Annotated in this window: 44 protein-coding genes, 1 tRNA gene and 1 riboswitch (1 of these 46 cut by a window edge); of the genes, 26 read left to right on the forward strand and 19 right to left on the reverse strand. The window is 65.3% G+C overall.

The window, feature by feature from the left end:
• The 6 genes from NSE01_RS07880 to lgt form a co-directional block, all read right to left on the reverse strand.
• Window positions 1-371, reverse strand: partial view of an adenine phosphoribosyltransferase gene (locus NSE01_RS07880; protein ID WP_147159047.1) — the 5' portion only. 166 nt of this gene lie to the left of the window's left edge; 371 of the gene's 537 nt are visible here — the first part of the coding sequence; the start codon lies at window positions 369-371; the stop codon falls past the left edge of the window.
• Between the two features lie 109 nt (window positions 372-480).
• Window positions 481-1302, reverse strand: a complete 822-nt coding sequence (locus tag NSE01_RS07885; RefSeq protein WP_147159048.1) for a cytochrome c1 — start codon at window positions 1300-1302, stop codon at window positions 481-483.
• A 34-nt stretch (window positions 1303-1336) separates the two neighbouring features.
• Window positions 1337-2629: a cytochrome b gene (locus tag NSE01_RS07890; protein WP_147159049.1), complete on the reverse strand. Its 1293-nt coding sequence runs from the start codon at window positions 2627-2629 to the stop codon at window positions 1337-1339.
• An 11-nt stretch (window positions 2630-2640) separates the two neighbouring features.
• On the reverse strand, window positions 2641-3204 hold the full coding sequence (gene petA, locus NSE01_RS07895) for a ubiquinol-cytochrome c reductase iron-sulfur subunit (RefSeq protein ID WP_174812012.1): 564 nt from the start codon (window positions 3202-3204) through the stop codon (window positions 2641-2643).
• A gap of 300 nt (window positions 3205-3504) precedes the next feature.
• Complete coding sequence (locus NSE01_RS07900; protein WP_147159050.1) at window positions 3505-4599, reverse strand: class I SAM-dependent methyltransferase; 1095 nt, start codon at window positions 4597-4599, stop codon at window positions 3505-3507.
• A gap of 21 nt (window positions 4600-4620) precedes the next feature.
• Entirely contained in the window at window positions 4621-5538 is a 918-nt protein-coding gene (gene lgt / locus NSE01_RS07905; protein WP_371863206.1) for a prolipoprotein diacylglyceryl transferase, read from the reverse strand.
• Between the two features lie 201 nt (window positions 5539-5739).
• Between lgt and NSE01_RS07910 the strand changes: the two genes are divergently transcribed.
• From NSE01_RS07910 to NSE01_RS07920, 3 genes are read left to right on the forward strand one after another with little or no spacing between them, the layout of a single operon-like run.
• The gene (locus tag NSE01_RS07910) at window positions 5740-7452 is read left to right on the forward strand and encodes a class I adenylate-forming enzyme family protein (RefSeq protein ID WP_147159051.1); all 1713 of its coding nucleotides are present in this window, start codon (window positions 5740-5742) and stop codon (window positions 7450-7452) included.
• Window positions 7453-7471: 19 nt separating this feature from the next.
• Complete coding sequence (locus NSE01_RS07915; protein ID WP_147159052.1) at window positions 7472-10219, forward strand: [protein-PII] uridylyltransferase; 2748 nt, start codon at window positions 7472-7474, stop codon at window positions 10217-10219.
• A complete protein-coding gene (locus NSE01_RS07920) occupies window positions 10216-10776 on the forward strand; it encodes a YqgE/AlgH family protein (protein ID WP_147159053.1) in 561 nt (186 codons plus the stop codon). The genes NSE01_RS07915 and NSE01_RS07920 overlap by 4 nt, the downstream gene beginning before the upstream one ends.
• Before the next feature lie 67 nt (window positions 10777-10843).
• Here NSE01_RS07920 and gltX read toward each other — a convergent pair whose 3' ends face one another.
• The 3 genes from gltX to NSE01_RS07935 form a co-directional block, all read right to left on the reverse strand.
• Complete coding sequence (gene gltX, locus NSE01_RS07925) at window positions 10844-12169, reverse strand: glutamate--tRNA ligase (protein ID WP_147159054.1); 1326 nt, start codon at window positions 12167-12169, stop codon at window positions 10844-10846.
• Between the two features lie 51 nt (window positions 12170-12220).
• Complete coding sequence (locus tag NSE01_RS07930) at window positions 12221-12640, reverse strand: hypothetical protein (protein WP_147159055.1); 420 nt, start codon at window positions 12638-12640, stop codon at window positions 12221-12223.
• 81 nt (window positions 12641-12721) lie between these two features.
• Window positions 12722-14377: an NAD+ synthase gene (locus NSE01_RS07935; protein ID WP_147159056.1), complete on the reverse strand. Its 1656-nt coding sequence runs from the start codon at window positions 14375-14377 to the stop codon at window positions 12722-12724.
• 155 nt (window positions 14378-14532) lie between these two features.
• On the opposite strand from NSE01_RS07935, the gene NSE01_RS07940 reads away from it, so the two are divergent.
• Window positions 14533-15468 (forward strand): ribose-phosphate pyrophosphokinase, encoded by a 936-nt coding sequence (locus NSE01_RS07940; RefSeq protein ID WP_147159057.1) that lies wholly within the window; start codon window positions 14533-14535, stop codon window positions 15466-15468.
• A gap of 52 nt (window positions 15469-15520) precedes the next feature.
• Here the strand turns inward: NSE01_RS07940 and NSE01_RS07945 are convergent, their stop codons facing one another.
• On the reverse strand, window positions 15521-16414 hold the full coding sequence (locus NSE01_RS07945) for a haloalkane dehalogenase (protein WP_147159058.1): 894 nt from the start codon (window positions 16412-16414) through the stop codon (window positions 15521-15523).
• Window positions 16415-16537: 123 nt separating this feature from the next.
• On the opposite strand from NSE01_RS07945, the gene NSE01_RS07950 reads away from it, so the two are divergent.
• Entirely contained in the window at window positions 16538-17092 is a 555-nt protein-coding gene (locus NSE01_RS07950; protein WP_147159059.1) for a pseudouridine synthase, read from the forward strand.
• Here the strand turns inward: NSE01_RS07950 and NSE01_RS07955 are convergent.
• Window positions 17076-18020, reverse strand: a complete 945-nt coding sequence (locus NSE01_RS07955) for a helix-turn-helix transcriptional regulator (protein WP_147159060.1) — start codon at window positions 18018-18020, stop codon at window positions 17076-17078. The two genes, NSE01_RS07950 and NSE01_RS07955, sit on opposite strands and share 17 nt — an antisense overlap.
• 175 nt (window positions 18021-18195) lie before the next feature.
• On the opposite strand from NSE01_RS07955, the gene NSE01_RS07960 reads away from it, so the two are divergent.
• The 3 genes from NSE01_RS07960 to NSE01_RS07970 all read left to right on the forward strand — a co-directional run bounded on the left by NSE01_RS07960 (window position 18196) and on the right by NSE01_RS07970 (window position 20809).
• Window positions 18196-19017 (forward strand): inositol monophosphatase family protein, encoded by an 822-nt coding sequence (locus NSE01_RS07960; RefSeq protein WP_246135099.1) that lies wholly within the window; start codon window positions 18196-18198, stop codon window positions 19015-19017.
• 7 nt (window positions 19018-19024) lie between these two features.
• Complete coding sequence (locus NSE01_RS07965) at window positions 19025-19468, forward strand: gamma-glutamylcyclotransferase family protein (RefSeq protein WP_170233787.1); 444 nt, start codon at window positions 19025-19027, stop codon at window positions 19466-19468.
• Between the two features lie 66 nt (window positions 19469-19534).
• Complete coding sequence (locus NSE01_RS07970) at window positions 19535-20809, forward strand: Xaa-Pro dipeptidase (protein WP_147159062.1); 1275 nt, start codon at window positions 19535-19537, stop codon at window positions 20807-20809.
• A 16-nt stretch (window positions 20810-20825) separates the two neighbouring features.
• On the opposite strand, the gene bfr is transcribed toward NSE01_RS07970, so the two are convergent.
• Window positions 20826-21305: a bacterioferritin gene (gene bfr, locus NSE01_RS07975; RefSeq protein ID WP_147159063.1), complete on the reverse strand. Its 480-nt coding sequence runs from the start codon at window positions 21303-21305 to the stop codon at window positions 20826-20828.
• Between the two features lie 63 nt (window positions 21306-21368).
• Window positions 21369-21545, reverse strand: coding sequence for a (2Fe-2S)-binding protein (locus NSE01_RS07980; protein WP_147159064.1), 177 nt, complete (start codon window positions 21543-21545; stop codon window positions 21369-21371).
• Window positions 21546-21670: 125 nt separating this feature from the next.
• Window positions 21671-21786, forward strand: a riboswitch (SAM-I-IV-variant riboswitch).
• 43 nt (window positions 21787-21829) lie between these two features.
• On the opposite strand from NSE01_RS07980, the gene NSE01_RS07985 reads away from it, so the two are divergent.
• From NSE01_RS07985 to NSE01_RS08060, 16 genes are all read left to right on the forward strand, one after another.
• On the forward strand, window positions 21830-22735 hold the full coding sequence (locus NSE01_RS07985; protein WP_170233788.1) for a homoserine O-succinyltransferase: 906 nt from the start codon (window positions 21830-21832) through the stop codon (window positions 22733-22735).
• Between the two features lie 132 nt (window positions 22736-22867).
• The gene (rpmI, locus tag NSE01_RS07990) at window positions 22868-23071 is read left to right on the forward strand and encodes a 50S ribosomal protein L35 (RefSeq protein ID WP_054122496.1); all 204 of its coding nucleotides are present in this window, start codon (window positions 22868-22870) and stop codon (window positions 23069-23071) included.
• Window positions 23072-23084: 13 nt separating this feature from the next.
• Window positions 23085-23444: a 50S ribosomal protein L20 gene (gene rplT, locus NSE01_RS07995; protein ID WP_147159066.1), complete on the forward strand. Its 360-nt coding sequence runs from the start codon at window positions 23085-23087 to the stop codon at window positions 23442-23444.
• A 236-nt stretch (window positions 23445-23680) separates the two neighbouring features.
• The gene (locus tag NSE01_RS08000; RefSeq protein ID WP_147159067.1) at window positions 23681-24511 is read left to right on the forward strand and encodes a helix-turn-helix domain-containing protein; all 831 of its coding nucleotides are present in this window, start codon (window positions 23681-23683) and stop codon (window positions 24509-24511) included.
• Between the two features lie 46 nt (window positions 24512-24557).
• On the forward strand, window positions 24558-25646 hold the full coding sequence (gene pheS / locus NSE01_RS08005) for a phenylalanine--tRNA ligase subunit alpha (RefSeq protein ID WP_147159068.1): 1089 nt from the start codon (window positions 24558-24560) through the stop codon (window positions 25644-25646).
• Window positions 25643-28036, forward strand: coding sequence for a phenylalanine--tRNA ligase subunit beta (gene pheT / locus NSE01_RS08010; protein ID WP_147159069.1), 2394 nt, complete (start codon window positions 25643-25645; stop codon window positions 28034-28036). The genes pheS and pheT overlap by 4 nt, the downstream gene beginning before the upstream one ends.
• Window positions 28037-28072: 36 nt before the next feature.
• Entirely contained in the window at window positions 28073-28954 is an 882-nt protein-coding gene (locus tag NSE01_RS08015; RefSeq protein ID WP_147159070.1) for an aldose 1-epimerase family protein, read from the forward strand.
• 11 nt (window positions 28955-28965) lie between these two features.
• On the forward strand, window positions 28966-30495 hold the full coding sequence (locus NSE01_RS08020) for a peptide chain release factor 3 (protein ID WP_147159071.1): 1530 nt from the start codon (window positions 28966-28968) through the stop codon (window positions 30493-30495).
• Between the two features lie 237 nt (window positions 30496-30732).
• Window positions 30733-31581 carry an NAD-dependent epimerase/dehydratase family protein gene (locus NSE01_RS08025; protein WP_147159072.1) on the forward strand — a complete coding sequence of 283 codons (849 nt, stop codon included), beginning with the start codon at window positions 30733-30735 and terminating at the stop codon, window positions 31579-31581.
• A 49-nt stretch (window positions 31582-31630) separates the two neighbouring features.
• The gene (locus NSE01_RS08030) at window positions 31631-32500 is read left to right on the forward strand and encodes an alpha/beta fold hydrolase (RefSeq protein ID WP_147159073.1); all 870 of its coding nucleotides are present in this window, start codon (window positions 31631-31633) and stop codon (window positions 32498-32500) included.
• Entirely contained in the window at window positions 32500-33057 is a 558-nt protein-coding gene (locus NSE01_RS08035; protein ID WP_147159074.1) for a pyridoxamine 5'-phosphate oxidase family protein, read from the forward strand. The genes NSE01_RS08030 and NSE01_RS08035 overlap by 1 nt, the downstream gene beginning before the upstream one ends.
• Before the next feature lie 190 nt (window positions 33058-33247).
• Window positions 33248-33586: a P-II family nitrogen regulator gene (locus NSE01_RS08040; RefSeq protein WP_072384441.1), complete on the forward strand. Its 339-nt coding sequence runs from the start codon at window positions 33248-33250 to the stop codon at window positions 33584-33586.
• 71 nt (window positions 33587-33657) lie between these two features.
• Window positions 33658-35073: an ammonium transporter gene (locus tag NSE01_RS08045; protein WP_147159075.1), complete on the forward strand. Its 1416-nt coding sequence runs from the start codon at window positions 33658-33660 to the stop codon at window positions 35071-35073.
• 272 nt (window positions 35074-35345) lie between these two features.
• Entirely contained in the window at window positions 35346-37550 is a 2205-nt protein-coding gene (locus tag NSE01_RS08050; protein ID WP_246135094.1) for a putative bifunctional diguanylate cyclase/phosphodiesterase, read from the forward strand.
• A 68-nt stretch (window positions 37551-37618) separates the two neighbouring features.
• The gene (gene hisC, locus NSE01_RS08055; RefSeq protein WP_147159077.1) at window positions 37619-38755 is read left to right on the forward strand and encodes a histidinol-phosphate transaminase; all 1137 of its coding nucleotides are present in this window, start codon (window positions 37619-37621) and stop codon (window positions 38753-38755) included.
• A complete protein-coding gene (locus tag NSE01_RS08060; RefSeq protein ID WP_147159078.1) occupies window positions 38752-39657 on the forward strand; it encodes a prephenate/arogenate dehydrogenase family protein in 906 nt (301 codons plus the stop codon). The genes hisC and NSE01_RS08060 overlap by 4 nt, the downstream gene beginning before the upstream one ends.
• Before the next feature lie 152 nt (window positions 39658-39809).
• Here the strand turns inward: NSE01_RS08060 and NSE01_RS08065 are convergent, their stop codons facing one another.
• Genes NSE01_RS08065 through ftsE form a run of 5 tightly spaced genes read right to left on the reverse strand, consistent with a single transcriptional unit; the run spans window position 39810 to window position 44059 of the window.
• Window positions 39810-41096: an NRAMP family divalent metal transporter gene (locus NSE01_RS08065; protein WP_147159079.1), complete on the reverse strand. Its 1287-nt coding sequence runs from the start codon at window positions 41094-41096 to the stop codon at window positions 39810-39812.
• Window positions 41093-41806 (reverse strand): lysophospholipid acyltransferase family protein, encoded by a 714-nt coding sequence (locus NSE01_RS08070; RefSeq protein WP_147159080.1) that lies wholly within the window; start codon window positions 41804-41806, stop codon window positions 41093-41095. The genes NSE01_RS08065 and NSE01_RS08070 overlap by 4 nt, the downstream gene beginning before the upstream one ends.
• Window positions 41807-41814: 8 nt before the next feature.
• Window positions 41815-42372, reverse strand: coding sequence for a YdcF family protein (locus NSE01_RS08075; RefSeq protein ID WP_147159081.1), 558 nt, complete (start codon window positions 42370-42372; stop codon window positions 41815-41817).
• 1 nt (window position 42373) lies between these two features.
• Window positions 42374-43300 carry a cell division protein FtsX gene (locus NSE01_RS08080; protein WP_147159082.1) on the reverse strand — a complete coding sequence of 309 codons (927 nt, stop codon included), beginning with the start codon at window positions 43298-43300 and terminating at the stop codon, window positions 42374-42376.
• A gap of 12 nt (window positions 43301-43312) precedes the next feature.
• The gene (gene ftsE, locus NSE01_RS08085) at window positions 43313-44059 is read right to left on the reverse strand and encodes a cell division ATP-binding protein FtsE (RefSeq protein WP_147159083.1); all 747 of its coding nucleotides are present in this window, start codon (window positions 44057-44059) and stop codon (window positions 43313-43315) included.
• A 162-nt stretch (window positions 44060-44221) separates the two neighbouring features.
• Here ftsE and NSE01_RS08090 point away from each other — a divergent pair, with 162 nt between their 5' ends.
• Together NSE01_RS08090 and NSE01_RS08095 are read left to right on the forward strand one after the other, a co-directional pair.
• A complete protein-coding gene (locus NSE01_RS08090) occupies window positions 44222-44992 on the forward strand; it encodes an MJ0042-type zinc finger domain-containing protein (protein ID WP_147159084.1) in 771 nt (256 codons plus the stop codon).
• Between the two features lie 105 nt (window positions 44993-45097).
• A tRNA-Leu gene (locus tag NSE01_RS08095) sits at window positions 45098-45184 on the forward strand.
• Window positions 45185-45632: 448 nt separating this feature from the next.
• On the opposite strand, the gene NSE01_RS21530 is transcribed toward NSE01_RS08095, so the two are convergent.
• Window positions 45633-45923, reverse strand: a 291-nt coding sequence (locus tag NSE01_RS21530; protein WP_218033253.1) for a hypothetical protein, incomplete at its 5' end; no start/stop codon positions are given.

Here is a 45923-nt window from a genome sequence, read left to right on the forward strand (position 1 = left end):
ATCAGGTCGTCGACGATCACCACGCGCGCCCCGTTGGTGATGGCGCCGGGATCGATCTCCAGCCGGTCACGACCATATTCCAGCGCGTAGTCGATGCCTACCGTGCGCACCGGCAGCTTGCCCGGCTTGCGCACCGGCACGAAGCCCAGCCGCATTTGCGCTGCCACCGCCGCGCCGAAGATAAATCCCCGCGCCTCCATCCCCGCGATGGCATCTGCGCCAGCGGCTTCGGCCAACTGTGCAAGATGGGCGATGCATGCGGCAAAGCCCTCGCCGTGCCGGATCAGCGTCGTCACGTCGCGAAACAGGATCCCCTTGGCGGGGAAGTCGGGCACCGTGCGCACCAGCGCCTTGATTTCGTCCTTGGTCATCGCGGCCTTCCATAGTCGCGCCCACAAAAAAGGCCACCGTTGCCGGTGGCCTTTGTTTGTTACCAAGGTTCGAGAAGAACCTTGTGCCGAAAGGTCAGTGCTTGTCAGCTCAGACGTTCCGCTTGGCAAGGTAGGCAAGAACCGTAGCCGCCAGCAGGAAGCCCAGCACCGGCCAGCCCGTCTGCTTGCGCTTGTCGAGCTTGGGTTCGGCCGTCCAGGTCAGGAACGCCGCGACGTCCATCGACATCTGGTCGACCGTCGCCTTGGTGCCGTCGCTGTAGGTCACCTGACCGTCGCTGGTCAGCGGCTGCGGCATGGCGAGGTTCAGGTTGGCGAAGTACGGGTTGAAGTACAGCCCATCGGGCGTCTTCGCATCCGGGAACTTCTTGAGCAGCTCTTCGCCAGCTTCATTCTTGTAGCCCGCCTGATCGGTGTAACCCGTCAGCAGCGAGTGGATGTACTGCGCACCGCCGTGACGCGACTTCGCGATCAGCGAGAGGTCTGGCGGATTGCCCTGACCAGCGTAGTACACCGGCGGGAAGTGGTCCGAAGGCAGGTTCGGACGATCGCCGCGATCACCGGTCTTGGGATCGAAGGTCTGCGCTTTGTTGCCCCAGTTCTTGGCGATCGCCTTCACTTCGGCTTCCTTGTAGCCGAGCTGGGCGAGGTCGCGGAAAGCCACCTGCTTCAGGCTGTGGCAGTTTGAGCAGACTTCCTGGTAAACCTTGAAGCCGCGCTGAAGCTGCGCCTTGTCGAACGTGCCGAAGGCGCCGTCGAACGAGAACGCGACTTCCTTCGGATGCATGTGGAACAGCTTCTCCGCGGTTGGCGGGGTGGGCTGGGTCGCAGCGTTGTATGCGCCGTTCCCGAAGGACCAGAGCAGTGCGACTGCGAAGAAGAGGCCAACGAGCGGGCCAAATAGACGGACCATGAGGTTTCCCTTTGGATGTGCCGGGTTGGCAGGCTCAGGCGACAGCCGGGGTTGCGGGAGCGAGGGTGGCGTGCTCGTCCTTGCCCAGCACGGCCTCGGTGATCGAGAACGGCAGCGGCTGCGGCGTCTCGACCGACGAGACGATCGGCAGGATCACAAGGAAGTGCAGGAAGTAGTACATCGAAGCGATCTGCGAGATCATCACGTACGGTTCCTCAGCCGGCGCACCGCCGCAGTAGCCCAGCACCAGCACGTCGACGACGAGCAGGTAGAAGAACTTGCGGAACAGCGGACGGTAGTGACCCGAGCGCACCGGGCTCGTATCCAGCCAGGGCAGGAAGAACCAGACGAGGATCGCGCTGAACATCGCGAGCACGCCCATGAGCTTCGCCGGGATGAACATGAAGTCCGAGGTGAAAGCGCGCAGGATCGCGTAGAACGGCCAGAAGTACCACTCAGGCACGATGTGCGCGGGGGTCGAGAGCGGGTTCGCCGGGATGTAGTTATCCGGGTGGCCCAGCAGGTTCGGCGCGAAGAACACCAGGGCGCAGTAGACCATCAGGAAGATACCGAGCCCGAAGCCGTCCTTGGCGGTGTAGTAGGGGTGGAACGGCACGGTGTCCGATTCCTGCTTCACTTCCACGCCGGTCGGGTTCGACGAGCCGGGGATGTGCAGCGCCCAGACGTGCAGGATGATCACACCCAGGATCACGAAGGGCAGCAGGAAGTGCAGCGAGAAGAAGCGGTTCAGCGCGGCGTTGTCCGGTGCGAAACCGCCCAGCAGCCACTGCTGCAGCGGGGTGCCGACCAGCGGGATTGCCGAGAACAGGCCGGTGATGACCTTGGCGCCCCAGAAGCTCATCTGACCCCAGGGAAGCACGTAACCCATGAAGGCGGTGGCCATCATGAGCAGGAAGATCACGACGCCCAGCAGCCAGATCATTTCGCGCGGGGCCTTGTACGACGAGTAGAAGAAGCCGCGGAAAATGTGGGTGTAGACCACGATGAAGAACATGCTCGCGCCGTTGGCGTGGGCATAACGGAGCATCCAGCCCCAGTTCACGTCGCGCATGATGTGCTCGACGCTGTCGAATGCAACGCCGGCATTGGCGGCGTAGTGCATCGCAAGTACAACGCCGGTCACGATCTGCAGAACCAGCGCAAAGCCCGCGAGCACGCCGAAGTTCCACATGTAGTTGAGGTTGCGCGGCACCGGATAGCCGGCGCCCACCGCGTTGTAGACAAAGCGGGGGAGGGGAAGCCGGTTATCGACCCACTGCATCAGCGGGTTGGTCGGCTTGTATTCGTTCGCCCAGGGAAAGCTCATCGTGTCAGTCCTCAGCCGATCTTCACGACAGTGTCGGAAGAAAATTCGTGGGGGGGCACCTCAAGGTTCTTGGGTGCCGGGCCTTTGCGGATGCGCGCCGCGGTATCGTAGACCGAGCCGTGGCAGGGGCAGAAATAGCCGCCGAACTCGCCCTTCACTTCGCCTTCGCCGGCGCCGAGCGGCACGCAGCCCAGGTGGGTGCAGACGCCCATCGTGATCAGCCAGTTGGTCTTGCCGGCGGTCGTGCGCTTCTCCAGCGTTTCCGGATCGCGCAGGGTCGAAACGTCGACCGCATCTGCCGCCTTGATTTCCTCGGGCGTCAGATTGCGGATGAAGACCGGCTGCTTGCGCCACACGGCCTTGATCGCCTGGCCCGGCGAGATCGCCGAGATGTCGATCTCGGTCGAGCTCTCGGCCAGCACGTCGGCCGAAGGCGCCATTTGCGAAATCAGCGGATAGAGCGCGGCGAGACCGCCGACGCCTGCGAAGCTCACCGCAGCGATATTGATGAAGTCACGACGCCGTACGCCGTCACCAGCCATGGTAGCCTCAGCGATGCTTGCTTGTTCAGCCATTGCCATTCCCTGCCTGCGCTGCCGCCGCCACGGATCGGGCGCGATAGCGTGTCCTAAAATGTCCCACACCGATCCGGCGGGAAAGTGCCCAAAGGGACGCTCGTCCAGCCATGCCGCACCAACCCCCGCGACAACGCGGGAGTTCGGTCCCCTTGGGCGCGCCTGATAGACGCAAAGCCGCCAGTTTGCCAACAAGCATTTTGCCGTGGATGCAAGGCATCTAATCGCATTTTTAACAGTAACTTGAATGATTATTGCAAATCATTCGCAACATAGCTCTTGCGACGGCGTGACAGAGCCTCAACCGCTTGATGCGGCGCTGACTCGGCCAAGGCCTGCCCCATCGGGCCATCCCGGCGCGGCAAGGCCCATCACCTTGAACAGTGCGCCCATTTCGGTCGGGGCGGTCAGCCGCACAGTTGCTGCCTCGATTGCTTCAGCAGCATCCGGTGCTGCTCGTGCAAGGCTCCCGGCTCGCGCACCGATCCCGAGGGCGGCGAGCCAGTGTCCTTGCGTGTTCGTCCCCAGCCAGCGCGCTCCGGCTTGCTCGGCCACTTCGGCCAGCGTCGCGAAATCGACGTGAGCAGTAAGGTCGGCCTCGCCCGGCTCGGCAAAGACATCGACCTTGCGGTGCGCCTGCACCGCCTGCAAGGTGCTGCCAAGCTGCGGCTCGGCGTAGCCATAGTCGATGAACAGGGCCGCTCCGCCCTGTGCGGCAAGGCGGCCCGCAACTTCCTGCACGACAGTCGCAGCGGCGGGCGATGCTTCCAGAATTGCCCCTTCGCCGGCCTCGGCGAAAGCCGCCGGTGCCGCCGCATCCATCGGCCGTGTCCCCGCAACCGGAATGAACCTGCCCTGCGCATCCAGTCCGACCATGCGCTCGCGCCAGCCACTTGCCGTGCGCACCAATTGCCGAACCGGCAGCGCATCGAGGAATTCGTTGGCCACGATCAGCAGGGGGCGATCCGACGGTAGTTCCGAAAGGTCGTGATGCCAGACCGCGCCACGGTGCGCTGCACGCTGCAAGGCCATAAGGGCCGGGCTGGTTTCGACGAAATGGACTTCAGGTGCGAGCCCGGCCCCGGCCGCTGCCCGCAGTGCATCACGCGCCAAAGTTCCGCGACCGGGGCCAAGCTCGACATAACAGACGCCGTCCGGGCTTCCGGCTCGCTGCCAAATATCCGCCAGCCACAGACCGATCAGTTCGCCGAACATCTGGCTGATTTCAGGCGCGGTCACAAAGTCGCCCCCCGCGCCGAGCGGATCGCGCGAACCGTAGTAACGCGCATTCGCTTCGGCCATGTAATGCGCGATCGAGATCGGCCCGGTCGCAGCGATGAGCCGCGCGAACACGCTGGAGAGCCCGCCCGGCTCACTGCTGTCATCGCTTGCCATCGCCGCCGAACTTCGCCGCGCTCAGGATACGACCGTCTGCCCCGATGACTGCCCGGTCGGCTGGATCGTCACGGCCAGCGGCGGGCTCATCAGCGCGCGGAATGCAAGACCCAGCCCGATCGCCATCATCGGCAGCGTGAGCCACTGTCCCATCGAAAGACCGGTGCGCATTGCGAAGTCGAGCAGTTGCACATCCGGTTCGCGGTAGAATTCTACCGTGAAGCGCGCCATCGCATAGCCCAGTCCGAAAATGCCGACGAGAAGGCCTGGCCGCCAGCGCGCTCGGGTGCGCCAGAACAGCACGAACAGCACGATGCCGAGGACAAGACCTTCCAGCAGCGCTTCGTAAAGCTGGCTGGGATGGCGCGGCAGCGCTCCTGCGCCCGGAAACACCATGACCCACGGCATCTTCGAATCGGTCACCCGGCCCCACAGTTCGCCGTTCACGAAATTGGCGCAGCGGCCGAAGAACAGGCCCGGCGGCACGCAGACCGCGATGTAGTCGCAGGTCCGCACGAAGTTCAGCCCGCCGCGCCACGAAACCCATGCTATCGCCACCACGGTGCCGATCAGGCCGCCATGGAAGCTCATGCCGCCTTCCCACAGCCGGATCAGCCGCGCCGGATCGGCAAGCAGTTCGGGCGCATAGAAAAACGCATAGCCAAGCCGGCCGCCAAGGATCACGCCAAGCGTCGCATAGAAGAACAGATCGTCCGCATGCCGCTGCGCGAGCGGTGCGCCCGGCTGGCGAATCATTCGGCCCAACTGGAAGTAGGCCAGCATGATCCCCGCCAGATAGGCGAGGCTGTACCATTTGATCGCAAAGAACCCGAGGTCGATCGCAATCGGCGAGAGCCCGAGGTTCTCCCAATGCAACGGCTGGTGACCGGCAGCGGCAATGACCGGGGCTGCTGCTGCGGCGGCCGATAGTGACAGCAAGGGCCAAGCTCCCTAGAGATTTTGCAACAATGGGGTTTGTAACAGAATGGTTTTGTTTTGTGCCGCGAGCGACGCAGCCTTGCGCGGCCTTCTGGCACAGGGCAAACCCGGGAGGCAAACCGAATAACAGGTTAAACCCCAACGCCGCAGCTTTTGCAGGAAAGCAGGCGAAATGGGGCGGAGAGGAGTGATCAAATACCCATGCTGACCCAACTTGATCGGGATCTTGCCCAAGTGATGGACGGGCTGACCGCCCCCGGCGGCATGCTCGCAACCACGCCCTTCCGTGCCTTTGATCGCGACCTCCCGATGATTGCTGCGGCGCCTCCCACGCTCGGCGCCTATTTCACGCAGTTCTGCACGTTCCACGGCGCGCGCGAATTCATCGTGGATGGCGATGTCCGTCTCACCTTTGCCCAGACGCTCGAAGCTGCGCGAATTGCCGCTGGCGGTCTGATCGAAAGCCATGGTCTCCAGAAGGGTGACCGCGTCGGCCTCGCCGCGCGCAATTCGGCCAACTGGATCGTTGCCTACATGGCCGTGCTGATGGCCGGTGGCTGCGCTGTCCTGATCAACGGATGGTGGCAGGGTGAGGAAATGGCCCACGGCATTGACATGGTCGGCTGCCGCATGATCATCGCCGATCGCCAGCGCGCCGAACGCCTCACCGGTATCACGCACGGCGCGGAGATCATCCCGCTGCTCCACGATTGCCACCCTGCGGAAGGCCTTGCCGCGCTCACCGCCAAGGGCGGTGATGCCTCCACACCGCTGCACGAGGTCGGGCCGGACGATCTCGCCACGATCCTGTTTACTTCAGGCTCGACGGGCGTCTCCAAGGGCGCATACTCCGATCACCGCGGCGTGGTGCAGGGCACCTACAGCTACCTCGCGCAGAGCGTCATGGTCCTCGGCCTGATGACTGCGCGCGGCGAAGCCCCTCCGGCAGATTCGCAGCCCATCGCGCTCGTCAACGTGCCGCTGTTCCACGTCACCGGCGAAGTCCCGCTGATGCTCCAGTCCTATGCGCTCGGGCGCAAGCTGGTGCTCATGCCCAAGTGGGACGCGGTCACCGCAATGAAGCTCATCGAGCGTGAGAGGGTCACCTACTTCGTCGGCGTCCCGCTGATGAGCTACGAGATCGCCACCCACCCGGATCACGACAAGTACGATCTCTCGACCTGCGTCACTTTCGCGGCCGGCGGCGCGCCGCGCCCGGTCGAGCACGTCGATCGTATCCGCAAGGCGCTGCCGCATGCCTTCCCGATCCTCGGCTACGGCCTCACCGAGACCAACGGTGTCGGCTGCGGCAACTTCAACGAGAACTACATCGCCAAGCCGGGCAGCACCGGCACCCCGTCGCGCCCGCTGGTCGATCTCGCGATCCTCGACGATGACGGCAATCCGGTCCCGCAGGGTCAGCTCGGCGAAGTCTCGATCCGCAGCGTCGCCAACTTCCTCGGTTATTGGGACAATCCCGAAGCCACGCGCGCGGCGATCATGCCCGATGGCTACTTTCGCACCGGCGATCTCGGTTATCTCGATCCGGAGGGCTACCTTTTCATCGTCGATCGCAAGAAGGACATCATCATCCGCGGCGGCGAGAACATCGCCTGCATCGAGGTGGAGAACGCGATCTACGCGCACCCCGGCGTCGCCGAGGCCAGCGTGTTCGGCCTGCCCGACGAACTCTACGGCGAAGTCCCCGTGGCGGTATACCTCGCCAAGGAGGGATGCACGGTAACCGCCGAAGATCTGCGCGGTTTCCTCGCGAGCCATATCGCGGCCTTCAAGATCCCCGTGCAGTTCTGGGAGGAACACGAAGCGCTGCCCCGCCTCGGCACCGAAAAAGTGGACAAACGCACCCTCAAGCAGCGCTACGGGTCGCAATGGCAAGAGACGCGCAAGTCCTGATGCGATAAGGAAGAGGGGTATGATCACCCCCCGGATTCCCAACCAGCGTGCCATCATCGATCGCCGGGCGCTTGCCGATGCAATTGCTGATCAAGTCGCGGCGCAGGGCGAAAAGGCCCGGCCCGCGATTGTCGAGTTGCTGCGCGAGGCGCTCGCCAAGGGGCGCGAGGAACTCGCCCGCCGCTTGCGCGAGAAGCCCTCGCACGGCACCGAATGCGCGCAGGGGCAGGCCTTCCTGATCGACCAGCTGGTCCGCGTGATCCACGATCACGTCGTCGGCCACGTCTACCGCGCCAGCAACCGCTCGACCGGCGAACGCATCGCGCTGATCGCTGTCGGCGGCTACGGGCGCGGCGAGATGGCGCCTCATTCCGACGTCGACATCGCCTTCCTCACTCCCACCAAGCCCACCTCATGGTGCGAGCAGGTGATCGAGGCGATGCTCTATTTCTTCTGGGATCTCGGACTCAAGGTCGGCCAGTCCAGCCGCTCGCTCGACGAGATGGTGCGCATGGCGCGCAGCGATCTCACCATCCGCACCGCGCTCCTCGAAGGCCGCTACGTCTGGGGTGACCGCGCGCTCTATGATGAAAGCGCGCGCCGTTTCTGGGCCGAAGTCGTCACAGGCACCGAACGCCAGTTCGTTGCGGAGAAGCTCGCCGAGCGGAATGAACGGCACAAGAAGCTGGGCGACAGCCGCTATGTCGTCGAACCCAACGTGAAGGAAGGCAAGGGCGGCCTGCGCGATCTGCACACGCTCTACTGGATTGGCAAATACATCCACAAGGTTCGCGATCCCAGCGAACTGGTCGAGGTCGGCCTGCTGACGGCAGCCGAATATCGCGCCTTTCGCCGCGCCGAGAGCTTCTTCTGGTCGGTGCGCTGCCACCTCCACGCCGTGACGGGCCGCGCCGAGGACCGGCTCACCTTCGATCTCCAGCGCGAAGTCGCGCTGCGCATGAACTTCGCCGACCGCCCGGGCAAGAGCGCGGTCGAGCGCTTCATGCAGTACTTTTTCCTGCAGGCGACGCAGGTCGGGTCGCTCACGGGCATGTTCCTCGCCCAGCTCGATGAGCAGTTCGCCAAGACCCGCATCGGTTTCTTTGCCGCGCTGCGCGGCCGCCGCAAGCGCAAGATCGGCGCGTTCCCGATCCAGGCCGAAAAGCTTGGTGCCGATGGCGACGATTTCTTCCGGACGGACCCCGTTCGTCTGATCGAGATATTTCTCGTTGCCGATCGCGAAGGGCTTGAAATCCACCCTGAGGCGATGCGCCTTGCGCGCCGCGATTCTGGCCTGATCGACGCATCGGTCCGCCGCGATCCGCGCGCCAATACAATGTTCATGGAACTGCTCACGAGCCGCAACGATCCCGAAACGGCGCTGCGCTGGATGAGCGAGGCAGGCATCTTCGGCCGTTTTGTGCCCGATTTCGGCCGCGTCGTCGCGCAGATGCAGTTCGATATGTACCACCACTACACGGTGGACGAGCACACCATCCGTGCCATCGGCCTGCTCTCGCGCATCGAAAAGGGCGAAGAGACCGAACACCACCCGATGGCGACCGAGGTCATTTCCAAGGTCGCCTCGCGCCGGGTCCTCTATGTCGCAACTCTGCTTCATGACATTGCCAAGGGGCGGCGCGGAGATCACTCGATCCTCGGCGCCGAAATCGCGATGAAGCTCTGCCCCCGGCTCGGCATGTCGCCGGCGGAGACTGAACTTGTCGCATGGCTGGTGCGTTGGCATCTCCTGATGAGCGCCACCGCCTTCAAGCGCGATCTTGCCGACTACAAGACCATCGCCGACTTTGCCGGGCGCGTCCAAAGCCAGGAGCGGCTGCGCCTGCTCCTCATTCTCACCATCGTCGATATCCGCGCCGTCGGCCCCGGCATCTGGAACTCGTGGAAGCGCCAGCTGCTCGGCGATCTGTTCACTTCGGCGGAGGAAGTCCTCCGCCTCGGCCACAAGCAATATGGCCGCGCCGAACGCATCGCTGCAAAGAAGAAGGCCGTCGCCGCGCTGCTCAAGGAACGCGATGCGCTGATCGGCACCGTCGGCAAGCAGCTTGGCGATGCCTACTGGATCGCCGAGCCCGAGGACATCATCGCGCTCAATCTCCAGCAGATGGACCTCTCGCTCGACGAGCCGCTCACGGTCGAAGCGCATTGGTACCCCGCGCGCGGCGCCACGCTCGTGACCGTGCTTGCCGCGGACCACCCCGGCCTGTTCTACCGCATCGCCGGGGGCATCCACCTTGCGGGCGGCAATATCATCGACGCGCGCATCCACACCGCGCGCAACGGTCTCGCGGTCGATAACTTCCTCGTGCAGGATCCGCTCGGCCGTCCGCTCAACGAACCCGCGCAGATCGCCCGGCTCAAGACCGCGATTGCCGATGCGCTGGCCAACCGGGTCAAGCTTCTTCCCCAACTTGCCGCGCGTCCCTCAGCCCGCCCGCGCGCCGATGCCTTCGAAGTCGAACCCATCGTCATCTTCGACAACAAGGCGTCCAACCGCTTCACCGTGATCGAGGTCGGCGCACGCGACCGCCCGGCGCTGCTAAGCCAGCTGGCGCGCGCGTTGTTCGAAGCGCGGCTGGTCGTCCACTCCGCCCACATCGCCACTTATGGCGAGCGCGCGGTCGATACCTTCTACGTCACCGATCTGCTCGGCGAAAAGATCGAGGCCGATACCCGCATGCGCGCGATCGAAAAGCGCCTGATCGAAGCGGCGGAGGATCGCCGCAGCAAGGCCGCTGCGGCATGACCGAGCCGGAGTATCTCGCCGGCCGCATCCTCCTCGCCATGCCGGGCATGGGCGACACACGCTTCGAACGCGCCGTTATCGCGATGTGCGTGCACGATGAACACGGCGCGCTCGGCATCGGTGTCGGCAGCGTGCGTGAAGGCGTGACCCTGCACAGCCTGCTTGCCGATGTCGGCATCGATCCCGGAGCGGCGCCCGATGGCCCGGTGCTCAATGGCGGTCCGGTCGAAACCTCGCGCGGGTTCGTGCTCCACAGCACCGATTGGGGCGGCAGCGGCTCGGTCGAGGTGAGCCCGCTCTGCGCGCTCTCCGCCTCGATGGACGTGCTGCGGGCGATCGCCGAGGGGCGCGGCCCATCGAAATGGCTCGTCGCACTCGGTTATGCCGGCTGGGGCGCAGGCCAACTCGAGGGCGAGATGCGCCAGCACGGCTGGTATGCGGCGCAAGGTCGCAGCGACATCCTGTTCGAAACCTCGGTCGCGGCCCGCTGGGCCGCCACCTGGCGTGCCGAGGGCATCGACCCATCGCACCTCGTCAGCCAGACCGGACGGGCATAATTCCTCTCCATTTTTGCGCAGCACAAATGGGGAGGTGGCAGCGCGAAGCGCTGACGGGGGGGTAATTTCACCCCAACCGCCGAACCGCCTCATCCCGCCCGATCAGCGGCAACAGCGCTTTCATATCCGGCCCATGGTCCATGCCCGTCAGCGCCTGCCGCAGCGGCAGAAACAGCGCTTTGCCCTTGCGCCCTGTCGCATCCTTGAGCGCCCCCGTCAGTGCCCCCCACGGATCGCCAGCCCAATCAAGCCCGGCCGCCACCACAACCGCCTGATTCAGAAACTCCCGCGTCTCGGCGTCGAACTCCGGCGTTGCAATCGGCCCAGTCACGACCTGCCACCAGTCCGCCGCCTCGGCCACAGTGCTCAGGTTGGGCCGGATCGCATCCCATGCTGCCTCGCCCATGCCCTCGGGCAGCCGCGCGGCCACATGCGCGAATGGCAGCCGGTGGATCACCGAAGCATTGACCCGCGCCAGTTCCGCATCATCGAACCGCGCCGGCGCCCGTCCGAAGTGCGCAAGGTCAAAGCTCTCCGCCAGCGCATCCGCATCGAGCGCGGGGTCGACCGGATCGCTCGTGCCCAGCCGCGCCAGCAGTGCGAGCAGCGCCTCGGGCTCGATCCCCTGCTCGCGCATTTCGGAAACGCCCAGCGAGCCGAGCCGCTTTGAAAGCTTGCCCTCGGCACCCGTCAGCAGTGCCTCGTGCGCAAATCGCGGGGCCGATACCCCCAGCGCAGTGAACATCTGCACCTGCGTCGCGGTGTTGGAAACGTGGTCCTCGCCGCGCAGCACGTCGGTCACGCCCATCTGGATATCGTCGATCACCGAAGGCAGCATGTAGAGCCACGAGCCGTCCGCACGGCGCACCACCGGGTCCGACATCTGCCGCGCATCGAAGTGCTGCGGCCCGCGAATGCCGTCCACCCATTCAATCGGCGCCTCGTGATCGAGCAGGAAGCGCCAGTGCGGTTGCTCCCCCGCTGCCTCCTTGGCCGCATGGTCCGCCTCGGTAAGGTTCAAGGCGGCACGGTCGTAGATCGGTGGCAGACCGCGCCCCAGCAGCACCTTGCGCTTGAGGTCCAGTTCCTGCGCAGTCTCATAGCAGCGATAGAGCCGCCCCGCAGCGATCAGCGTTTCGAACGCCGCCTCGTAGATCGCAAAGCGCGCCGACTGCCGCTCCTCGCGCTCCGGGTGCAGCCCCAGCCACGCCAGATCGGCGCGGATCGCCTCGACATGCTCTTCGCGGCTGCGCGCCACATCGGTATCGTCGATGCGCAGCAGGAAGCGCCCGCCGTTCTTTTTCGCCAGCAGCCAGTTGTGCAGCGCCGTGCGGATATTGCCGACATGGAGCGTTCCGGTGGGCGAGGGGGCAAAGCGCGTGGTGACAGTCATGCTCCCGCCTATAGCGGCCGGAAGTTGGCCGACAAGCTTAGCACACCAGCATCAGCCCATCAGCATAAGGGCATGGGTCATCGCATCCCACAGCGGCTCATGGCGATCAGCACGGACCAGCCCGGCAATCGCCTCGCCAAACGCGCTGCGGTCGCGCCCCCGCCCGGCTTCGGTGAGCGTAGCCAGCGTCGCCTCATCCGGCGAAAGCCGCTGGCAGCAGGCGCGCCCGACCACGAACGGCTCCGGCCACGCCCGCACCATGGCTTGAACGAAATCATGCACCGCGCAGGCTGCCTCGCAATTGCACAGCCGCAGCGCCAGCGCGGGAAGGGGATCGCTGCGGTCCCGCGCGGCAATCGCGCAAAGCCTCACCGCATGGACAAGATCCTGCGCCGCCGCGCTCTGCGTGTGCAGGACAGGGGGCTGCGCAAGCGCAGTGATGGTATGGGCGAACCGGGTCAACGCGGTCATGGCAGGGCCTATCTTGTTGCGAGTGATTCGCAACTTAGCAAGCGCCGGCCTCACGTCAATGCGAATCGTTCGCAACAAGCCTCAGGCGGTGCGGAACCCGTGCGTGATCGGATAGCGCCGGTCGCGTCCGAAGTTGCGCATGCCCAGCTTGACCCCCGGTGGGGCCTGCCGCCGCTTGTATTCCGCCACGTTGAGCAGCCGCTCGATCCGCGCGACGGTGGCATGGTCGAAGCCTTCGGCGACCAGCTGGTCGACGCTCTTCTCGTGCTCCACCAGCCCGAGCAGGATGCTGTCGAGCACCGCGTAATCGGGCAGCGAGTCCGAATCCTTCTGGTCCGGGCGCAGCTCTGCGCTCGGCGGCTTGGTGATGATCCGCTCCGGCATCACCATGCCTTCCGGTCCCAGCCCGATCTTCGGCCGCGCCGCATTGCGCCAGCGCGAGATCGCGAAAACGGTCGTCTTGTAGGCGTCCTTCAGCGGGTTGTAGCCGCCGTTCATGTCGCCATAGATCGTCGCGTAGCCCACGCTCATCTCGCTCTTGTTCCCGGTCGTCACCAGCATCGGCCCGAACTTGTTGGAAAGCGCCATCAAGGTCGTGCCGCGGATGCGCGATTGCAGGTTCTCCTCCGTGAGATCGGGAGAGCGCCCCTCAAACGTCGGCGCCAGCATTTCGGCAAAAGCATCCACCGCCGGCACGATCGGGATCGTATCGAGCCGCACGCCCAGCATCTTCGCGCAGGCCTCGGCGTCTTCAAGGCTCTCGGCGCTGGTATAGGCGCTCGGCATCATCACGCACCACACCCGCTCCGGCCCGAGTGCATCGACCGCAATAGCCGCGCAGATCGCCGAATCGATGCCGCCCGAAAGCCCCAGCACCACGCCGGGGAAGCGGTTGGTGTTCACATAGTCGCGCAGGGCGAGCACCATCGCGCAGTAGATGTCCTCGGGATGCTCGGCGAGTTCGCAGACCACGCCCGGCTGGCAGCGCCAGCGGCTGCCGGACTTTTCCCACACCGTATCGACGATCGCCTCTTCCCAGTCAGGCAGCTGCGTCCACAGCGCACCTTCGGGGCCGACAACGAAGCTCGCCCCGTCGAAAACCACTTCGTCCTGCCCGCCAACCCTGTTCACGAACACCAGCGGAATGCCCGTATCGATCGCGCGGCGCTTGGCCACACCTTCGATCCGCAGCTCGTCCTTGTCGATCTCGTAGGGGCTGCCGTTGATGCAGATGAAGATCTCCGCACCCTGCTCGGCAAGATGGCGGCAGACCGGCGCATGCCAGATGTCCTCGCAGATCGGCAGGCCCAGCATCGCCCCGCGGAACGGGACCGGTTCCGGCAGCGGGCCGGGCAGAAAATAGCGCTTCTCGTCGAAGGTGCCGTAGTTGGGCAGTTCCACCTTGAACCGCACCGCGGCAACCTTGCCCTGATCGAGCAGCGCCACGCCGTTGTGCAGCGCCCCGTCCCGCACGAACACCGAGCCGACCAGCATCGCCGGCCCGCCATCGGCCGTCGCCGCCGCCAGCGCGTCGAGCGCAATCGCGGCACGTTCGATCAGCGCCGGTTTCTGGATCAGATCTTCCGGCGGGTAGCCGATCAGCTGCAGCTCTGGATAGACGATGAGGTCGCTGCCTTCCGCCCGCTCGCGCACCGCGAGCATTGCGGCTGCGTTGGCGGCAAGATCGCCAACCTTCTGGTTGAGCTGGGCAAGCGTGATGATGAGTGTCTCGGGCATGGCGGAGACCCTAGGCGGCATTGGCGGGCGAGTTCAAGGATATCCAATGGTGCAGGGGCGGCCTTGGTGCAAAACCATGTGTCTGAACGTTGCAATGCTGTCATCTTGGGCTAAGGCCCCAGCGATCACCAAGACTCGAGGGACTCGGGAAGCCCATGAAGATCATGTCCGGCAACGGCAACCTGCCGCTGGCCCGCGCCATTGCCGCCTATCTCGAACTGCCGCTGACCGAAGCTTCGGTCCGCCGCTTTGCCGACGAGGAAGTCTTCGTCGAGATCCACGAGAACGTGCGCGGTGAGGACGTGTTCATCGTCCAGTCGACTGGTTACCCGGCGAACGACAATCTGATGGAACTGCTGATCTGCACCGATGCGCTGCGCCGCGCTTCGGCCAAGCGGATCACGGCGGTCATCCCCTATTTCGGCTATGCCCGGCAGGACCGCAAACCCGGCCCGCGCACGCCGATCTCGGCCAAGCTTGTCGCCAACCTGATCACCACCGCAGGTGCCGATCGCGTGCTCGCGGTCGATCTCCACGCCGGGCAGATCCAGGGCTTCTTCGATATCCCGACCGACAACCTCTTCGCCGCGCCGGTCATGGCCGCGGATATCCAGACGCGCTACGGCGGTCAGGATCTCATGGTCGTCTCGCCCGACGTCGGCGGTGTGGTGCGCGCCCGCGCGCTGGCCAAGCGGCTCGACAACGCCCCTCTCGCCATCGTCGACAAGCGGCGTGACCGCCCGGGCCAGAGCGAAGTGATGAACATCATCGGCGACGTTTCCGGTCGCATGTGCATCCTGATCGACGATATCATCGATTCGGGCGGCACGCTGTGCAACGCCGCGCAGGCCCTGCTCGATAGCGGTGCCAAGGGCGTTGCCGCCTATATCAGCCACGGTGTCCTTTCGGGCGGCGCGGTGGCGCGCGTCAACAATTCGGCGCTCAAGGAACTCGTGATCACCGACACGATCCTGCCGACCGAAGCGACCCAGGCCTCCGACCGCATTCGCGTGCTCACTATCGCGCCGCTCATCGGCGAAGCGATCCGCCGCATTGCCGACGAAAGCTCGGTCTCCAGCCTGTTCGACTAAGTCTTGCGAGGTTCCGGCCCTCTCCCTGACGGGGGAGTGGGCCGGACATGCCCTAAAGGCCGAACGCCTCCAGCGCGGCCTTGGCAATCACATCCCCGCGTTCCTGCACGAAGTGGCCGCCATCCGCGATTTCCAGCGGCGGCGGGCAGCCGTGGATCGTCGCACGCAGGTTCGCCATCACATCTGGCCCGAGCACCGGGTCCATCATCCCCACCGCCATGAACGTCGGCCCGCGCCATTCGTCGTGCCACCACGCCGCGGCGCGTTTGGCTTCGGCGACGCCTTCCATGTCCGGGTCAGTCATCACCAGTTCGGGGAAGCGCCGCACGCCCGATTTGTAGCGGGCGTCGGGGTAGGGCGCACCATATGCTGCGGCTTCGGCGTCGCTTAGTCCTACTTGCGCCCGTTTGAACAGGGCTGGGATGTCGAGGTCCGGCTGGCTGCGATTGTAGGCCCGCCACGCATCGAAGCCGGGTCCGGCCGAGCGCCCCGTTGGGATCGCGGTGTTCATCACCAGCAGCCGCTCGAACCGCTCCGGCATGTCGGGCGGTATGGTCAGCCCAAGGATGCCGCCCCAGTCCTGGCAGACGAGCGTGATGCGGTTCAGGTCCATCGCAGTGATGAACGCCATCAGCATGCCGCGATGGAAGTGGAAGGTGTATACCTCCTCGTCCACCGGCTTGTCTGACCGGCCAAAGCCAAGCAGATCAGGCGCGATGACCCGGCAGCCGGCGTCCGCGAAGATCGGGATCATCTTGCGATAGAGGTAGCTCCAGCTTGGCTGGCCGTGCAGGCACAGGAACGTCGTCTGCGCGTCTCGCGGCCCTTCATCGATGAAGTGGACACGCAGCCCCTCAAAGCCCTTGAGGCTGTCGATGTAGTGCGGCGCAAAGTCATAGCCGGGCAGATCTTCGAATCGGCTTTCATCGGTACGCAAGGCTTCCATCGAGCCTGTCTCCCATCATCTTGTCGTTCCGCCGCGCTGCCAACAGTAGCGTGTGCGGCGCTGCATGCAATTCGTCACCGCGCGGTTTTGACACCCGCGCTGGCCCGGCCCATGGATGGCGCGATGGCGCTGATCCTGTTCAACAAGCCCTATGGCGTTCTGTGCCAGTTCAGCGCCGAGCCGAATGGCCCGCCGCGCCCGACGCTGGCCGACTACATCAAGCGCCCCGGTGTCTATCCCGCCGGCAGGCTGGATCATGACAGCGAAGGGCTTGTACTGCTCACCGATGACGGCCGCCTGCAGGCCCGCATCGCCGATCCGCGTTTCAAGCTCGCCAAGACCTATCTCGTGCAAGTTGAAGGCGATCCGGATGAGGCGGCGCTGGAACCCTTGCGGCGCGGGATCGTGCTCAAGGACGGGCCCACGCTGCCCGCCGAGGCCCGCCGCATCGATCCGCCCGCGCTCTGGCCGCGCGATCCGCCCGTCCGCTTCCGCAAGAGCGTGCCCGATTGCTGGATCGAACTGACAATCCGCGAGGGCCGCAATCGGCAGGTGCGCCGAATGACGGCAGCGGCGGGCTATCCCACACTTCGGCTTGTGCGCTGGCGGATCGGCGAATGGACGCTGGACGGCCTTGCCCAAGGCGAATGGCGCGAAGGGCCTACTGCCAGGGCCTGATATCGCCCGGTGCGATGCGTGCGAGCATTTCGAGCCGCCGCGCCTGCCGCGTTTCCAGCGAGAGCGTCATCAACGGCTGCGGCGAATCGACGAACTGGCGCGGGCTCATCCCGAACAGCGCGGTGAACTCGCGGATCAGGTGGCTCTGGTCATAGTAGCGCAGCGCCAGCGCCTCGGCCTCGTCGTGATCCGCCACGCCGCGCAGATGGCTCGCCATGTCGAGCGCGCGGGCGCGGCGCAGCACCTGCTTCGGCGGTATGCCGAAATCGCGGCGGACGAGCCGCTCCAGCTGGCGCTGCGCGGTGCCGCACTGCTCCGCCAGCCGGGCGACGGTGATTTCCGGATTGGTAAAGGCTGCCGCCTCGACCGAAGCCGCGACGCGATCAGGTTCAGCCGCGCCGCTGCGGACGATCATGCTGCGCATGGCCTCTTCCATCGCCGTGCACCAGTCCTCGGCGGAGGCATCCTGGTCAAACAGGCTCATCCATTCGGTCTGGCACATCCCCATCGTCTCGAGCGGGGTCAGCTTGTCACACATTGCATCGAGCTTGATCCCGCTCAGCGCGTGGCAGGCGCCCGGGCGGAACGAGAGGCCAACGCTGGTGAAGCTGCCGCGCACGGTGATCGGCATGCGCCGCGTCTGCGGACCGAAATAGAGTGCGGCGCGGCCCATCTCGCGCCGGCCTTCCACCGTCTCCGCGGTCCATTCGCCGCGCAACTGGATACGCAGCATCGCCGCGTCGCTGAAGATGCCGCAGGAAACTTCGTGGTCTTCGGGCGTATCGACGATCGTGACGTAGAGCCGCGCGATCCAAGGTGCCAGATCGCGCGCAGGGGCCCGGCTGTAGGAGATCGGCTGACCGTCGCGCGTTGCCGCACCGCCCGAAGCGATGGCCGGGTCAACGGCAGGTCTGCTCATCCGGCTCATCAATATCCCCCCGCCCGTTCATAACGGGAATCGCGTTCCCGGTGAACGGTCTAGCCACCCCGGAGCCCCCCCGGTGTGCGTATTATCACTATCGATAAGCACAAACCCGCACATTAGCCAAGGTGGTTCGCCCGCGAAGGCATGACCAAAGCGGCACACGACGGGGCCCTTGACCATGCCCCCGGACGAGGGCCATGGCTGCGGCATGAAGGATACCGACCTCGATCGCGACATCGCCCTAGCCCAGCGCCTTGCCGACGCCGCAGGGGCCGCCATCCGCCCGTTCTTCCGCAGCGGCCTTTCCGCTGACCGCAAGGCCGATGCCTCGCCGGTCACGCTGGCCGACAGGGCGGCTGAAGAGGCCATGCGTGCGATCCTTGCCGCCGAAGTGCCGGATGATACGGTGATCGGTGAGGAAATGGGTTCCACCCCCGGCTCGTCGGGACGCAGTTGGGTGCTCGATCCGATCGACGGCACCACCGGCTTCCTCGCCGGCCGGCCGCTGTTCGGCACGCTCATCGCGCTTGTGGTCGAAGGTTTTCCGGTGATCGGCGTTATCGACCAGCCGATCCTGGGCGAACGCTGGGTCGGGGCGATCGGCCGGCCCACCACGCTAAACGGCCACGCCGTCCGCACCCGCGCCTGCGCGCAGCTTTCCGATGCCGCACTCGCCACCACGGGTCCTCATTACTTCGACGATCACGATGGCGGGCACTTCATGGGCCTCGCCGCCAAGACTGATCACAAGCGGATGGTGATGGGTGGCGATTGCTACAACTACGCGATGCTCGCCTCGGGGCACCTCGACGTGGTCTGCGAAGCTGGCCTGAAGCTGCATGATTGGGCCGCGCTCGTCCCTGTCGTCGAGGGCGCTGGCGGAACCATGGCGGACTGGAACGGGGAACCGCTCCATGCCGGTTCCGATGGTCATGTCATCGCGGTTGGCGATGCGGCGCGGCTCGAGGATGTGGTCGAGGCACTGGCCTGCCACCACTGAGCCGATGATGCTCCCGCGCCGCCTGTTCTTCTACGGCACGTTGACGCACGAGCATTCCAACACGCTGACCGAAACCCTGCTGCCAAGGCTGGGCGGGCCGCCGCGCCGCGGCTGGGTGCGCGGAGCGCTGTTCCTCCGGCGCGATCCGCTTGGTGTCTATCCGGTGCTGATGCCCGGCGCCGGGCGCGTTTACGGCTGGGTCTATGTCGGATTGCGACCGATCCCGCGTGCCGTGCTCGCCGCGTTCGATGCTTGGGAATACTGCGATCCGCGCCGGCCTGCTCGCGGTGAATATCGCCGCGCGAACCTTGTCGTCCACACGCGCAGCGGCCCGCTGCGCGCCGCCGCCTACCTTCCGAACCGGCGCGCGCCGCTGGGCCTCAGGGCGGTTCCGGGTGGAGATTTCGCCGCCTACGCCGCTGCGCATGGTCTTCCCGTCCTCACCGAATGACCGGGCTTGCCAGCCCCCGCCGCGCCGTGCGAGCAAGCCTTTGACAGATATACGGAGGTAATGAGTATGCGCAGCGCAATCGGGGCGATCTCCATCGGACTGGCACTCGCCGCAATGCCGGCAAGCGCGAAGACGGTGGTGGTTCGCGCCGCCCACATGGTCGATGTTCTCGCTGGCCGGACCGTGGACAATGCGCAGGTCGTCATCACCGATGGCCGCATCACCGCGGTCGGCAAGGCGGGGGATGCGGTGCCGGCTGGCGCTGAAACCATCGATCTTGGCGCGCGGACCCTGCTCCCCGGTCTGATCGACATGCACGTCCACCTTACCAGCGATCCGCGCCTCAGCGGCTATCGCGGGCTTGAATTCACGGACAACTTCTGGACCGTCGTCGGCGTGGCCAACGCCAAGCGCACGGTCGAGGCGGGCTTCACCACGGTGCGCAATGTCGGCTCGGCAAACTTCGATGACGTCGCGCTCAAGCAGGGGATACAGGCGGGCTACATTGCGGGGCCGCGCATCGTCCCCGCGACCTATGCCCTCGGCGCTACCGGCGGACACTGCGATTCCACCGAGTTTCCGCCTTCGATCAAGGTGCCCTCGCCCGGCATCGCCAATTCGCCCGACGAGTTCCGCGCCGCGGTGCGCACGATGCGCAAGTACGGCGCCGAAGTGATCAAGGTCTGCATGACGGGAGGCGTCCTGTCGAAGACCGACAGCGTCGGCGGCCAGCAGATGAGCCTTGAGGAAATCAAGGCCGTCACCGACGAAGCCCACATGCTCGGCATGCGCGTTGCTGCGCACGCGCATGGCACGGCCGGGATCAACGATGCACTGCGCGGCGGGGTCGATACGATCGAACATGCCAGCCTTGCCGATGACGAGAGCTTCAAGCTGGCCAAGGCCAAGGGTGCCTGGCTCGATATGGACATATACGACGACGACTACATCCTTGCCGAAGGCGCGAAGAACGGCGTGTTCGAGGAAAGCCTCGCCAAGGAGCGTGCGGTGGGCCGCAAGCAGCGCGAGACGTTCCGCGCTGCGCATGCCGCCGGGGTCAAGCTGCTGTTCGGCACCGATGGCGGCGTCTACCCCAATGGCGACAACGCCAAGCAGTTCGCCAAGATGGTAGAGTGGGGGATGACGCCGATGGAAGCGATTCAGGCCGCTACCCGCAGTGCCGCCGAAGCGCTCGACAAGACCGCCGATGTCGGGGCCATTGCAACCGGCCGCTACGGCGATCTCATCGCGGTGGACGGCGATCCGCTCGCCGATGTGCGCGTGCTGGAAAAGCCCGCGTTCGTCATGAAGGGCGGCGAAGTGGTGCGCGCCGCCCCCTGAATCGCGAGAGGCGCGGTCAGGCCTCGGAGGCCTCGCTGTTCAGCTGGATATAGTTGGCGAGGCCCATCCGCGCGATCATCTCGAACTGGGTTTCGAGCACGTCGACATGCTCTTCCTCGTTCGAGAGGATATCGGCGAAAAGATCGCGGCTGACGAAATCGCGCACGCTTTCGCAGTGGGCGATTGCGTCCTTGAGCAGCGGGATCGCGTCGTTCTCCAGCGCAAGGTCTGCCTTGAGCACGTCTTCGACATCCTCGCCGATGCGCAGCCGCCCGATGGCCTGAAAATTGGGCAGCCCGTCGAGGAACAGGATGCGGTCCGCCAATCGGTCGGCGTGCTTCATCTCGTCGATCGATTCGTGGCGCTCGTATTCGGCGAGCTTCTTGAGGCCCCAATTGGCCAGCATCCGGTAGTGCAACCAGTACTGGTTGATCGCGGTCAGCTCGTTGAGCAGCGCCTTGTTGAGGAACTCGATGACTTTGGCATCACCCTTCATGGCTATCTCCTGGAGCTATGCAGGGAGACTAGTCAGCGGCGCTCCGGGGCGCAAGGCGGGCGTTCAGGCCGGCACGCAGGCGCGCGCCTCGTTCACGATCTGCTCGGCATCTTCCAGGCATTGGCGACACTGGGGCGCGAAGCCGAGCTTGCCGTAAAGCGTTTCGGCGTCGCCGCTGTGCTCGATCGCGGCGCGGCGCAGGTCTTTTTCACGGATGGCGTTGCAGATGCAGATATACATCGGATGCGAATCCTCGCTGTGTCGAGCAATACTTAATGCGAGGCATTTGCAATAGCAAGTGGCTTGTGCGCAGGTCTGCCTATGCGCCGCAGCGTTGCATTTTAACGGCGAGCGCCCTATGTCTCGCCCCGCATCAAGAGTTGGGGAATTGACGCCCCGACGCCAACCTGCCGGTTTCCGGGCAAGGTGGCGCCTTCGCCAGCGAAGGGATGCGGCCGGTCCGGCAACGAAGCGGAACAAGGCTGCAGGCGTCGTTTCCCCCACATGTAAAAGGGTTTCGAGACGTGCCGATCCGCATTGCCGACAATCTTCCCGCCCGCCGCACGCTGGAATCCGAGGGCGTGATCGTGATGAGCGAGACCGAGGCTGCGCGGCAGGACATTCGCCCGCTGCGGGTGGCGCTGCTCAACCTGATGCCCGACAAGATCACGACCGAAACGCAGATCGCCCGCCTGCTTGGCGCGACGCCGCTGCAGATCGAGCTCGACCTCGTCCGCATCTCGGACCACGTCAGCAAGAACACCTCGGCGGGCCACATCACTTCGTTCTATCGCCCGTGGGAGGATGTCCGCGCCGAAAAGTTCGACGGGTTGATCATCACCGGGGCGCCGGTCGAGCAAATCGCGTACGAGGAGGTGACTTACTGGGACGAGATGCGCCGCATCCTCGATTGGTCGCAGGACAACGTGCACCGCACGCTCACGCTGTGCTGGGGCGCGATGGCGGCGATGTATCACTTCCACGGCGTGCCCAAGCATGCGCTGGCCGCAAAGGCGACCGGTGTGTTCAGCCACGCGAACCACGCGCCCGCGCATCCTGTCATGCGCGGCTTGCCCGACCGATTCGACGTTCCCGTCTCGCGCTGGAGCGAACTGCGAGGAGCCGACCTGCCCGCCGGGCGCGGCCTTGCCGTGCTGGCGGACAGCGCCGAAACCGGGCTCTGCCTGATCGGCGATCCGGCGCACCGCGCCGTCCACATGCTCAATCACCTCGAGTACGACACGCTGACTCTGGCGGGCGAATATGCGCGAGACGAGGGGCGCAGCCTGCCGCTCCACTACTTCCCGGGGGATGATCCGGCGGGCCAGCCTTCCAATACCTGGCGCGGCCATGGGCACCTCCTGTTCGGCAACTGGATCAATGAGACATACCAGTCGACGCCGTTCGATCGCGCGGAGATTGGCAGGTGATTGCGCAATCGCTTGCCTTTTGCGCCCATCGCCACTAAGCGCGCCCACTTCATCGGATGTGACATCGATGACTCGCCTGGCCATGCAGGGCTGCCACGGCAAGTCGGACGCATCCTTACCAAGGAGACGAAAATGCCCAAGCTCAAGACCAAGAGCGGTGTGAAGAAGCGCTTCAAGATCACCGCATCCGGCAAGGTCAAGCACGGTGTGGCCGGCAAGCGCCACCGCCTGATCAGCCACAACGCCAAGTACATCCGTCAGAACCGCGGCATGGACGTGATCTCCGACGCAGATGCGAAGGTGATCAAGAAGTGGGCGCCCTACGGGCTGAACTGAGGAGCGTTAGACCATGAGCCGCATCAAACGGGGTGTTACCACCCGCGCCAAGCACAAGCGCATTCTCGAACAGGCCAAGGGCTATCGGGGCCGCCGCAAGAATACCATCCGCGTTGCCCGTCAGGCGGTCGAAAAGGCCGGCCAGTACGCGTACCGCGATCGCAAGATCAAGAAGCGGGAATTCCGCGGTCTGTGGATCCAGCGCATCAACGCTGCAGTCCGCGCCGAAGGCCTGACCTACTCGCAGTTCATCCACGGCACCAAGCTGGCCGGGATCGAACTCGATCGCAAGGCCATGGCTGATCTCGCGATGAACGAAGGCGGCGTGTTCGCTGCGATCATCGCGCAGGCCAAGCAGGCACTGGCGAACTGATTGGAGGCTGACGGCCGGACGTTCCAATTTGGTGCGTCAGAACGTCGTCAACTTCTGAATCTGGCTGAAATGCAAGAGGGCATCGATCGCGAGATCGGTGCCCTTTTTGCCATTTTGGCCAGTTCCCGTTGATGCTGCAAAGGGATATAACCCTACCAACAGGGATAAAAACGAGGGGCGCAGCAGTGAGCGGTCAATGTACCGTCAGGGTACGATTCCATCAGCCGCCCGCGGCTATGCGCGCCTATTTCACGACCTTCTACATCACCGAAATCGATGTCGGAACCGAGGGGCGGGTAACCGATCACCTCCACCCGGAATGGGCCAACCTGCGGATCATCAGCGGGGAACTGCCCGTATCGGAGATCCGCAACGCTCCCCCGTTCGGGGGCGTGACGGGCATTCTCACCGGCCCAACCAGCACCGCAGTACGCTTCACCACTGGCACCTCGCGAATCTGGGGGATTGGACTGCTGCCTCTCGGCTGGGCCAAATTTGTTTCTGCACCGGCAAACGTCTTTGCCGACCGCCTTTGCGATGCGGCCGCGGAGCCTGAATTTGCGCCACTGCTCCCGCTTGCGAATTCCCTGTTCGGGCCCGAGCCGGACGAACTCGCGGAACTGGAGCGGATTACCCGCCACTTCGAGAGCCTTGCCGCGCGCCCTTTGCCGGAAGAAGCGCGGATCCGCGCCGTCCATCACGCACTCGTCGATCCCGAGATCGCCAGTGTTGCCGAAATGACCGAGCAGGCCGGCCTGCCCACGCACACGCTGGAGCGCGTCTGCCGCCGCCACTTCGGTTTCCCGCCAAGCCTGTTGCTGCGCCGCCAGCGGTTCATGCGCAGCCTCTCGCAATACATGCTCGATCCCTCGCTCACGTGGATCGGCGCCATCGATTCGCACTATCACGATCAGGCGCAGTTCGTGCGCGAGTTCCACCGCTTCATGGGCATGAGCCCGCGCGCATATGCCGCGCTGCCCCATCCGGTGCTCGCCGGCGTGATGCGCGCGCGCATGGCTGCGGCGGGGGCGCCGGTGCAGGCGCTGCACGATCCCTCGCGGGATTGAACGCCATCCTTGGATTCCGCCGCGTTTGGCGCTAGCGGCGGGCGCGATGGAACAGCTTGAACCCACCCTTGCCGCGATCGCCGCGGCAGATACGATCGATGCCGTTGAGGCACTGCGCGTCGGCGCGCTTGGCAAGCAGGGCTGGGTCTCGGCCCTGCTCAAGTCGCTCGGCGGCATGAGCCCCGAGGAACGCACCAGCACGGGCCCCCGCATCCACGCCGCGCGCGAGGCAGTCACGGCAGCGCTGGCAGAGCGCCGCACTGCGCTGGAAAGCGCGGTGCTCGAAGCCAGGCTGGCCGCGGAGACTGCCGATCTCTCGCTTCCCGCTCCGATCGCGCCGCGCGGCTCCGTCCACCCGGTCAGCCAGGTGATGGACGAACTCGCCGAGATCTTCGCCGACATGGGCTTTGCCGTCGCGACGGGTCCCGAGATCGAGGACGACTGGCACAACTTCACCGCGCTCAACATGCCGGAAACCCACCCGGCGCGTGCGATGCACGATACGTTCTATTTCCCGGACAAGGACGCGCAGGGCCGCTCGATGCTGCTGCGCACGCACACTTCGCCGGTGCAGATCCGCTCGATGCTGAGCGAGGGCGCGCCTTTGCGCGTCATCGCGCCGGGCCGCGTCTACCGGTCTGACAGCGACGCGACGCACACGCCGATGTTCCACCAGATCGAAGGTCTCGTCATCGACAAGGGCATCCACCTCGGCCACCTCAAGTGGACGCTGGAAACCTTCCTCAAGGCCTTCTTCGAGCGCGACGACATCGTCCTGCGGCTGCGCCCCAGCTACTTCCCCTTCACCGAGCCTTCGGTTGAAGTCGACGTCGGCTACACTCTCGTGAACGGCAAGCGCGTTGTCGGCGGCAGCGGCGATGATGCCAATGGCGGCTGGATGGAAGTGCTTGGCTCCGGCATGGTCAACCGCAAGGTGATCGAATTCGGAGGACTCGATCCGAACGAATGGCAGGGCTTCGCCTTCGGCACCGGCGTCGACCGACTGGCCATGCTGAAATACGGCATGGACGACCTGCGCGCCTTCTTCGATGGCGATGTGCGCTGGCTCGGCCACTACGGCTTCGGCGCGCTTGACGTGCCCACCCTTTCCGGCGGCGTGGGAGTACGCGCATGAAGTTCGCGCTTTCCTGGCTCCAGGCCCTGCTCGATACCAAGGCTGATGCCCGCACGATTGCCGAGAAGCTGACCACGCTCGGCCTCGAGATCGAAGGCGTTGAGGATGCCTCGGCTGCCCTCACGCAATTCCGCGTTGCCCGCGTGCTGACGGCGGAAAAGCACCCGCAGGCGGACAAGCTGCAAGTCCTCTCGGTCGATCTCGGAGACGGCAATCCGTTGCAGGTCGTATGCGGCGCCCCCAATGCGCGTGCGGGCCTCGTTGGCGTGCTTGGCCTGCCCGGCGCGGTGGTTCCGGCGAACGGCATGGAGCTGCGCAAGTCCGCCATCCGCGGTGTCGAATCGAACGGCATGATGTGCTCGACGCGCGAGCTCGGCCTCGGCGAAGAGCATGACGGCATCATCGAACTGCCCGCCGATGCGCCGCTCGGCACCAGCTTCGCCGATTATCTCGGATCCGACCCGGTGTTCGACGTTGCCATCACGCCCAACCGTCCGGACTGCATGGGCGTTCACGGCATCGCGCGCGATCTGGCAGCCGCGGGCCTTGGCGTGCTCAAGCCGATCGAAGCTCAGCCGGTCGCCGGCACCTACCCGTGCCCGGTCGAAGTACGCACCGATGATCCCGAAGGCTGCCCCGCTTTCTACGGCCGCGTCATTCGCGGCGTGAAGAACGGCCCCAGCCCGCAGTGGCTGCAGGACCGCCTCAAGAGCGCTGGCCAGCGCCCGATCTCGGCGCTGGTCGACATCACCAACTACGTCATGCTCGGCTATGGCCGCCCGGCCCACGCCTATGATCTGGCCAAGCTGAGCGGTGCCGTCGTCGCCCGCCGCGCGGTCGAAGGTGAGAGCTGCCTCGCGCTCAACGGCAAGGAATATGCGCTCCAGCCGTGGATGACGGTGATCGCGGATGACAGCGGCGTCCACGATATTGCCGGGATCATGGGCGGCGAGCATTCGGGCTGCTCGGACGAGACGACCGATGTCCTCCTTGAAGTCGCCTACTTCACGCCCGCCAACATTGCTCGCACCGGGCAGGCGCTCGCGCTGACGTCTGACGCGCGCGGCCGTTTCGAGCGCGGGGTCGATCCCGCGTTCCTCGATACCGGCATGGACCTCCTCACCAACCTGATCCTCGAGATCTGCGGCGGTGAACCCAGCGAAGTGATCCGCGCGGGCACGCCCCCGCTGAACCGCAAGACGCTGGATTATGATCCCTCGCTTGCCGGCAATCTCGGCGGGATCGACGTGGCCGACAGCGAACAGAAGCGCATCCTCGCCGCGCTGGGCTTCGAAGTCGCGGAAGACTGGACAGTCACCGTTCCCACCTGGCGTCCGGACGTCGATGGCGCGCCGGACATCGTCGAGGAAGTGATCCGCGTCCACGGCCTCGATGCCGTGCCTTCGACGCCGCTGCCGCGTGCGGACGGCGTCGCCAAGCCCACTGCCACCGCAGCCCAGCTGCAGGAACGCCGCGTCCGCCGCGCCGCCGCTGCGCGCGGGCTCAACGAGGCCATCACGTGGTCGTTCCTGCCCACGGGTGAGGCCGAGCATTTCTCGGAAGGAAACGGCGGCCTCTGGACGCTCGCCAATCCGATCTCCGAAGACCTCAAGACCATGCGCCCCTCGCTGCTCCCGGGCCTGCTGTCTGCCGCACGGCGCAACCTCGATCGCGGCGCGACCACGGTCCGCCTGTTCGAGATCGGCCGCCGCTATCTGCGCGGCGAGGGCGGTGCTTCCGGCGAACAGCCCAGCCTCGCGGTCGTGCTCGCGGGCGAAGCCCAGCCGCGCGGTTGGGCCACCGGCAAGGCCAAGCCCTTCGATGCCTTTGACGCCAAGGCCGAAGCGCTCGCCCTGCTCGCCGAAGCCGGCGCTCCGGTCGACAATCTGCAAGTCATGGGTGAGGCTGGCAGCCAGCTCCACCCCGGCCAGTCCGCCACGCTGCGGCTTGGGCCCAAGACGGTGCTGGCGCGCTTCGGGCTGATCCATCCGAACACCGCCAAGGCCTTCGACCTCACCGGCCCCGTCGCCGTGGTCGAGCTGTTCCTTGACCGGATCCCTGCGCGCAAGGGCCCCGGCAGCTTCGCACGCCCGCACTATGCGCCGCCTGCGTTGCAGGCGGTGATGCGCGACTACGCGTTCCTCGTGCCTGCCACGCTCCCCGCAGGCGATCTGCTGCGCGCCGTGCGCGGGGCGGACAAGGCGAATGTCGTCGCGGCGCGCGTGTTCGATGATTTCCGCGGGCAGGGCGTGCCCGAGGGGCAGAAGTCGCTCGCCGTCGAAGTCACGCTGCAGCCCACCGAAAAGAGCTATGACGAGGCCGCGCTGAAGGCGATCACCGACAAGATCGTGGCAGCCGGCGCCAAGCTTGGCGGCGTGCTGCGCGCCTGAGCAACTGCAGGGCCGCTTATCCAGCCGGGGGTGCCAATGACCGACTTGATTGCAATCGCCAACGAGCACCTCACCGCGCGGATTCATCCGTTCGGTGCGGAGCTGTGGTCGCTGACCGATGCCAGCGGCGGCGAGTACATGACCGATGCCGATCCTGCCTTCTGGACGGCCCATGCACCGCTGCTCTTCCCCATCGTCGGCGCGCTGGCGAACGATACGCTGCGGCTCGGCGGGCAGGCTTACACCTTGCCCAAGCACGGCTTTGCCCGGCGCAATCCGTTCACCGTGGTCGAAAGCGCGGCAGACCGCGTGGTCCTGCGGCTGGTCGACGATGCACGGACGCGCGAGGTCTACCCCTTCGCGTTCCAGCTCGACATGACCTTCGCGGTCGAGGGCATGACGCTCCGCAAGACCGCGACGGTGCACAATCCCGGCGACGTCCCGCTGCCGTTCAGCTTCGGCTACCACCCGGCCTTCGCCTGGCCGTTGCCGGGCGGCGCCGACAAGGCCGCGCACCGGATCGTCTTCGAACAGGATGAGCCGCAGCCGATCCGGCAGATCGAGAAAGCCACCGGCCTGCTCCTCCCGGACGGCGTGCCGACCCCAGTGCAGGGCCGCGAAATGCCGCTCGACGCTGAACTGTTCCGCGCCGACGCGCTGATCTGGACCGACCTTGCCAGCCGCAGCCTGTCCTATGGCGCAGAGGGCGGCGCATGGCTCGATATCGCGTTCCCTGAGAGCCCGATGCTCGGCATCTGGCAGGTCCCCGGTGCGCGCTACGTCTGCATCGAGCCGTGGCAGGGCTACGCTGACCCGGCCGGTTACACCGGAGATTTCCGTGACAAGCCGGGCGTCGTGATCCTCCCGGCAGGCGAGAGCCGGAGCTTCCGCATGGACGTGACGGTCCGCCCCGTATAGTTGCGCTGGCCATGAGTTCCAATCGCCGTACCTTCGCCATCATCTCGCACCCTGACGCGGGCAAGACCACGCTGACCGAGAAGCTGCTGCTTCAGGGCGGCGCGATCCACTTGGCCGGTGAAGTCAAGGCGCGCGGCGCGGCCCGCCGCGCGCGGTCGGACTGGATGAAGATCGAGCAGCAACGCGGCATCTCGGTCACGTCCTCCGTCATGACCTTCCAGAAGGACGGCGTCGTCTTCAACCTGCTCGATACGCCAGGCCACGAGGACTTCTCCGAAGACACCTACCGCACGCTGACGGCAGTCGATTCCGCGATCATGGTGATCGACGCCGCCAAGGGCATCGAGCCGCAAACGCGCAAGCTGTTCGAGGTCTGCCGCCTGCGTTCGGTGCCGATCATCACCTTCGTCAACAAGGTCGACCGCGAAGGCCGCGCGGTGTTCGAGACACTCGATGAAGTGGCCGATGCGCTCGCGCTCGATGTCTGCCCGATGTCTTGGCCCATCGGCATGGGCGGTATTTTTGAAGGCGTGCTCGATTTCGCCACGAACACCATCGCCCGGCCCGAAGGCGACAGCCGCGAATTTCTCGGCAAGCGCGATCCGCTTGTCGAAGGCGCGATCCCCGCGGACGTTGCCGAGGAAATCGAACTCGCGCAGATGGGCTATCCCGAATTCGATCTGACTGCCTATCGCAACGGCGATCTGACCCCGGTCTACTTCGGCTCCGCGCTCAAGAACTTCGGCGTCGCCGAGATGATCGACGCCATCGCCCGCTACGCTCCCCCGCCGCGCCCGCAGCCGAGCGAGAGCGGCACGATCGAGCTCGATCATCCCGAAGTCACCGGCTTCGTGTTCAAGGTGCAGGCCAACATGGACCCGATGCACCGCGACCGCATCGCGTTCATGCGCATGGTCTCGGGCACCTTCAAGCGCGGGATGAAGCTGACGCCGTCAGGCCTCGGCAAGCCCATCGCGGTGCACTCGCCAATCCTGTTCTTCGCGCAGGACCGCGAGATCGCCGACACGGCGGAAGCGGGTGACATCATCGGCATCCCCAATCACGGCACCCTCCGTGTGGGTGATACGCTGTCCGAGAAGAACACCGTCCGCTTTACCGGACTGCCGAACTTCGCGCCGGAAATCCTGCGCCGCGTACAGCTGAAGGATCCGACCAAGACCAAGCAGCTGAGGAAGGCACTCGACGACCTTTCGGAGGAAGGCGTGATCCAGGTGTTCTACCCCGAGATCGGCGCGCAATCGATCGTCGGCGTGGTTGGCCAGCTTCAGCTCGATGTGCTGATTTCGCGGCTTGAAGCGGAGTACAAGGTCGAGGCGGTGCTCGAACCATCGCCCTTCGATACCGCGCGCTGGCTCAAGGGCAGCGAAGCCGCGCTCAGGAACTTTGCCGATTTCAACATGTCGAACCTCGCCAAGGACCGCGACGGCGATCCGGTGTTCATGGCACGCTCGGCATGGGATGTCGGCTATCAGCAGGAACGCAATCCGGAGCTGACCTTCAGCGCCACCAAGGAGCGGTAAGATCTGGCGAAACCCTGGTTTGCCGTTTTCCGTCACCCTGAACTTGTTTCAGGGTCCATCGTGCCGCACACGTGGAGCCTCGCTGGTATGCACGCCATGCGCCAGGTACTGGTTTCGGCCCCACACTCCCGCGCTTGGGGAGAAATGGACCCTGAAACAAGTTCAGGGTGACACTATGGGCGGGGCTGAAGTTGTTGTTCCGTCGCCATAGTCTCAGCTAGCTCGGGAGAAGCATGAATGCGCATCGCGGTCACGGGAAGCAGCGGCAAGCTCGGCAAGGTCGCGGTCGCGGCGCTGCGGGCAGCCGGACACCGCGTCACGGGCTTCGATATCGTCAGCTCGGTCTATGGCGACGATACCGTGCGGCTCGATTGCGCGGATTTCGGCGCGGTGATGGGCGCGCTTTCGGGAGTCGATACCGCCGCGCGCCGGTTCGATGCCGTGCTCCACCTTGCGGGCATCCCCAAGCCCGGTGCGACGACCGACGAAGCGGCCTTCCGCATCAATGTGATGGGCACCTACAACGTTTTCTCCGCTGCCGCCCGCCTCGGCATCGGCCGCGTGGTCTGGGCCTCCAGCGAGACGATCCTCGGCCTTCCTTTCGCCGAGCCGCCGCAGTTCGCCCCCATCGACGAGACGCACCCGCTGCTCCCCAACTGGTCCTACGCGCTCGGCAAGCGGGTGGGGGAGACGATGGCCGACGAATTCGCGCGCTGGCACCCCGCCATGGCCATTGTGTCGCTGCGCTTCTCCAACGTCTATGTGGCCGAAGATTACGCCGCGCTGGCGCAGATCCAGACCGATCCTGCCAGCCGCAAGTGGAACCTCTGGAGCTATATCGACGCCGAGGACGCCGCCGAGGCCTGCCGCTGCGCGCTGGAGGCAGGCACGACCGGCCACGAGGCGATGATCATTGCTGCTGCCGACAACCTCATGGGCCGCCCTTCGCACGATCTGATGGCCGGTCACTTCCCCGGCGTCCCGCTTGCCGATGACCTTGCCAACGAAGCTGCTTTGCTATCGTCCGCGCGCGCTGCGGAAATGATCGGATTCCAGCCGCGATTCTCGTGGCGCGACCGCATCTGAAGCGCCAACCACACTTGCGGCCTGTTCGCACCTGCGGCACAGACACGTAATGACACTGCTCGGCCCCACCTCGAACACCTTCATCTCGCAGCGCCTGCGCCTCCACTATGTGGACTGGGGCAATGCGGACAAGCCGCCGCTCCTGCTCATCCACGGCGGGCGCGACCATTGCCGCAGCTGGGACTGGACCGCCGAAGCCTTGCGCGACGACTGGCATGTGATCGCGCTCGATCACCGCGGCCATGGCGACAGCGAGTGGGCCTCGGACGGCAACTACCGCACGATGGACATGGTTTACGACGTTGCGCAGCTGGTCCACCAGCTTGGCCTCGCCCCCGTGACCATCGTCTCGCACTCGTGGGGTGCCAACGTCTCGCTGCGCTATGCCGGGCTGTTTCCGGAAGACGTCGCCAAGCTCGTCGCGATCGAGGGCATCTTCCCGACGCCGGACTGGGAACTGCGCATGAAGGACGTGCCCTTCGCCCGCCGCGTGCGAGACTATATCGCGGAGAAGCGCAAGGCCGCAGGCCGCCTGCCGCGCCGCTATGCGACGCTCGAAGATGCCTATGCGCGCATGAAGTCGGAGAACCCCTACCTCACTGACGTTCAGGCCCGCCACCTCACGATCCACGGGATCAACCGCAACGAGGACGGTACTTTCACCTGGAAGTTCGATCCCTACGTCCACATTGATCACCCCTACGACATCTCGACCGAGCGCAAGCACGAGCTGTGGGAGGCGATCACCTGCCCGACCCTGCTGCTCAATGGTGCGGATTCGTGGGCAGGGAACCCCGAGCGCGACGGGCGCATAAAGCACTTCCGCGATGGCACGGTGATCGAGTTCGAGAACGCCGGCCATTGGCTGCATCACGATCAGTTCGACCGCTTCATCGCCACTCTGCACGAGTTCCTCTGATGGCGGATTTCACCGACAGCATCCTGCCCCAGCATGAAGCAATGATGGGCGCGCAGAGCGTGTTCTTCGTTGCCACGGCGGCGGCTGACGCGCGCGTCAACCTCTCGCCCAAAGGGTATGACTGCTTTCGGATCCTAGGCCCCAACCGGGTTGCCTATCTCGACCTCGCCGGATCGGGCAACGAAACCCATGCGCATCTCGTCGCCGATGGCCGCATCACGATAATGATGTGCAACTTCGGCCAGCCGCCGCTCATTCTCCGGCTTTATGGCACGGGTCGCCCGGTCCTGCCGCAGGATCCCGAATGGGAAGAACTCGCGGCGCATTTCACCATCCTGCCCGGCACGCGCCAGATCTTCGACATTGCGGTGAACACCGTCCAGACCAGTTGCGGCTGGGGCGTGCCCGTGATGAGCCTCGAGGCCGAACGCCAGACGCTGGTGAAGTACCACGCGCAGTCTGACGAGACGGCGTGGATGACCAAGACATCCGGCCGCACCCGGAGCATCGACGGCCTGCCCACCACCCCCACGGACCGCTTCTTTCGCGGCAACTGAGGCAGGATGTCTGCCTATTTTTTAGGCACGACTGGAAATCTGCACAAGATTCGAGCGGCTCACCTGCGTAGTTTTCCGCAGTAGCGAAAAGATTCTCCCTGATTCCAGCGTTCCGCTCATTTGGCACGCTGTTTGCGAAGAACCTTCAGCCGGCGGGTCGCCCGGCGAGAAGGCCGCAAAGGGGGCATGAATGAAATTCATCATCGCCATCATCAAGCCGTTCAAGCTCGACGAAGTGCGCGAGGCGCTCTCCGGGCTGGGCGTTGCCGGGATGACGGTGTCGGAAGTGAAGGGTTTCGGACGGCAGAAGGGCCAGACCGAAATCTACCGCGGCGCCGAATACACCACCAACATGCTGCCGAAGGTGAAGATCGAGATCGCTGCGAGCGATGATCTCACCCCGCGCATCATCGAGGTGATCCAGCAGACTGCCAGCACCGAGGCGATCGGCGACGGCAAGATCTTCGTTCTCGATCTTGCTTCGGCCACCCGCATCCGCACCGGCGAAACCGGGGATACCGCGCTGTGACGGCCCGGCTTTTGAGCGTCGGCGTCGAAAACGCGGTGGGGACCGCCATTTCCGACATGAGGGGAACTTCGATGATCCGTAAGATGATCGGCGGGGTTGTGGGCGCGGGCTTGACGCTCGGCGCCGCTTCCACCGCCTTTGCCCAGGCGGCAATGGTCAAGGCGCCCGATGTGGCGGCCCAGGCCACGATGGTGAACAAGGGTGACACCACCTGGATGCTCATTTCGTCCGTGCTCGTCCTGATGATGAGCATTCCGGGCCTCGCGCTGTTCTACGGCGGTCTTGTCCGCACCAAGAACATGCTGTCCGTCCTAATGCAGGTGTTCATGATCGTCTCGATCGCGGGCCTGCTCTGGGCAACCTACGGCTACAGCCTCGCCTTCACCGGCGGCTCGCCCTTCATCGGCGGCTTCGGCAAGGCGCTCATGGCCGGCGTAACCAGCGGTACATATTCGGCGACGTTCTCCAACAACGTCTACATCCCCGAACTCAGCTACTTCGTGTTCCAGATGACCTTCGCCATGATTACCCCGGCGCTGTTCATCGGTTCGTTCGCGGAGCGCATCAAGTTCACCCCGCTGATGGTGTTCGTCGTCCTGTGGTCGACCTTCATCTACTACCCGATCGCGCACATGGTCTGGTACTGGGCCGGTCCGGACTTCCTCGTCGATGCGCCGACCGACTACGGCTTCCTCTGGGGCAAGGGCGCGCTCGACTTCGCTGGTGGCACCGTGGTGCACATCAACGCGGGTATTGCAGGCCTCGTCGGTTGCCTCCTGCTCGGCAAGCGCCTTGGCTACGGCAAGGAAGCCACGCCGCCGCATTCGCTGACCATGACCATGATCGGCGCCTCGCTGCTGTGGGTGGGTTGGTTCGGCTTCAACGCGGGTTCGAACCTTGAATCGAACGGTGTCGCTGCGGTTGCCTTCGTCAACACCATGCTCGCCACTTGCGCTGCTGCGGTCAGCTGGGCGGTTGTCGAACAGGTCGTGCACGGCAAGCCTTCGATGCTCGGTGCCGCCTCGGGTGCCGTCGCCGGCCTCGTCGCGATCACCCCGGCTTCGGGTTACGGCGCGCCGATGACCTCGATCGTCCTCGGCCTTGTCGTCTCGCCGCTGTGCTTCTTCTTCGTCAGCACGGTGAAGAACAAGTTCAAGTACGACGACACGCTCGACGTCTTCGGTGTCCACTGCGTCGGCGGTATCACCGGTGCAATCGCCACCGGCATCGTCGCGGCTCCGTCGCTCGGCGGCCAGGGCATCATCGACTACACCCAGTTCCCGGCTGTCGCGGCTCCGACCTACGACATCGCGGCCCAGCTCATCGTCCAGATCGAAGCGGTGCTCATCACCCTCGCCTGGTCGGGTATCGGCACCGCGGTGATCTGGTTCGTGCTCGACAAGACCATGGGCATGCGGATCAGCGAAGAAGGCGAGCGCGAAGGCCTCGACATCGCTGACCATGGTGAGCGTGCCTACAACTACTGATCGGCCTCCGCCGATTGGCAACTACTGATTAACCAGCTTGGCGGGGCCAGAGGGCCAGATCCTCTCCCTCTTGGACCTCAAGGCCCCGCCAGACCATGTTCCTCCTGCGAACAGACTAAGGCCGGAAGCGCAATCGTGCTTCCGGCCCTTTTTTCGTTTTGCGGGAGAGTGTTACGAGACGCACCAAGATGCCGAAGCTGCGTTAACCTTCCCACAACGCCCTTGCGTTACATACCTAACGTCAAGTGACTAGCTGGCTAGGGGACTTTCAGGTGGTGCTGCGCAAGGCACGCGGGGTATTCGGAATAGGGGCAGTTGATGCCTCGCCATCCCGCACATCTGAAAGCGAAGCGGCGGCCCTGTGCCATACCTATGAAGACCTTGGTCTCGGCTTTTTCTGGTCCACCGATGCGGAAGGTCGCCTGAGCTACCTTTCACCCGGGGCTCATGCCCTTCTGGTGGGTGAGGGAACGGCGACGGGGCAGAGCTTCCTCGAACTGTTCCTCAAGACCGGCAACGAAAGCGAAGGCGAACGCACGCTGCCATTCGCGTTTGCGCGCAAGGGCCGCTTCGAGAAGATCACGGTGCGCAGCGAGCGGGCCGATGGCGAAACGCTGTGGTGGGCCATTTCCGGCGAACCGATCATTCAGCGCGGCGAGTTCGCCGGCTTCCGCGGCCACTGCGAGGATATCACCGGCGAGCGCCGCTCTGCCGAGGAAAGCTCGCACATGGCGATGCACGATGCATTGACCGGGCTGCTCAATCGTCGGCGCATGTCGCAACTGCTCGAACGTACGCTTACGCTGTGCTCGCAGCAGCGCAGCCCCTGCGCGATCATGCTGATCGACCTCGACCGCTTCAAGCAGGTCAACGATACGCTCGGCCACGCCGCAGGCGATGCCCTGCTCAAGCAGGTTGCAGCACGGCTCGTTCGCGTTGTGGGCGACAAGGAAAAGGTCAGCCGTCTCGGTGGCGACGAATTCCAGGTCATCATGCCCGGGATCGATGATCGCGGCGTCCTTGGCGACATTGCGACCAGCATCATCACAAGCATTTCGCAGCCTTACACGATCGACGGCAGCCGCTGCCTGATCGGCGCATCGGTCGGTGTCGCGGTTTCGCCGTTCGATGGGGATGACAGCGACAGCCTCGTGCGCAACGCGGACCTCGCACTCTATGCAGCCAAGGGCGGTGGGCGCGGGCGTTTCCGCTTTTTCAGCGCGGATCTGCTCAAGGCTGCGGCTGATCGCCGCCTGCTCGAGGAAGACCTCCACGATGCGCTGCAGCGGGACGAGCTCGAGATTCACTACCAGCCGGTCGTGCGTGCGGAAGACAACCATGTTGTCGGCGTCGAGGCGCTGGTGCGCTGGAACCACCCTGAGCACGGCCCGGTCAGCCCGGCGCGGTTTATCCCGATTGCCGAGGAATCGAACCTTATCAAGGGCATCGGTGAATGGGTCTTGCGCAGGGCCTGCGAAGAAGTCTCGGCTTGGCCGGGCGGACTGCGCGTCGCGGTCAATGTTTCGCCGGTGCAGTTCGCGGACGACGGGTTTCCTGCGCTGGTTGCCAGTGCGCTCGCCAATTCCGGCCTCGAACCCGAACGACTCGAACTGGAGATCACGGAGAGCGTGTTCCTCCAGGAAGGCGGCGCCACCAATGAACGCTTCAAGGCGCTCAAGGGTCTCGGCGTCCGGCTGGCGCTCGATGATTTCGGCACCGGCTATTCCTCGCTCGGCTATCTGAAGACCGCGCCGTTCGACAAGATCAAGATCGACCAGTCTTTCGTGCGCGGCGCGACCGAGGCTGGCTCGCGCAATCGTGCGATCATTGCCGCCATCGTCGCGCTGGCGCAGGCGCTCGAGATGGATACGACGGCAGAGGGCGTCGAAAGCTTCGACCAGTTCGACCTGATGAAGAGCCTCAACGTCACGCTCGTGCAGGGCTACATCTACAGCCAGCCGATCCCCAACGCCGAGTTCGTTGCCAAGCTCAACGAAGGCAACTGGACCATCGAGCCTTCGGGCCCAGCGTTCCAGCGCCACGACCGGCAGGCGATGTTCCGCCGCATCGGTGTGATCCATGACAACCACTACTACCCGGTCGTGTTGCGCAACCTTTCGGTCTCCGGCGCGCTGATCGAAGGCCTCGTCGATGTCCCGATGGGCACCGAATTCGTGATCGATCTTGGTGAAGGGCAGCTGGCCGTGGCCCGCGTGCGCCGTTCGCGCAAGCGCCAGCAGGGGCTGGAGTTCGAACAGGCGCTGGTGTCCGATGGCAACGGCGGCCTGTGCACGCGCCACCGCGCCTCGCCCTACCAATTGGCAGCGGCTGGCTTGCCGCAGAGCCCGAAGGGTGATGGCGTCCAGCCGATCGGCCCGCATCTGATCGGGGGGGGCGGCGAGGATGGCAAGGCCTCGATGCCGGCGTTTGCGATGGCGAGCGACTGGAAGGGCGCAGTTCTGCGCGTCGATCCCTAGAGATAGGCCGCATCTGCCCGCGCGAGACGGTTCCCTTGACGCGGCAAGCCCGCTAAGGCGCCCGGGTCATGTCCGAACCTTCCGCTCCTGCTGTCGCCACTCGTCCCGTGCCGAAACCGTGGATCGCGGCGATCCATCCTTACGTGCCGGGCAAGTCGACCGGTACGAACGGGCAGGTCCTGATCAAGCTTTCGGCCAACGAGAATCCGCTTGGCACCAGCCCGCTGGCGCGTGCCGCGCGCCTCGGCACCGGTGAAGGCGCGGGCGATCCGGCGCGCTATCCCGATCCCGAAAGCCATGCTCTGCGCGGGGCGCTCGGGGCGCTCCACGGCATCGATCCGGCGCGGATCGTGATGGGCACCGGCTCTGACGAACTGCTCCACCTCGCCGCGCAAGCTTTCGCCGGACCGGGCGATGAAGTGCTGTACCAGCGCTACGGGTTCTCGGTTTACGAGATTGCCGCCCGCCGCTGCGGGGCCGATCCGGTCGAGGCGCCGGACCGTGACTATGCGGCCGACGTCGATGTCCTGCTTGGCTGCGTCACGCCGCGAACGCGCGTCGTATTCCTCGCCAATCCCAACAACCCGACCGGCAGCTACCTGGCACGCGCCGAACTGGCCCGGCTTCACGCTGCGCTTCCGGCCGATGTGTTGCTGGTGGTTGACCAGGCCTATGCCGAATATCTGGGCGGCGATGACGAGGATGGCGCGATGGCGCTGACGGCGGCGACGGAGAACGTCCTCATCACCCGCACCTTCTCCAAGATCTACGGACTTGCCGGCGAACGGGTCGGCTGGGCGACGGGTGCGCCGCACCTGATCGACATGCTCAACCGCATTCGCGGCCCGTTCAACCTGACGATCACGGCGCAGGCAGCGGCACTGGCGGCGCTGGGCGATCAGGCGTTCGTCGCCGCCTCGCGTGAGCACAACCGCGCCGAACGCGCGCGCTTCGTCGGAGCGCTTGCCGCCCTTGGCAACCATGGCCTCCGCCCACTGCCGAGCGAGGCGAACTTCGTACTGATCGAGTTCTCCGGCGCGCTGACGGCGGAAGCGGCCTACAAGGGGCTGATGGACAACGGCTTCATCACGCGCTGGCTGCCGGGGCAAGGTCTGCCGCAATGCCTGCGCATCACCATCGGCACTGCCGCAGAGATGGACCGCGTTGCTGCCGTGCTGCGCCAGATGGCTGAAGCCGCGCGATGAGCTTTGCGCGCGTCGCCGTTATTGGTCTTGGCCTGCTGGGCGGATCGGTTGCGCGTGCGGTGCATGCGCATCTGCCGGATGCGATGACCACCGGCTTCGATGCGGATCCTGCCGTGCGCGAACGCGCGCGCGAGATCGGCCTCGCGAATTTTGTGCCCGAGACGGTGGCCGAAGCAGTGACCGGAGCAGACCTTGTGGTGCTCTGCGTGCCGGTCGGTGCGATGGCGACTGCAGGCGCGGCGATCCTGCCGCACCTCGCACCCGGCGTGATCGTGACCGACGTGGGTTCAAGCAAGGCCAGCGTGGCCAAGGCGCTGGCGGAAGTGTTGCCCGGTATCAGCGTGATTCCGGCGCACCCGGTGGCGGGCACCGAGCAAAGCGGCCCGGACGCAGGCTTTGCGGCGCTGTTTCGCAACCGCTGGTGCATCGTGACGCCGCCGGCCGGCGCGGATGAGGCCGAAGTTGCGCGGGTCATGGCGTTCTGGGAAGCGCTCGGCGCGCGGGTCGAGACCATGGATGCCGAGCACCACGACCGCGTCCTCGCCGTCACCAGCCACCTACCGCACCTGATCGCCTACACCATCGTCGGCACGGCTTCCGATCTCGAGGAAGTCACCCAGAGCGAGGTCATCAAGTATTCCGCGGGCGGTTTCCGCGATTTCACCCGCATCGCCGCGTCCGATCCGACGATGTGGCGGGACGTGTTCCTCAGCAACCGCGAAGCCGTTCTCGAAATGCTGCAGCGCTTCAGCGAAGACCTGACCGAACTGCAGAAGGCGATCCGCAAAGGCGATGGCGCGATGCTGTTCGACACCTTCACCCGAACCCGCGCAATCCGCCGCTCGATCATCGAGATGGGCCAGGACGATGCGCGGCCCGACTTCGGCCGCAGCCATACGTGATTGCTGTTTCGGCCTAGCTGAAACAGGGTGGGCCGAAACAGAACGGCACCAGCCCACTCCCCCGCCCGGCCACCCATTCAGGGTACTCTCGTGGGTGGCCGGGCGGGGGAGCGGGCTGGTGCCGCCTTCGCCGTTCGGCGAAGAAATGGACTCTAGCTCAGCAGGAACATCGCCGAGACGAGGATCATCACCGCCGTTGCCGCCCAGCCGCCGATCTTGAGCAGCGGGGGCAGGGTGAGCCGGCCCATGACCTTGGGATTGGATGCCGCCAGCATCGTCATCACCATCAGTGGCGGGGCGAGCAGGCCATTGATGACTGCCGTCCAGTAGAGCGCCTGCATCGGATCGATGCCGATCAGGTTGAGCGCCACGCCGCCGAGCACGGCAACCACGATCGCGCCGTAAAACGCCTTGGCCTCGTGCGGCTTGCGGTCCAGGCCCTCGGTCCAGCCGAATGTTTCCGACAGCGCATAGGCCGCCGAACCGGCCAATACCGGCACGGCCAGCAGGCCAATGCCGATGATCCCGACTGCAAAGAGCAGGAAGCTGAAATCGCCCGCGATGGGCCGCAGCGCGCTCGCTGCCGCATCGGCGGAAGCGACTTCATTGATCCCGTGCGCGTGGAGCGTCGCCGCCGTCGCGATCACGATGAACAGTGCCGTCACGCTCGTTACGCCCATGCCGACCAAGGTATCGGTGCGCATCCGATTTAGTCCCGGCCCTGCTGCGCGCGGAAAAACGCCGAGCGGATGCTTGTGGAGCCGGTGCTGCTCCTCCACTTCCTGCCCGGCCTGCCAGAAAAACAGGTAGGGGCTGATCGTCGTCCCCAGCGTGGCGATCACGGCCATCGCGGTCTGGCGGTCATAGCTCAGCTGGGGTACCAGCACGCCGCGCAGCACCTCGCTCAGCGAAAGCTGGGCCACGAAGGGCACGAGGATATAGGCCAGCAGCGAAACTGCCGCCCACTTGAGGATCCGGGTATAGCGCGCGTAGCTGACGAAGACTTCAAGCAGCACCGAAATGCCGCCGAACATGGCGACATAAAGCATCGTCGGCCCTGGCAGCAGCAGGTTCAGTGCCGCCGCCATCGCGCCGAGATCGGAGCCAAGGTTGATCGTATTTGCCACTAGCAGCAGCACGACGGCGAACCACAGCACCGGGCGCGGATAGTGCCGCTTCAGGTTGTGCGCGATGCCATGGCCGGTCACTGCGCCGATCCGGGCGCAGATCAGCTGTGTCGCCACCAGCAGCGGATAGCTGAACACCATGATCCACGCGAGGCTGAAGCCGAACTGTGCGCCGACCTGACTATAGGTGCCGATCCCGCTCGGGTCATCGTCCGCTGCGCCGGTGATGAGGCCGGGGCCGAGCACTTCGCCCCACGTGCGGGCATCGGCCTCGGTATGCCGCTCCTCGGTGCGGGCGTCCTCGATGCTCATGCGTTCAGCACATTGATTGCGGCATGGACGCGGGCCTCGATGTCCTCACGCGGCAGGCCGGGCGGGATTTCCTCGCCGAAGCGATAGCGGATCGTGCCGGAGCGCTTCCACAGGCGGTGGTAAAGCGGCCCGCTATCGACCGCGACGGGCACGACCGGCAGGCCGAGCATCTTGTAGAGCCCGGCAAAACCCGCCTGCAGCGGCGGCTGCGTGCCATGGGGCACGCGCGTACCTTCGGGAAAGATGATGAGCGGCCGACCATCCGCCGTCCAGCGCCGTGCTTCGGCTAGCATAGTCCTCAGCGCACTGGCCCCTCGCGCACGATCGACCGCGATCAGGCCATAGCGCGTACCAATGGCGCCCCACAGCGGGATGCGCAGCAGTTGCTCCTTCGCGAAGACCACTGGCAGCGGGTACATATGCGGCAAGTCGATCGCCTCGAAGAACGATTCGTGCTTGATCGCATAGAGCACGCCGGGCCGGGCGGCGAAGCTGTCACCCTCGACCGTGATGCCGAGCAGGTTGCGTGCGCAGGCGCGGTGCCAGCTCGACCAGACCCGAACCATTTGCCGGTAACGGTTTCCCCCCAGCGGCATCACTGCGAGCGCAGCGATAACCTGCAGCACGGTGCCACCATAGAACACGGTGTAGAAGGCGATGCTGCGCAGCACATCGGGCAGGCGTGGGCCGGCATCGTGCTGACGGTCCATGGCGTGTCCTACCACCCCGCCAGCCACGCGAGCACGCGGGCGATCAGCTTGTTATACTCGATGAACAGCGTTTTCATGCTCGGCCGCGAAGGGACGGCGTCCGGCAGGATCTCAACCCCGCGCGGCGCTGCCATCGCGAGATCAAACTCCGCGCGGCGCATGTGCCAGTCAGTTGTGACGAGGCGCACCGAGGTGATGTGCTCTGCCGCGATCCAGCGGGCGGCTTCGAGTGCGTTGGATCGGGTATCGACCGATTCGAAACCGAGCGTCACGCAGCAGGCAAGGAGCTCGGGCGAGACCTTGTACTCCGCAGCAAATTCCCCCGGTTTCACTTCGCTCGCCACCCCGGCGATGAGCACCTTGCGTGCCTTGCCGGCGCGAAGCACGTCGAGGGCGCGCGGGATGCGTCCGCCTGCGCCCGTCAGCGCGATGACGCCGTCGGTCTTCTGCGCGCCGGCAGGGCGCGGCAGGGCGAGCGCGAACCACAGGAAGCCGAGCACCCATGCGAGCAGCACCGCCGCGCCAATGCGCCGCAGCAGGCCCGGCGGTTTGCGCACGCGTGCCATCTCAGAGCATCCGCCTGAGCGCGGCCAGCACCGTCACCCGCGCGGTCAGCACGGCCAGCGCAACCCCGGCGACCGGAATGGCGGCGATCACGATCCAGTCCTGCCAATGGAGCACGGCACCTGCGACCATGCCCGAGCCGAGCCCGGCGAACTGACGAGAGAGCGCGGCAATCGTCACCACGCCGGAGAGCAGGCCGACGAGCCCGCCCGCCGCCGCATCGAAGGCCATCGAGCGCTGGAACACACGTGCGATCTGCTTGTCGGTGCCGCCGAGCATGTGGACGATCTCGATAGCCTCGCGGTGATTGCCCAGCGCGTTTCGCGATGCGAGCAGCACGGCGGCGATCGTCGCCAGCGCGAGCAGCGCGATGAGGCCGCCCGCCAGCCATTGCAGCGTGCCGATCGCGGCAAACACCGGGGCGAGCCAGCCGGCCTGCGCATCGACGCGAGCTGAACTGGCCACCGGCACAGCCAGCGCGCGCAAGTGCGCCACGCGGTCCGGGGTAGCCGGCCCCTTGAGGCGGACGTCGATCAGTGCCGGGATCGGCAGGGATTCGACATCATCGCCGGGCCGCGTGCCGAGCCAGGGTTCGACCAGGGTGTTGAGTTCCTCCTGCGCCACCTGGCGAACGTCTGCCACTTCGGGTGCCTTGGCAAGCACGCTGACAACCGCAGCGGCCTGGCGCAGCCGTTCCGAAGGAGCGGCGGTGACGATCTGCACGGTGACGCCGCCTTCAAGATCGGCGCTGGCGGTTTCGGCGGCATTGCGCAGAGCAAGGCCGCTGGCGGCAGCGACGACCGTGAGCGCGATCATGATCGCGATGACCCACGGCATCGGGCCTGACAGCTGCGCCTCGGGCAGCAGACGCGGGTCACTTGTGGCGCCGCCGCTGCGCCAGCGCTGGAACAGGGAAGAGAGAAGGGCCATCGTCCGGCAGTCTTAAAGCGGCGGCGGCGCGTCCGCACCAGCCATCGTGGTGCGGCGCGGAGGATAGCGCAGCGCGCCGGTCGGATCGCTCAGCCGTCCCTTGTCGAGCCGCATGATTAGCGACTCAGGCACCTTGCGGATAAGATGAACGTCGTGGGTTGCTACCACGACAGTAGTGCCCAGCCGGTTGAGGCTTTCGAACAGGCGCAGCAGCTTGAGCGCCATGTCCGGGTCGACGTTACCGGTCGGCTCGTCCGCCACCAGCATGTCGGGCCGGGCGATGACCGCGCGGGCGATGGCAACGCGCTGCTGCTCTCCGCCCGAGAGCGTGGCAGGCCGGGCATGCTGCCGGTCGCCGAGGCCGACCCAGTCGAGCATTTCTCCCACGGGCCGCGCGATGTCCTTCTCGCTTACGCCCGCCACCCGCAGCGGCAGCGCAACATTGTCGAACGCGGAAAGATGCTCGACGAGACGGAAGTCCTGGAACACCACCCCGATGCGGCGGCGGAAACCGGGCAGGCGTTCGCGCGGCAGGGTGATGGCATCGGTGCCGAACAGGCGGATCAGCCCGCGCGAAGGGCGCTGCGCCAGATAGAGCAGCTTGAGCAGGCTCGTCTTGCCCGCACCGCTCGCGCCGGTGAGGAAGTAGAAGCACCCCGGATAGAGCGTGAACGAGACATCGGCGAGGATTTCCTTGTCCGTTCCGTAGCGCAGCCCGACGTTGTCGAACTGGACGATTTCGGCATCAGGCTGGCTCATGTCAGGCGTTGCGGTCCCGGAAGGGTTGTTGCGTGCGCACAGGGGGCATGCGCCGCTTTGGGCGGCTATAGGGCGCAATCGATGTGGAAAAAAGGGCGAGCGAGCACTTCTCCCCGTCCGTACCTATTGTTTCCCTGCATCTTCGCATGCTTAACCCGCCACATGATCATCGCGTGCCCAGCCTGTTCCACTCGCTACGTCGTTCCTGACAATGCGATCGGCGTGGAGGGCCGCACCGTGCGTTGTGCAAAGTGCCGCCACAGCTGGTTCCAGCAAGGGGCGGAGCTACCCGCGCGCGCAGAGGTGGCAGCTGCCGCGCAGCCTCAGGCGCCTGCTCCCATCGCCGTTACCGAGCCTGAGGCCTCAGCGGTGGCCGCCGCCGAGGATCCGGTGCCGGAGCCGCCGGTGGTGCCCCGTCCGGTGATCCGCCCCGTCGCGCGTCCCGCCGACGAAGGCTTCGATGAGACTGCGTCCAGCTTCGATCACCAGCCGCCGTTCCGCCCACGCCGCAACATGGCGAAGATCTGGACATTTGCCGGGATTGGCTTTGCCGTGCTTGTCGCGGTGTTTATCGCTCTGGCCAGCTGGCTTGGTCTGCCGCACTGGCTGCCCGCCGCGCATGCCACGTTCGGTGCCGGCAATCCGGATCTCGTGCTGGCCTTCCCGTCAGAGCGGCAAGACCGCCGTACTCTGCCCAACGGCACCGAGTATTTCGGCGCGAGCGGCACGGTCTCCAATGTCGGCAAGCAGCCGCAGGAAGTGCCGCCGATCCTGATCGTGCTGCGCGATGCCAAGGACAAGGTTGTCTACACCTGGGATGTAGCCCCCCCGCGCGAGAGGCTGAAGCCCGGCGAGAGCGTAACGATCAACGAAGCTGTCACCGATGTTCCCAAGAGCGCCAAGGTCGCGGAGATCGGCTGGAAGCCCGAGTAAAAAAACCGGCGCTTGGTTGTTGCGCCGCGTGGGGTGCTTTGCTAGGGGCGCCCCTCTACCCCGGCAGGGCAGTCTTTTTTTTAAGGCAAACCCTGCTTGCGATGTGCGGTCGTGGCGGAATTGGTAGACGCGCAACGTTGAGGTCGTTGTGGGCGAAAGCCCGTGGAAGTTCGAGTCTTCTCGACCGCACCAAACAATCTGATAATCGAAACAGATTTTGCCTTCGGGCTCCCGCCTTGTGCTGGCCTGCGCAGTTCTGCGGGATTTCGATGCTGCATTCCGCGCAGTTCAAGGCGGATAGACCGACCTGCTCCCTGCGATGACGCTGCGATCTGCATCCATGCGCAGCTTGGCTTCGTGGAAAGTCTTGCCGGGAAGGGCTGTACAGCCCGGGGCAAGTTCCCTGTGTCGCTCAGGCCGAGTGCGGCAGGATGCGCAATGATCTCCAGGTGGCCGGGGTGAAGCTCGGCCTGTGACCATAGTGGTGAAGCGACACTCCGGCGGCTCGACAACTCTAAAGGGGGGGGGCGTGAGAATCGCGAGCACCATCTAGTTCGTTTTGCGGCAACCATGCATGAGCATCCGCACGCGCTCGGTCGCGATTGGAACGTGGGCCGGTTTCCTCTCGATGATTCGCCAATCAAGGAGTGGTGGTGCACTCATCCATCAGCGCTTCCTCTTCGAGGCGGCGATTTGGTCCTTGATTCGTGCGCACGTCGCCCAGCGTTCGAATTGGGGGAAGGAACGCGGAAAACGGGCCGGACTCGCCTGATTTGCGGATCATGGCACTGGCGGCCCGGATCCCATGTATCGCTGGGAAGATGGTCTTTTTCACATCGGCGATCAGAATCGCTAATTTCTTGCTTGACGGACGCGGCGGGCGCGACCATATGCGGCTCTCCGGACAGCCACTCAACGGGTGGCACCAGCG

The sequence above is a fragment of the Novosphingobium sediminis genome (assembly GCF_007991615.1).
In the GTDB taxonomy this organism is placed as follows: Bacteria; Pseudomonadota; Alphaproteobacteria; order Sphingomonadales; family Sphingomonadaceae; genus Novosphingobium; species Novosphingobium sediminis.

Coding starts and splice junctions, on each gene's coding strand:
- NSE01_RS08045 (WP_147159075.1), top strand. CDS start 33,658: ATGATCCGTAAGATGATCGGCGGGGTTGTGGGCGCGGGCTTGACGCTC.
- ftsE (WP_147159083.1), bottom strand. CDS start 44,059: ATGAGCCAGCCTGATGCCGAAATCGTCCAGTTCGACAACGTCGGGCTG.
- NSE01_RS08020 (WP_147159071.1), top strand. CDS start 28,966: ATGAGTTCCAATCGCCGTACCTTCGCCATCATCTCGCACCCTGACGCG.
- NSE01_RS07930 (WP_147159055.1), bottom strand. CDS start 12,640: ATGACCGCGTTGACCCGGTTCGCCCATACCATCACTGCGCTTGCGCAG.
- NSE01_RS07970 (WP_147159062.1), top strand. CDS start 19,535: ATGCGCAGCGCAATCGGGGCGATCTCCATCGGACTGGCACTCGCCGCA.
- NSE01_RS07915 (WP_147159052.1), top strand. CDS start 7,472: ATGATCACCCCCCGGATTCCCAACCAGCGTGCCATCATCGATCGCCGG.
- NSE01_RS07885 (WP_147159048.1), bottom strand. CDS start 1,302: ATGGTCCGTCTATTTGGCCCGCTCGTTGGCCTCTTCTTCGCAGTCGCA.
- NSE01_RS07955 (WP_147159060.1), bottom strand. CDS start 18,020: ATGAGCCGGATGAGCAGACCTGCCGTTGACCCGGCCATCGCTTCGGGC.
- NSE01_RS07935 (WP_147159056.1), bottom strand. CDS start 14,377: ATGCCCGAGACACTCATCATCACGCTTGCCCAGCTCAACCAGAAGGTT.
- NSE01_RS07965 (WP_170233787.1), top strand. CDS start 19,025: ATGCTCCCGCGCCGCCTGTTCTTCTACGGCACGTTGACGCACGAGCAT.
- rpmI (WP_054122496.1), top strand. CDS start 22,868: ATGCCCAAGCTCAAGACCAAGAGCGGTGTGAAGAAGCGCTTCAAGATC.
- rplT (WP_147159066.1), top strand. CDS start 23,085: ATGAGCCGCATCAAACGGGGTGTTACCACCCGCGCCAAGCACAAGCGC.
- NSE01_RS07890 (WP_147159049.1), bottom strand. CDS start 2,629: ATGAGCTTTCCCTGGGCGAACGAATACAAGCCGACCAACCCGCTGATG.
- NSE01_RS08080 (WP_147159082.1), bottom strand. CDS start 43,300: ATGGCCCTTCTCTCTTCCCTGTTCCAGCGCTGGCGCAGCGGCGGCGCC.
- NSE01_RS08025 (WP_147159072.1), top strand. CDS start 30,733: ATGCGCATCGCGGTCACGGGAAGCAGCGGCAAGCTCGGCAAGGTCGCG.
- pheT (WP_147159069.1), top strand. CDS start 25,643: ATGAAGTTCGCGCTTTCCTGGCTCCAGGCCCTGCTCGATACCAAGGCT.
- NSE01_RS08030 (WP_147159073.1), top strand. CDS start 31,631: ATGACACTGCTCGGCCCCACCTCGAACACCTTCATCTCGCAGCGCCTG.
- NSE01_RS08060 (WP_147159078.1), top strand. CDS start 38,752: ATGAGCTTTGCGCGCGTCGCCGTTATTGGTCTTGGCCTGCTGGGCGGA.
- NSE01_RS07920 (WP_147159053.1), top strand. CDS start 10,216: ATGACCGAGCCGGAGTATCTCGCCGGCCGCATCCTCCTCGCCATGCCG.
- petA (WP_174812012.1), bottom strand. CDS start 3,204: ATGGCTGAACAAGCAAGCATCGCTGAGGCTACCATGGCTGGTGACGGC.
- NSE01_RS08065 (WP_147159079.1), bottom strand. CDS start 41,096: ATGAGCATCGAGGACGCCCGCACCGAGGAGCGGCATACCGAGGCCGAT.
- pheS (WP_147159068.1), top strand. CDS start 24,558: ATGGAACAGCTTGAACCCACCCTTGCCGCGATCGCCGCGGCAGATACG.
- NSE01_RS08035 (WP_147159074.1), top strand. CDS start 32,500: ATGGCGGATTTCACCGACAGCATCCTGCCCCAGCATGAAGCAATGATG.
- hisC (WP_147159077.1), top strand. CDS start 37,619: ATGTCCGAACCTTCCGCTCCTGCTGTCGCCACTCGTCCCGTGCCGAAA.
- NSE01_RS08015 (WP_147159070.1), top strand. CDS start 28,073: ATGACCGACTTGATTGCAATCGCCAACGAGCACCTCACCGCGCGGATT.
- NSE01_RS07945 (WP_147159058.1), bottom strand. CDS start 16,414: ATGGAAGCCTTGCGTACCGATGAAAGCCGATTCGAAGATCTGCCCGGC.
- NSE01_RS08075 (WP_147159081.1), bottom strand. CDS start 42,372: ATGGCACGCGTGCGCAAACCGCCGGGCCTGCTGCGGCGCATTGGCGCG.
- NSE01_RS07980 (WP_147159064.1), bottom strand. CDS start 21,545: ATGTATATCTGCATCTGCAACGCCATCCGTGAAAAAGACCTGCGCCGC.
- NSE01_RS07940 (WP_147159057.1), top strand. CDS start 14,533: ATGAAGATCATGTCCGGCAACGGCAACCTGCCGCTGGCCCGCGCCATT.
- gltX (WP_147159054.1), bottom strand. CDS start 12,169: ATGACTGTCACCACGCGCTTTGCCCCCTCGCCCACCGGAACGCTCCAT.
- NSE01_RS07900 (WP_147159050.1), bottom strand. CDS start 4,599: ATGGCAAGCGATGACAGCAGTGAGCCGGGCGGGCTCTCCAGCGTGTTC.
- NSE01_RS07960 (WP_246135099.1), top strand. CDS start 18,196: ATGCCCCCGGACGAGGGCCATGGCTGCGGCATGAAGGATACCGACCTC.
- bfr (WP_147159063.1), bottom strand. CDS start 21,305: ATGAAGGGTGATGCCAAAGTCATCGAGTTCCTCAACAAGGCGCTGCTC.
- NSE01_RS08090 (WP_147159084.1), top strand. CDS start 44,222: ATGATCATCGCGTGCCCAGCCTGTTCCACTCGCTACGTCGTTCCTGAC.
- NSE01_RS07950 (WP_147159059.1), top strand. CDS start 16,538: ATGGCGCTGATCCTGTTCAACAAGCCCTATGGCGTTCTGTGCCAGTTC.
- NSE01_RS07910 (WP_147159051.1), top strand. CDS start 5,740: ATGCTGACCCAACTTGATCGGGATCTTGCCCAAGTGATGGACGGGCTG.
- NSE01_RS08070 (WP_147159080.1), bottom strand. CDS start 41,806: ATGGACCGTCAGCACGATGCCGGCCCACGCCTGCCCGATGTGCTGCGC.
- NSE01_RS08040 (WP_072384441.1), top strand. CDS start 33,248: ATGAAATTCATCATCGCCATCATCAAGCCGTTCAAGCTCGACGAAGTG.
- NSE01_RS08000 (WP_147159067.1), top strand. CDS start 23,681: ATGCGCGCCTATTTCACGACCTTCTACATCACCGAAATCGATGTCGGA.